Source organism: Acinetobacter equi (genome assembly GCF_001307195.1).
In the GTDB taxonomy this organism is placed as follows: domain Bacteria; phylum Pseudomonadota; class Gammaproteobacteria; order Pseudomonadales; family Moraxellaceae; genus Acinetobacter; species Acinetobacter equi.
In genome coordinates, this window is sequence record NZ_CP012808.1 from 2883574 (window position 1) to 2941244 (window position 57671).

Below are 57671 nucleotides of genomic sequence, written 5' to 3' on the forward strand. Positions count from 1 at the left end.
GTTCAGTGATTGATGAGAAAAACTTCTCGATCGAACTTTGTGGTGGTATCCATGTAAATCGTACGGGTGATATTGGTCTATTCAAGATTACTTCTGAAGGTGGTGTTGCTGCAGGTATTCGTCGTATTGAAGCAGTTACAGGCACTAAAGCTGTTGAAGTAGCTCAAAAAGCAGATCGTGACATTCACGCAATTAACGATTTGTTAAAAGCGCAAAAAGATCAAACTCTGGAAAAAGTTGAAAATCTTGCATCTACTGCTACTAGCCTTCAAAAGCAAATTGAACAACTCAACCAAAAACTTGCAAACTTCCAAGCAACTGAACTTTTAAGCCAAGTTCAGACAATTGCAGGTCGTTCAACATTAATCACAACTGTTCAAAATACAGATGCGAAATCACTTCGCAACTTACATGACGGTGTGAAATCAAAATTAGACAATGCAGTAATTGTACTTGCAGGTGTTGAAGGCGATAAAGTAAGCCTTATTGCATCTGTAGCGAAAGAATTTACTGCGTCTATTAAAGCAGGTGACATCATCAAACACTTAGGTCAAGAGCTAGGTGGTAAAGGTGGTGGTAAACCTGACTTAGCACAAGGTGGCGCGCCACTCAACGAGAAGTTACAACCTGTTATGGCAAGCTTAGTAGCTTGGCTTGAAGCAAAATAACTTCACCTTTTGTGTAACTGATCCTGATAGGTACATCAGGATCATGGCTTATATGGAACAACTATGGCATTAATCGTTCAAAAATATGGCGGTACTTCTATGGGTACTCCCGAGCGCATTTTAAATGTTGCTCGTCGTGTAAAGCGCTGGCACGACCACGGTCACAAGGTGGTTGTCGTTGTATCAGCAATGAGTGGGGAAACAAACCGCTTATTGGCGCTTGCAAAAGCCATTACTGAAACCCCAGATCCACGAGAATTAGACCAAATGGTATCTACGGGTGAACAAGTAACGATTTCTATGTTAGCAATGGCACTCAATTCCATTGGTGTACAAGCAACATCTTTGACAGGTCGCCAAGTCGGTATTAAAACTGACAGCGCATTTACCAAAGCACGTATTGAAGCAATTGATACAGATGTAATGACAAACCACCTCGATTCTGGTCGTGTCATTATTGTTGCTGGCTTCCAAGGTGTAGATGAACACGGTAATACAACAACATTAGGTCGTGGTGGTTCAGATACAACAGGTGTTGCACTCGCTGCTGCACTCAAAGCTGATGAATGCCAAATTTATACAGATGTTGATGGCGTATATACAACCGACCCACGCGTTGCCCCAAAAGCGAAAAAAGTTGATCGTATTTCATTTGAAGAAATGCTTGAAATGGCATCACTTGGTTCAAAAGTTTTACAGATTCGCTCTGTAGAATTTGCAGGAAAATACCAAGTCCCTTTACGCGTATTATCTAGTTTTGATAATGACGATGATGGCGCATTCGACGAAGAGTTTAAGAAAAACGTCGGAACACTAATCACCACTGAAGCGGAAAATAACATGGAACAACCAATTATCTCAGGTATCGCGTTTAACCGTGACGAAGCAAAATTAACAATTCTAGGTGTGCCTGATGAACCAGGTATTGCTTCAAACATTTTGTGCCCAATTGGTGATGCAAATGTTGAAGTCGATATGATCATCCAAAACGTCGAAGAAGATGGTACGACTGATTTCACATTTACAGTAAACCGTGGTGAACTTGCCAAAGCAAAATCAATTTTAGAAGCAACAGCAAAAGAAATCGGTGCTCGTGAAGTCGCTACTCGTGATGATATTGTTAAAGTATCAATCGTTGGTGTTGGTATGCGTTCACATGCTGGTGTTGCAAGTAAAATGTTTACAGCTCTTGCGAAAGAAGGCATCAACATTTTGATGATTTCAACATCAGAAATCAAAATTTCTGTCATTATTGATGAGAAATATTTAGAACTTGCTGTTCGTGCATTACACACTGCTTTCGGTTTAGACCGTGAGCATGGTGAATCAAGCGCTCGTGCTTAATTCACATTTTTATTATATTTCGCTTAAAATTTCACACTTTAAAGCAATATAAAAAATGAGCTACTAGTACTTGCACTAGTAGCTCTGATATATTCTAATAAAGAGAATTTATAATTTAAACAATTTTGTATCCAACATGATGTTTATCACAAAATTCTGTTAAAATTTATAAACTTTAAGTTGTGTCTTTTCCTATTTTTAAAATTGCAAGTTTAGCGTTTTGCAAGGAGATAAACATGCTGATTCTAACCCGACGTGTCGGTGAAACATTAATGATTGGGGATCAAGTCAGTGTAACTGTGCTTGGTGTAAAAGGTAACCAGGTACGTATTGGTGTGAATGCTCCTAAAGAAGTATCTGTTCACCGTGAAGAAATTTATCAACGTATTCAGCACGAACGTGCTATGCATGAACATCTTCAACATATCGATCAAGATTATCAACCTTCTTTTGAAGATGATAATTACCAAAAAGACTTTAATCGATAAAATTAAAATCTTTTAAATAAAGCGGCTTATTAGCCGCTTTAAATTTGCCTTTTAAACTCAGTAAAATATTATTCCAATGCCTCTAAGACCTTGCGTACAGGACCAAAGCTACGTCTATGCTCTGCAATTACACCATGTTCAGCTATTGCTTCAAAATGTGCCTTTGTTGGATAGCCTTTATGCTTCGCAAAACCATATTGTGGATATTTAGCATCAAGTTCAATCATTGCATGATCTCGTGTAACTTTCGCCAAAATACTTGCTGCTGAAATTTCAGGATGTAAAGCATCCCCTCCAATAATCGCATCACAACTCATCATTAAACCTTGTGGAATTTTATTTCCGTCCACAAGCACATGATCTGGCTGAATATTCAGCTTTTCAACAGCACGACGCATCGCCAATAAAGAAGCCTGAAGAATATTAATTTCATCAATTTCTTCTGCAGAGCTTTCAGCAATTGCCCATGCCAAAGCTTTTTCTTTAATCTCAATAAAAAGTTTTTCACGCTTTTTTTCAGTTAATTTTTTAGAGTCATTTAATCCTTCAATTGGATTATTTGGATCCAAAATTACAGCCGCCGCAACAACAGATCCAACCAATGGACCACGCCCCGCCTCATCTGCACCTGCAATTTTCATCATTTCAAATCCCACCACATCAAAATATTCTCAATAATCCATGAATAAATTATTTAAAAGATTGAATTAAACATGAATTAATAGTACCAGCTACAGCATTTGCAACCATAGCATTATAACTATTCGAATTTACCACAGCATTTGCAGCATTATATGGCGCTTTTTGCGTGACACAGCTACAGACCTCTTTCTCTACCGCTTTTTGTTGCGATTTAGTCATAAGTTTCGTTCCCACACGCCAAACATCATATGTATCTAATTCAGCAGAACATTTTGCATTCACAGCTTTCTTAAAAGCAATTTGTCCAATTTGAGAACTTGATGAATTATTCGTACCCGTTGCACAAGCAGTTAAAATCAATGCAGACAATAGTAAAGTTATTTTTTTCAATGCCTTTCAGCCTATAATAAAAGAGGTATATTTTGCCTAAATATCATTAATTAAGAAATATTTTATTTGATTTTTATATAATCCCACTCAACTTGCTAACTGTTTCATTATACAAACGAAACGTTCCACATATAATCTTTTCTTTCAAAATAAATACTTATAACATAATCAATCAATAATCGAATAATCTTAAAAAATGAAAAAACCAACAGAACACTACACACGAACAGCCCAATATTTACACTGGATTATGGCTCTCATCTTTATTTTTGTTTGGCTTCTCGGTTTTTATAGTGGCAATTTTCTAAGCTATGAAGTAAATGGTAGCTTCAAAGGTGATATCACCTCACTTCATAAAAATATTGCTACACTCATTATCTTTTTAGTTGTGATTCGCATTTTTTGGCGCTATACCAACCCTATTCCAACACTTCCATCAACAATGTCACCCATGATGAAAAAGATGGCTCATGTAGGTCATCTTGCTCTTTATTTCATGTTGCTTGCATTACCTATTACAGGTTGCTTATTTAGTTGGAGTGCCGGATATCCAGCACCTGTACTTTATTTATTTAATATTCCTGCATTAATTGATAAAAACCCTGAAATACTTGCTGTTGTGAAGCCTCTGCATATTTGGTTGTCTTGGGCTGCAGGCTTACTAATAGTTGGTCATTTTATCGCCGCATTGAAGCATCATTTTATAGATAAAGATAACGTATTAAATAGTATGACTAAACAACCTAAGTAAAAATCAAATAAAAAGTCTACTTTAATCACAAAGTAGACTTTTCCATTTACGTGCTTAAATTAAAATTAATCTAATATTTCTTGCGTACATTTTCTTAAACTTTTAAGCACTGCTTTAGAAATAATATCTTTCTGTGTATCAACATCTGTAATTGCCTTTATAGATGCATTTTGTGCAATATCTTTATTCACACATTGGCAAACTGCCCTTTTTGTTGCACTTTGCTCTTGCGGAGATTTCATAATTAATGCGTTACGCCAAACTTTAGAGTCATTCACTTCTCTAAGGCACTGCATCTCAACCACAGATTCTACACTTTTTGATCCAGCAGGTGCAGCAAATGCATTTGCGGAAAGGATTACCCATCCTAACAATGCAATTCGACCCATGACAGCTACCAATTGATTTTGCATATACATTGATGATAAATAAACAGCGACTTTACTGTATATTTATCATACAACATTTCAATAAAAATAACTACTTCAAGCTATTTACCTGATCAATATATACTTTTTTCATTTCATCGGAAATAAATGATGCCTCAAATGAATTAATTGCTAATCTCTTAAGCTCATCATTATCAAGGTTTAACGCTTCCATAATAGCAATGAAATTATCATTCATATATCCACCAAAATAAGATGGATCATCTGAATTCACAGTGACATGTACACCTTTTTCAAGTAAACGACGTATATTGTGTTGTGCCATATCATCAACAACACACAACTTTAAATTACTCAAAGGGCAAACAGTAAGTGGCATTTTCTCATCAATCAAACGTTGCATTAGCACATCATCTTCTTCCGAACGCACACCATGATCAATTCGATTTACTTTCAATAAATCCAATGCTTCCCAAACATACTCAGCTGGCCCTTCTTCACCCGCATGAGCAACAAGCAAGAAACCTTCTGCTTTCGCTTTTGCAAAAACACGCTCAAATTTAGAGGGTGGATGCCCTAATTCACTTGAATCAAGCCCTACACCTATAATTAAATTTTTATAAGGTAATGCTTGTTCTAAAGTTTCAAATGCTGCTTCTTCACTTAAATGGCGTAAAAAGCACATAATTAAATGCGAACTAATATTGAGCTTTGTTTGTGCATCATCACATGCTCTTTTCAAACCATGAATAACAGTTTCAAATGCCACACCACGATCAGTATGAGTCTGTGGATCAAAAAACATTTCAGTATGAATCACATTATCTTCTGCACATTTTTCAAAATATGCCCAAGCTAAATCATAAAAATCTTGTTCTTTAATGAGTACATTAGCACCTGCATAATAGATATCTAAGAATGATTGTAAATTATGAAAGTTATAAGCTTGTTTAATTTCTTCTACAGACTTGTAAGGTAATTCAATTTGATTTCTCTGAGCAATTTGAAACATTAACTCTGGCTCAAATGTGCCTTCAATATGGACATGCAATTCTGCTTTTGGCATTGCACGAATTAATTCGATTTGGTTCATATTGTCCTCAAAATAAAAAAGGGCATAAACAAAGTTTACACCCTTTGCTTATTGCTTGATGGTTTAGCCACCAAACAATGCAAATTTTAATGCCCAAAGTACTGCAACAATCCAAACCATATAAGGTACAGATTTCGCCTTTCCTGTAAGCAATTTAATTAATGCGTAGCTAATAAAGCCCATCGCAATACCATCAGCAATTGAGTATGCAAATGGCATAAAAATAATGGTTAAAAATGCAGGTACAGCTTCTGTAATATCATCCCACTCGATGTGAATAATACCTTGAATCATCAACACACCAACAAATAATAATGCTGGAGCAGTTGCAAAACCCGGAACGGATTGGGCAAGCGGTGCTAAAAATAAACATGCAATAAATAAAATACCCACAACAATTGCAGTCAAGCCCGTACGCCCACCTGCTGCAACACCAGCAGATGATTCAATGTATGGTGTTGTTGATGATGTACCTAAAGCAGCACCCGCTACAATTGCCGTAGAATCAGCAAAAAGTGCTTTCTTTAAGCGAGGTAATTTGCCATCTTTCAGTAAACCTGCTCTATGAGAAACACCAACCAATGTTCCTGTAGAATCGAACAAATCAACCAAGAAGAAAACAAAAATAACGCCAATCAAACTCGCTTCAAACAGACCAGTAAAATCCATTTGCATGAATGTTGGAGCCATAGATGGAATTTCACCTACAACACCTTTAAAATCATTATAGCCCATCAAAGTTGCAATCGCTGTCACAACTAAAATACTAATAATAATCGCACCACGCACTTTAAACTGATGCATGATGACTACAAGTAAAAAGCCAAATAATGCAAGCAAGACCGAAGGCTGTTTTAAATCACCCAAGCCAACTAAAGTTGCTGGATTATCAACAATAATTCCAGCATTTTTAAGTGCCACAAGCGCTAAGAACAGACCAATACCACCACCAATTGCCAACTTCAGTGACATTGGAATCGCATTTACAATGGCTTCTCGAATTTTAAACATACTGATTGCGATAAACACACAACCAGAAATAAAGACTGCCGCTAATGCTGTCTGCCATGGTACACCCATGCCTAAACAAACCGAGTATGTAAAGTACGCGTTTAATCCCATACCTGGTGCAAGTGCAATTGGATAATTTGCTATGAGCCCCATAACAAAACAACCAATAGCAGCTGCTAAACAGGTTGCTACAAAGACAGCTCCGTGATCCATCCCTGTTTCGGATAAAATCATTGGATTAACAATAATGATGTAACACATCGTTAAAAATGTTGTTACACCCGCTAAAACTTCTGTACGAAAACTTGTTTTATTTTCGCTCAGCTTAAACAACCGTTCTAGCAAATTCTCTGAAGATGGATTAGGAGTCGTCATGACCTAGCCCCTATAAGTAAACTCAGTGTAAATTCAGAAAAATAAGTATTTTTCAATTCAAATTTACAATTTCATAGCAACGAATATGCCAGTTTGCAAAGCCAAATCAAAAACATGAAACCATTGAAAATTTTTATATTCAAAAATTCACTCAAAGGAAATAAAAAAGCTGCACATTGTAGTTGCAGCTTTTAGCCTTTACTCATGCCGATATTTAGTTCAATAAAATATCGTGATTTAGCTTTGTTGATTTAAAAATTATAACACAATGGCCTTTTAAAAATTTCATATTTTGTTAATTAATGATTAACTAATCTGATATTTTTTTATACTAAACTTAATTTTAAACCACCCTTTTCTTCAATAAAGGAATGTAAACATCTTTTTTTACTTAAATGGTCATTGCACTAAAAGGAATCTAAACTTTAAAGCAATGCTCTGATATAAACTCCAGATATCCATCTACATCTCAATTAAGATGTTTCCCATACTCTTTTATACAGGCAATTTTTCTTTTTGCGAAGATAAAAAACTAATCAATGGACGAGGAATACTTTCAAAATAACAATAATACGGTAAAACTGCATCTAAATGAGTTTCTATGACTTTTTGCTCAGTCAAACACCAGGCTTTGCACTTATTACGACCTGAAACTGCATTTCCCTCAATTGAAATCAGATATAAATTCGCATCTGTAGGTGGAATCAATTTAGAAAAAAACTGAGTAAAACTTAATTTATTATTTGGATTAAAGACCCATTTTTCTGAAAACCACAATTGTAATAAATCTCCAAGATACAATTGTTTATTCTTTAAAAAACGAATATTCAAGTAAGCATCTTCAACTGGCGTAAAATACAATTCAGGATTTTGCAAAATACCAAGATATTGATCTTGATAGTATGGGAGGTTTGAAAAAATCTGAGAGACAGATAGCGTATTCATTCGCTTACTCCTGTTTAGCCATTTTAGTGCTGGCAAGTTGGTTTAAATCCACACTGTTTAGGCTTTCACCCAAACGCTCTGTTGTTGCAATTAGACTAACAATTGATTTTTAAGATTTCAAGCATTCATTACATTTTTTATATACATCAAATTATTTTGTCTAAATATTCAACATTCGAATAAAAAAATACAGATAGATGACCATTTTCTATTGACCCTTTTCAAAATCCCCTTATAATCGCACTCAGATTCTCCCATAGCTCAGTCGGTAGAGCGACGGACTGTTAATCCGCAGGTCCCTGGTTCGAGCCCAGGTGGGAGAGCCAAATTAAAGAAAGCCCAAGCATAATCAGACTTGGGCTTTTTTATTATCAATAGAAAATATTATCAAACTTATAAAAACAAAATCCCCCTATTAAAGGAGGACTTTATTAAAAAATAAAATTATGCTGCCGCAACAGGTACACCACTATGAAACCGAAATAATTCATCAGGTGTTTCAATCAACTCTTTTTCGACTTGACGAATATGCTCTATACGCCCCTGAATGTCTTCTTCTGGGTTTTTGAGTTTCGCTGTTTTTGCCACATCTAATGCTAATGCCAAATAATCTTCATAATGGCGTGATTCAGACTTTAATAGATAACGGTAATAACGCCCAAGCTCATCATCAACCAATGGTGCAAGTGCATAGAAACGCTCACAAGAACGCGCTTCAACAAAAGCACCTATCACCAACACATCAATAAGTGCTTCAGGCTCATATGTCCGAATTTCTTTACGCAAACCACCAGCATAACGACCCGCACTTAAGCCTTTCCATTCTTGACCACGTTTATTCATAAACTCAAGAACTTGCTCATAATGCAACATTTCCTCACGAACAAGCTGTGCTAACTTCACTTGTAAATCTGTAAAGAAACTATAACGAAACATCAGATTCATGGCTGTACCTGCGGCTTTTTTCTCGCAGTTTGCATGATCTTGCATTAAAACATCGAGGTTATTAAGTGCTTCATCTAACCACGCTTTGGGAGTTTCACAACCCAAAAAGCCAATGACTGGCTTCATGAGTTCATCATAATCAATCGTCGACATAATTCATCTTAAAATAAAAAATTTAATTAACGAGCCGCTTTAATTGCTGCTTTCATTTGTTTCACTGCTTCAGGAAGCCCTACAAATACTGCTTCCGCAATAATTGAATGTCCAATATTTAATTCATGAATTTGTGGGATAGCTGCAATTGGAGCAACATTTTCCAAATTTAGACCATGCCCTGCATTTACAATTAATCCTTTCGCTGCTGCATATTCAGCACCTTTAACAATACGATCTAACTCATATTGTTGTTGCTCTACTGTTTCTGCATCTGCATATGCACCAGTATGTAACTCAATCGTTGGAGCACCACATGCAACTGCTGCATCAATTTGTGCAAAGTCTGCATCAATAAACAATGACACTTCACAACCAATCTCTGCTAATGCTTGAGTTGCCTTTTTAACATCATCAAAATGCCCAAGCACATCTAAACCACCTTCTGTGGTTACTTCTTGACGTTTTTCAGGTACAAAACACACATGTTGCGGACGAATTTCTTTAGCAAACTCAACCATTTCATTGGTAACTGCCATTTCCAAATTCATATGTGTTTTTAATAATGGACGCATGCGACGCACATCATCATCTTGTATATGTCGACGATCTTCTCGTAAATGCAAAGTAATTCCTTCAGCACCTACTTCTTCGCAAATTAATGCAGCTTTTACTGGATCTGGATATGTCGTACCACGTGCTTGACGTAATGTTGCCACATGATCAATATTTACACCGAGTAAAGCAGCCATAATAATTTCCTAACTACGTTTTTGATTGAGTGTTTTGAATCCACAACTGACGGCTTTTTAAAGGACGATCTCCCAATAAAGAAGTAATCATCTGCCGATACAATTTAGACAATAATTGTAACTGCTCTGAAGAGAATTCCCTACCTTTTTCGTAATCACACATGGCTAAAATTTGCGACCCAAGCAAACTTGCACGTGATGGCTGAATAACAGGTAAAAATCCATCATTGAGTTGAAATTGGTAATAACGATTTTCAAGAATTGGCTCTTGATTTGAATCTAATGAAAAATCTAGTGGATAACCTAACTCTTCCAATAATTCGTGTTCAAATAAACGTAATGAATGTTTTAAAAATTGATTTTGATTTTCTTGTTGATTGAGTTGCTGTAAATCTAGCAAAGTTTTCGCATATTGTTGAAAAGTTTGTGGCATTTCCACTTCTAATGGACATAAACGCAGTAAAATTTCATTTAAATAAAAGCCTGAAAAAAAGGCATCACCAAAAAAGAAAATTGGCTGATTCACAATTTCAAGTTTACTAAAATTTTTAAGTTCTGACTTACCTGTTGCCTGTAAAGCAATAGGTTGATATTGCGGTGGAGGAGTTTGTCTTAAAATCCCATCGACACGACCATGCTCTTGTGTAAATAAGTGCACAATATGGCTACGATCTCGATATTTTCGATGGTGAATTAAATAACCATGCAGTAATTCATTGCGCATGATTAATTAAATTATTCCTTATCTTTCTTTTTCTCTTTTTTATCATCTTCATCATCACCATCTGGTATTACCGCATCAACAACTGCCACCGTACCTTTTACAGCACCTTTCGTTACATCATAAGCAATACCAACAGGAACGGTAACCAATTTTGTAATACATCCTTGCAACATCAACATTGATGCAAGTACAACGAAAACTTTATTCATTACAGTTCCTGTCCATAGAATGTGAATATCTTAGATATCACTATATCCTAAACTTTTAAGTGCGCGTTCATCATCCGACCAACCGCCTTTCACTTTTACCCAAAGTGTAAGCATGATTTTCTGCTCGAACATTTTTTCCATATCCACGCGCGCATCCATACCAATTTTTTTCAACTTAGAACCCTTTTCACCAATTACAATGGCTTTTTGTCCTGAGCGATCAACAAAAATTGTAGCATCAATATACGTACATGTAGGCTTCATACGACCTGTTTTTTCATTCAAAGTCGCATCTTCTGTTTTAAAAGATTCAATTTGAACTGTTAAATCGTACGGAAGTTCTTCACCCAATTGACGCATGATTTTTTCACGAATAATTTCTGAAGCTAAGAAACGTTCAGAACGATCCGTTAATTGATCAAGTGAATACAATGGTGGTTGAAATGGTAAATATTTTGCAATCGTATCGCGCAAGTGATCTAAATTAGCACCACGCAAAGCTGAAACAGGAACAATTTCAGCAAAATTCATTAATTTTGCACGTTCTCGAATCAATGGTAATGCTTCATTTTTATTCTCAAATGTATCTAATTTATTGATCACGAGAATAACTGGCATGTCTGCATTTTTTAATTTCTCTAAAACAAGCTCATCATTTTGAGTCCATTTTTGAGCATCAACTACAAATAAAACCAAATTTACATCACGAAGTGCAGAATGTGCAGCACGGTTCATCATTTTATTGATAGCACGTACTTCTTTTTTATGCATCCCCGGTGTATCAACAAATACTGCCTGAGACTTTTCACGTGAATCAATACCCACAATTTTATGACGTGTTGTTTGTGGTTTACGTGAAGTAATAGATAGTTTTTGACCCAATATATGGTTCATTAACGTAGATTTACCTACGTTTGGACGACCAACAATCGCCACAAAACCACTACGGTAATCTGATGGAATTTCAGTGCCTTGTGCACTAAAGAATTGACTAATTAAGTCATTAGTGTCGCCTTGCGACTCGTGATCAGCATCGATGTGATCGGAATGAGTAGTCATTTAGACTGATTCTCCAATAATTTTAAAATATCTGCCGCAACTGCTTGCTCAGCAAAGCGACGACTTGTGCCCTCACCTTTCATTACAGTGAGACCTTCAACCATACACTCTACAGTAAAGTGTTGATTTGGGGCATCACCTTGAATATCTACAACCTCATAAAGAGGCAAAGGCTTTTTACGCGCTTGTAAATACTCTTGTAATCTCGATTTCGGGTCTTTTAGTTGATCTGTAGGTTCAATATGATCTAAATAAGGTATATACCATTTTAAAACAATTGAACGTAAGAGATTTAAATCATCGCAATCTACATAAATTGCACCAATAATTGCCTCTACTGTATCTGCAAGTATAGATTCACGATGGTGACCGCCTGATTTTAATTCACCAGTACTTAAGATTAAGTTTTGGCTAAGCTTTAAATCATTAGCAATTTTTCCCAAAGCTTCTTGACGAACTAAAGTTGCACGCATGCGTGTTAGCCGACCTTCATTTTCAGTTGGATAAGATTGATAAAGATAATTTGCAATGATCATACCCAACAGGGAATCGCCGAGAAACTCTAAACGTTCATAGTTCTGCTTATGACTCACAGAACGATGCGTCAAGGCTAACTGCAATAATTCAGGATTTTTAAATTGATAACCAATACGACTTGCTAAACGCACTTCATTTAGCTTGGAATGAGCTTTGTTCAAAACATTTCTCGAATTTAAATACCAAATTCATATAGCACCTAATTTTAAGCACTATATTCCGTACTTATTCCTACAAATGCTAAGTCTTAAAACAATTGCACTCTTTTAATCTGTAAATCGTAAATGTCATGCATAAACAAATTCATCATTCGTTTATGTATAACATTTCAAACAATTGATATTTTTAAAATACCGCATACCAACACTCGATTATCGATAAAATAGCGTGTGATAAAACTTCGATTTTAAAAATTACTTATCTCTTCGTAAGAACAAGCTAATCATATACTGCAATTAGCATTACAGTATATGAAATCTATTTTAACTGTTCATTTCTTAATGTATTTCTACATTTTTAGAAATAAAGCTCTACTCTTTCAAGCATCACTTAATATTAATCAATTCTACCATTACGGCTAAATGATGGAAGATTAAATCCAGGTTCTTTATGCATCCAAATATAGAATGCTTTACCAGTTAAATTCTCTTCAGGAACCATACCCCAGAAGCGACTATCTGCACTTTGGTCACGGTTATCACCCATCGCAAAATAATGCCCTTCAGGAACTTTAACTTCCCAATACAGACCATTCTGATATGCATATTTACCATTATCCAAAGAGTTCAAATATGGTGCTTGGCTGGCAACATTTACATTTTCAAGCTCACGCATTGTAAATGTATGATCACCCAATGTTTCTTTAAAATAAAGTGAAGTTGGCGTGTCAAATTTATCTTTTTCACGGCTAAATTCAAAAGGTACTTTTGGTACTTTTTTACCATTAATAATCAACTGGCCATGATCATAAACAATATGATCTCCGGGAACACCAACAACGCGTTTAATATAACTAATTTTTGGTTCTACTGGATAACGAAAAACAATCACATCACCACGTTCAGGCTCACCCACATCAATAATTTTCTTATTGATGATAGGCAAACGAACACCGTAATCAAACTTATTTACCAAGATAAAATCACCAGTTTCTAAAGTAGGTACCATAGAATCTGAAGGAATATTAAATGGTTCATATAAGAATGAACGTAAACACATTACAACAGCTAAAACTGGCCAGAAGTCATAAGCCCATCGAATAATTGCTTTTTCGTTCCCACGACCTTTTGATTCTCTTTCCTTGAAAACCAATTTATCTAATAACCACACGACAAATAATATAATCGTTGCAGGTACAAGAATTAAATTAAAATCAAAATCCATGAACTAAATGACCTCTGTGTTCTTATCTTTCTACTTTCAATACTGCAAGGAACGCTTCTTGTGGAATTTCAACACTTCCCACTTGCTTCATGCGTTTCTTACCTTCTTTTTGTTTCGATAGAAGTTTCTTCTTACGCGAAACATCACCACCGTAACACTTAGCCAATACGTTTTTACGCATCGCTTTTACTGTTGAACGTGCAATAATTTGAGCACCAATCGCAGCTTGAATTGCAACATCAAACATTTGACGTGGAATCAAATCTTTCATTTTTTCCACAAGTGCAATACCACGATGACGCGCATCTTGACGATGACAAATCATTGCTAACGCATCAACTTTCTCCCCATTAATTAAAACATCAACTTTTACAAGTGATGAGCTTTCAAAACGAACAAAATTATAATCTAAAGATGCGAAACCACGTGAACAAGATTTCAATTTATCAAAGAAATCCATCACAACTTCTGCCATAGGAATTTCAAAAGTAATTGCTACTTGGTTAGCCATGAATTTCATGTCTTTTTGAACACCACGGCGCTCAACACACAAAGTCATCACATTACCCAAATATTCTTGTGGTACAAGAATATTACATTCAGCAATTGGTTCACGTAAATCTTCAACCGTTGAACCATCTGGCATTTTTGATGGACTATCAATATAAACTGTCTCACCATTTTTCATAACAGCTTCATAAATTACTGTTGGTGCAGATGAAATCAAATCTAAATCGTATTCACGCTCTAAACGCTCTTGTACGATTTCCATATGCAGCATACCCAAGAAGCCACAACGAAAACCAAAGCCTAAAGCATCTGAACTTTCTGGTTCAAAAAATAAAGCTGAATCATTAATTTGAAGTTTTTGTAATGCCTCACGAAACGGTTCGAATTCACTTGCATCAATTGGGAATAAACCAGCATAAACCTGTGGTTTTACTTTTTGAAAACCAGGTAAGGTTTCTACTTCAGGAGTTGTTGCAAGTGTAATGGTATCACCAACTGGCGCACCAAAAATATCTTTAATACCTGCAATCACAAAGCCTACTTCACCAGCTTCTAAAATATCAGTTTCTGTATGCTTAGGATTAAAAACACCCACAGATGTAATGATGTGCGTTTGACCAGTCGATTTCATCAACATTTTATCGCCTTTACGCACGCGACCTTCTTTAATACGAACTAAAGAAACAACGCCTAAGTAATTATCAAACCATGAGTCGACAATTAAAGCTTGTAATGGTGCTTCACGGTCACCCTTTGGTGCAGGAATAACATTGACTAAAGTTTCAAGTACTCCTTCAATGCCTAAACCTGTTTTTGCTGAACATGTTGGTGCATCTGTTGCTTCCACACCAATAATATCTTCAATTTCTTGAACTACACGCTCAGGTTCTGCTTGAGGTAAGTCAATTTTATTTAAAACTGGAAGAACCTCTAAGCCCTGTTCAATTGCTGTATAACAGTTAGCAACCGACTGAGCTTCTACACCTTGCGCAGCATCAACAACAAGTAACGCCCCTTCACATGCGGCCAAAGAACGAGAAACTTCGTATGAAAAGTCAACGTGTCCAGGTGTATCAATAAAGTTTAATTGATATTCTTGACCATTAGGATGTGTGTAATATAACGTCACAGAAGTGGCTTTAATCGTAATACCACGCTCACGTTCTAACTCCATAGAATCGAGAACTTGTGCTTGCATTTCACGATCTTGCAGACCACCACAAGTTTGAATAAAACGATCGGCAAGAGTCGATTTACCATGATCGATATGCGCAATAATCGAGAAGTTACGAATGTTGTTAATATCAACAGATTTTTTTGCTTGCGCCATGGGCTACCTTAAGAACATAAACATGCTAAGCATCAAAAAATTAGCTTAGCAAAAACCGAAATAGAATTGCGAAGGATTATAGCAGATGGTTTTTTCAAAGTATTCATTATAATGATCTACTTTTAGTAATCCCCACAAAAATAAAAATCCACATTTTATAAATACCTATGAAACTAGATGATATCTGTATGATATTTTTCAAAATCAAAAGGATTTACATCAGATTTTAGTGGCTGATATGCTTGTGTAAAACTCGGTGACATGCGCTTTGGTCTCCCTGTTGCAATTTCAACACATGCCCATTTTGTATTTGCTAAAAATAGGATAGTTCTATCTTTTGGTCTATAAAAGGCATATTGGCGAAATGAATACAAAGCATTGATATCATCAAGCCATGTTCTCAAAATAATGTCTTCGCCTTCAAAAGCTGCTTTTCTATATTGCATATGATGCTCAACCGCTACCATTGCATGCTTTAATTTCAAATATTCTTTTAATCCTAATCCAATTTTTTCAATATGTGCCGATGCAACATCCTGCATCCATTGAACATACATCACATTATTTACGTGCCCCAAAATATCAATATGTTGAGGTTCTATCTTTAGCGCTAAATCAAATACATCCGTCATTTAAATGCTCTATCCCACACCACAATATTTTAATTTATTAGTCTACGTAATTTTGTTTAATCTCACATTAAAAAATTAAACCGCTGTTACCAGCGGTTTAATTTAAAAATATAACTTATGAAATTCTCATTCCAACAATAGCTCGATTACCTTGTCGGATTAAAGTAACACGTGCAACAGAACCTTTTTTCAATTGAGATACAGCTTCAACAAATTGTTCTGCATTTTTAATTTCAGTATTGTTTAACTGAACAATTACATCACCAGGCATAATTCCTGCTGTCGCAGCAAGACCACCATGACGAACATCTTGAATTAAAACACCACCTTTTACTTCCAAACGAGCCAATTCCGCAGGTGATAATTCACGAATTGAAACACCTAGAATAGGTCCATCACCTGTTTTATTCGCAGTCGAAGATTTTGCTGGAGTATCATCAGGTGCTGTACTTAAAGTTGCCGATTTCTTTTGACGTTTATCATCTCTTAAAATTTCAAAATCTAAAGTCTGCCCAGGTACTGCACGATTTAAATACGTAAATAATTCTACCGTACTTGAAATTGGCATTCCATTTAATTTTAAAATCACATCACCTGATCGTAAACCAGCCTTATCTGCTGGTGAATCAGGTGTTACTTGTGTAATTAAAGAACCTTCGGGCTTCGGTAATTTATAAGCTTCAGCCAAAGTGCGATCCACATCTTGTAAGCCCACACCTAAATATGCACGAGTTACCTTACCATTTTTCTTTAATTGGTCTGCAACATCCATCGCAACATCTATTGGAATAGAGAAAGACAAGCCCATGTATCCACCCGTACCACTAAAGATACGTGAGTTCACACCAACCACTTCCCCTTTGGTATTAAATAATGGTCCACCTGAGTTACCAGGGTTTAATGCAACATCTGTTTGAATAAATGGAACAGTCGTTTCACCGCGCATATTACGCATTTTGGCACTAACAATCCCAGCAGATGCTGAATAGTCAAATCCAAATGGTGAACCAATTGCCAGTACTGGTTCACCGACTCTTAAGGTATCAACATTACCTGTACTTAATTCAGGAAAGTCTTTTCCTGAAACTTTCAGTAATGCAACATCTGTACGTTGGTCACTACCGACAACAGTCGCATCTAATTCACGACGGTCACTCAACATAATTGTCACTTTTGAAGCATTTTCAATGACGTGGTGATTTGTGAGTAAATAACCATCTTTACTAATAAAAAATGCACTTCCGTAACCTGTTTTTTCTTGCGGAATTTGTCTTTGTGGAATTACCACCTGATTTCCAAAGAAACGTCTTAAAATATCTGGAATTTGTTGCTGAAGTTGCTCTTCTTCAGATAATTTTTTAACAACATTCACGCTCACAACAGCAGGACCAACTTTTTCCACCAAATTAGAAAAGTCTACAGGTGAACCCGCCTGTGCTTGTACAGCCACCATCGTTACTGCAGCCGTATATATACATTTTTTAAAAACAGTATTATTCATATACACAATTCACTCAAAATTTTTCTAAATTTAAACAAGTTGATATTTATCACAAAAAGTATATACCTTACATGCTGATTATGTTTCAAATCACGATAAAACATGCATTTAATATACTTTTCGTTACCAAACCTTCATTATTTTTATGTATTTTAGCCGAATTCCTCTTGCATTTTTCAAAAAAAACCGTTGTTATTAATAAACTTTTTCTAAAAATTAGCAAATGGACATGCCTAATTCAAATTCTTCTCATCAGTTTGATGTCATTATTGTTGGAAGTGGCGGTGCTGGTTTAACACTCGCATTGTCTTTACCCAAACACTTTAAAATTGCAATTCTTGCGAAATCCCATCTGACAGATGCCAGCACATATTATGCTCAAGGTGGCGTCGCAGCCGTACTAGATAAAACTGATTCATTAGAACAACACATTGATGATACCATGATTGCAGGATCTCACTTATGTGAATTCAATGCAGTAAGACAAACTGTTGAAGGTGGTCAGGCATCCGTCGACTTTTTACTAAAACAAGGTGTTCAATTCACTCTAGATGACCAAGAACAATTACATTTAACCCGCGAAGGTGGTCATTCGCATCGTCGAATTATTCATGCAGCAGATGCTACAGGAAAAGCTATTTCAACCACATTGGTAGAAAGAGCTGAATCTCAAAACAATATACACATCTTCAAACACTTTATTGCGATCGATTTAATCACATCTGAAAAACTACATTTAGAAGGTCCAAAGCGTGCTATTGGTCTATATGCACTCGATGAAAAAACAGAAAAAGTGCATACTTTCTTAGCCCCATTCACAGCATTGGCATGTGGTGGTGCAATGAAAGCTTATCTTTATACATCAAATCCAGATATTGCGACTGGTGATGGTATTGCAATGGCTTATAGAGCAGGCTGTAGAGTTGCCAATATGGAATTTAACCAATTCCATCCAACATGCTTATATCATCCTCTAGCACGTTCATTTTTAATAACAGAGGCAATGCGTGGCGAAGGTGCCTATTTACGTTTACCTGATGGCGAACGCTTTATGCTTCGATTTGATGAACGTGCAGAACTTGCTCCGCGTGATATTGTCGCACGTGCAATTGATTATGAAATTAAACGCTTAGGTATTCGCCATGTTTGGTTAGATATCACACATAAATCTGAAGATTTTATTCAAGAGCATTTTCCAACACTCTATCAACGCTTATTAGAACTTGGCATCGATATTACTAAAGAGATGATCCCTGTCGTCCCTGCCGCACACTATACTTGTGGTGGAGTTATGGTTGATCAACATAGCCAAACTGATATTCAAGGCTTATATGCCATTGGCGAAACATCATATACAGGATTGCACGGCGCTAATCGAATGGCGAGCAATTCCCTTTTAGAATGTTTTGTTTATGGAATGGCTGCTGCAAAACATATCCAATCTCAATTTGATGCTGATTATCACATTCCTTCTGTTCCTGCTTGGGATGATACTCAAGTCAATCATCCTGATGAAGATGTCGTTATTTTACAAAACTGGGATGAACTGCGCCAAACTATGTGGAATTACGTAGGAATTGTACGAACAACCAAACGATTAGAACGCGCATTACACCGTATTGAAATGCTCAAAAATGAAATTAATGAATATTATCAAGACTACAAAGTCAGTAAGAATTTAATTGAACTGCGTAATTTAGTAATGGTATCCGAGATGATTGTTCAATGTGCTTTACAACGCAAAGAATCTCGTGGCTTACACTTCACGCTAGATTATCCTGAACAAGTTTCTGAACTCAAAAGAACGGTTCTCATGCCACACAATTTTAGTGTGCAAAAAGAACCGATTAATGCTTAATAACACTTCGTTTAAATTGATTTTAATCTTATTAAAATAAAAGAGATTGGTTTTAATACAAACCAATCTCTTTTCAAATTATACAGCGTCTAAATAAGCCAAAGCTTGTGCAAATACTTGATCAGGTGTTTGCGTTGCATCTAAACGTTTAATACGTTCAGGATATTTTTGCCATAATTGCTCATAGCCAGAACGAACTTTTTCAAAAAATGAAAACTTCTCTTGTTCAAAACGATCAAGAGCACCTCGTTCACGCGCACGATTCATTCCAATATCAATAGGTGCATCTAACCAAAAAGTAAAATTTGGCATACGAGAAACAAAATTATCATTTAATAATTCAAGCTTTTCTTGGCTTAAACCACGTCCTGCACATTGGTAAGCAAAACTTGCATCAGTAAAACGATCACATAGAACTGTTTGACCTTGAGTTAATGCAGGTTCAATAACTTGTGCCAAATGTTGAGCTCGTGCTGCATACATCAACAACAATTCAGTATCATTACACATACTTTCTTCATGGTTCACTGACAAAAGTAATGATCGAATTTGTTCAGCCATTGGTGTTCCACCCGGCTCACGTGTCAGAACAACCTGCTTCCCTTGTTGCTCTAAATGAGCATAGATACGTTGAATAAGCGTCGTTTTACCAACGCCTTCTGTACCTTCAAAACTAATAAACATGCTCACTCCTTATTTCGATCTTAACACTTGCAAATATTCTTGAACTGCACGGTTATGATCTGGCAAATTTGAACTAAATTTATGACCGCCATTGCCTGTTGCAACAAAATAAATATTATTTGAATTGTCTGGATGTAATGCTGCTTCAATTGCTTTTTTACTTGGTAATGCAATTGGTGTTGGCGGTAAACCAGAAATTGTATAAGTGTTATATGCAGTTGGGGTTCTTAAATCATTACGCGTAATATTACCTTTATATTTATCGCCCATACCATAAATTACAGTCGGATCTGTTTGTAGACGCATCCCCATTTTTAAACGACGTGCAAATACACCAGATACTTGCTCTAACTCAGCATCTACATTGGTTTCTTTTTCAATAATTGAAGCCATAATGAGTGCTTCATATTTATCTTTATAAGGTAAATCTGGTGCTCTATTTTCCCAAGCTTCATCTAAAGCTTTCATTTGTCGGCTATATAAGTCTTTTAAGATTTTTTTATCTGACTCACCTTTTGCATAGAAATATGTATCTGGAGCAAATAAACCTTCAGGATGATTCAACGGAATATCTAAAGCTTTTAATAACTCTTCATCAGATAAATGACTCACCTCATGTGTAACCAAATCATCTTTTTTCAAGTTATTGATCAAATCTTTAAACGTTGTACCTTCAATCACCAAAATACGATTTAATTGTGCATTATCCGAATTAGACACCATTTCTAAAACTTGGCGAATACTAGTTCCTTTTGGAATTTCATAAACACCAGCTTTCATCGTGTCATGAATAAAAAATTTCTGATACAACTTTAAAACAAGTGGAAAACTTGCTTTATCTTCTTTTGCTAAACGATCAATAAATCTAGAATAAGTATCGCCCTGACCAATTGAAAGCATTTGCTTATTACCCTCTACAGGATAACTTTTAAACAAACTACTCCATAACACACACGCAACAACAATAACTAACGTAATGAACGCAATTAAATATTTTTTTAAAGAAAACTGACTTTGGGCTTTATTGCTTTTTTTCTTGGCTTTTGGGTGAGTTTTAGGCGTAGACATAAATTAAGACATCTGATTTAAATGGAGAGAGTTAAAAAGATCAACGCATACTTGCGAATCTAAACTTTGCTGATCAAGCTGCGTAACAATTTTCATTGGATTTAAAGCATTACAGAAAAATAGACTTTGAATATTTTCAATTTCATCAATATGAATCGAACTTTGCTCGCATTCTATATTGTATTGCTGCATTCGTCGCAAAATTTCTGCACGCATAATTCCGTGAACGCCATTATAACGAAGTTCTGGTGTAATCCATCTATTCTTTATACGAATAAAACAATTACTGCTCACCCCTTCAACAATATTCCCTTGAAGATCACAAGCAATTGCTTCAGCCCAACCCTTTTCATCTGCTTCTTTTTTTAATAAAACCTGTTCAAGCCGATTTAACGTTTTTAACCCAACAATATTCGGCATACTAAATCCCATACGCTGAGCTAAAATTCCAGCTTGAATAAATTCTGGCTGAAAATCATTTGTTTGCTTTGGGTAATAATAAACCCATAAATCTGCATCATGATCAGGTAAGCTATAACCACGCTGCCCATTGCCACGACTAATGACAATTTTAAGTATTCCATTTACTAATTCTTGTGCATTAATCTGCTTTAAACTTGCTTCTATTAATTCAACATCAAATTTTAAAAATAGTTTTTCACATGCTAAAGCTAAACGTGCGAGATGTAAATCAAGTAACTCAATCCGTCCATTTCGTATACGTGCAGTACTAAAACAGCCATCACCATAATGAAATGCACGGTCTATTAATGAAATATAATCTGTTTCTAATGCATTTTTAAAACATTTCATCTGAAATTCATTCCTTTATTTCACTGCTTATTTTAGGTAAAAATTCACAACTTTCTATTTCTTTTTTATTCATATAAAATTCATTTTTTATTATTTTTTTGAAAAAGCAACTAGCGTTATTCTTGCCACATCTTATAAAGCATTTAAAAATTTGAGGCACACATGGATTTCTCAAAATTAAAACTCGGGGTACTTGCAGCACTCATCTCAGCAACTGCATTTACTGCATCAGCAAAGGACTTCCTCAACGTTTCTTATGATCCTACACGCGAATTGTACGATGACGTTAATAAAAATTTTGGTAAATACTGGGAAAGCCGCACAGGTCAAAAAATTAACTTCAAACAATCTCATGGTGGGTCAGGTAAACAAGCTCGTGCTGTAATTGACGGATTAGATGCAGATGTAGTGACCTTAGCACTCGCAGCAGATATTGATGCAATTGCAGAAAAAACAAAACTACTCCCTAAAGATTGGCAAAAGAAACTACCAGATAACTCCACACCTTATACATCAACAATTGTTTTCTTGGTTCGTAAAGGTAATCCCAAAGGGATTAAAGATTGGAATGATTTAGTTAAACCAGATGTAGAAATTATTACACCTAATCCAAAAACATCAGGTGGGGCTCGTTGGAATTATTTAGCAGCTTGGGCATATGCTAAAAACCAACCTGGTGGCACTGATGCTTCAGCACAAGAATTTGTACGTCAAATCTATAAAAATACAAAAGTACTCGATTCTGGTGCACGTGGCTCTACAACAACATTTGCTGAACGTGGTATTGGTGATGTTCTATTGGCTTGGGAAAATGAAGCACATCTCGCTTTACGTGAACAGCCTGGTAAATTTGAAATTGTGACACCGTCTCTTTCTATTTTAGCAGAACCACCTGTTGCTGTTGTTGAAAAAAATGCAGAGAAAAAAGGTAATCTTTACTTAGCAAAAGGTTATCTAAACTTCCTTTACTCACCGTTAGGACAAGAAATTGCAGCACGTAATTTTTACCGTCCAAGAAATCAGGCTGTTTTAGCAAAATATCAAAAAACCTTTAAACCACTCAAATTAGTCACAATTGACCAAGAATTTGGTGGCTGGGATAAAGTTCAAAAAGAACATTTCGAAAATGGTGGCGTGTTTGACAAAATTGTTGCAGCGAATAGCGGTAAATAATTAATTGAAGAATTAAGGAGTAAGCACATGACACATACTGTAATTGTTCCTGGTGTTGGTGGTAGTGAAGCTAACCATTGGCAATCATGGTTACAACAGCAACTCATGTGCTGCTCTCGCGTACAGCAAAAAAATTGGAATTTACCAATTCTTCAAATTTGGGTAAATGAATGTATAAAGACTTTAGAAGCCATTCAAAGTCATGATATTCAAATTGTGGCTCATAGCTTTGGTTGTTTAACTACAGTTGCTGCCTTAGCACAGCATTCAGAGCTGAACCTTAAAGTGAAAAATATTGTATTAGTTGCACCCGCAAATCCTGCGCGTTTTAGTGAAAGTGGTTTTGCAACCTCGCAATCTAATAATTATCTCACTTATTTTCAGCAGTTAAAAATTCAAGTTCCTGCCACACTTATCATTAGTGAAAATGATCCTTGGTTAAGTTTTGAAGATGCAAATGAACTTACAAAGGCTTGGCATTTATCACCAGTAAATCTAGGTCAAGTTGGTCATATTAATGTTGCTTCTGGATTTGGTCCTTTTCCTGAAATATTAAATTATTTAATTTCAGAAAAGACTATGCAACATATCAATATTTCTGATGACAGCAAGTATTTATTTAAATTTGCTTTTTGAATCACGCAAATTATGCTTGTTTTAAATTTCATTTTCGCTGGCAAATTTTGTCAGCATTCTCTCTTTGAGGAGTAATCATGTCGCAGCGATCCCGAGTGCTGCCAGGATTTGGTCTTTCTCTAGGCTTTACCCTAGCGTATTTATCCCTAATTGTTCTTATTCCTTTATCTGCAGTGTTTATTAAATCACTTGGTATTGGATGGGATGGATTATGGGAAATTCTATCTTCAGAGCGTATTTTGGCATCTTTAAGATTAAGTTTTAGTGCTGCAATTATTGCTGCACTTGTAAACGTAATTTTTGGACTACTTTTGGCTTGGTGTTTAGTTCGTTATACCTTCCCAGGCAAACGTATTGTTGATGCTTTAGTCGATTTACCTTTTGCCCTACCAACAGCTGTTGCAGGCATTGCCTTAACTTCTCTTTATGCTTCTACAGGTTGGATTGGACAATACTTAGAACCTATGGGAATTAAAGTCGCTTATACCCCTATTGGTATTACCTTAGCCTTAATTTTTGTTGGTTTACCATTCGTTGTTCGTACAGTTCAACCTGTATTGAGTGATTTAGAAACTGAACTTGAAGAAGCCGCATCTGCATTAGGTGCTAATCGCCTTCAAATTGTGACTAAAATTATTTTCCCAATTTTGCTTCCTGCATTAATTACAGGCTTCGCATTATCGTTCGCACGTGGCGTAGGTGAATATGGTTCAGTTATTTTCATTGCAGGCAACCAACCTTTTAAAACAGAAATTGCACCATTGATGATTATTTCTCGTTTAGAAGAATATGATTATGCAGCTGCGACAACGATTGCTGTGGTAATGCTTGTAATTTCATTTGCAATCTTGTTCTTAATTAATTTACTACAAGCATGGGCAAGCCGTCGTACAGGGAGATCTGCTCGATGAATATTAATGCAAATGCACTTGCGAAAAAATTGCAATCTAGAGATGCCACACGTGAACCAACATGGGTACGTATTACTTTATTAGTTATTGCACTGATTTTTTTCTTAAGCTGTTTAATCCTTCCACTAATCTTAGTATTTGTAGAAGCGTTTAAACAAGGCATGAATGTGTACTTTAATGCACTTGTACAGCCAGACACATTATCTGCAGTTAAGCTCACTCTATTAACAGCAGCTATTGCAGTACCATTAAATGTGGTATTTGGTGTTGCAGCAGCATGGGCTGTTGCTAAATTCAATTTCCGTGGAAAATCTATTTTAACCACGATTATTGATTTACCATTTGCAGTGTCACCTGTTATTGCAGGTTTAATGCTTGTCCTTATTTTTGGTACACAAGGCTGGTTTGGTGGCTGGTTACTCGATCACGATATTAAAATTTTATATGCAATTCCTGCTATTGTGATTGCAACGATTTTTATTACCGTTCCTTTTGTTGCACGTGAACTTATTCCACTTATGGAAGCTCAAGGTACAGAAGAAGAAGAAGCTGCTATCGTATTAGGTGCCTCAGGTTGGCAAACCTTTTGGAAAGTTACGCTCCCAAATATCAAATGGGGTCTAATCTACGGCGTCATTCTTTGTAATGCTCGTGCAATGGGTGAGTTCGGTGCTGTTTCTGTCGTGTCAGGTCATATTCGTGGAGAAACCAATACACTCCCTCTTTATGTAGAAATTCTCTATAACGAATATACCTTTAGTGCAGCATTTGCAGTGTCTTCGCTATTAGCTTTCCTTGCCATCATTACTTTAATCTTAAAAACTTGGGTTGAAGCACGCCAAGAAAAGCAAGATCAACGTAACGAAGATTCAACAGTTTCTTAAGGAATGACCTCATGAGTATTCAAGTTAAAAATATTGAAAAACACTTTGGTGCATTCCATGCACTTAAAAACATCTCTCTTGATTTTCCAGATGGTCAATTGGTGGCATTACTTGGTCCATCTGGCTGTGGTAAAACAACACTTTTACGTATTATTGCAGGCTTAGAATCTGCAGATCGTGGACAAGTCATTTTAGAAGGACAAGATGCAACAAATGTTCATGTACGTGAACGTGAAGTTGGCTTTGTTTTCCAGCATTATGCGCTTTTCCGTCATATGACGGTATTTGACAATATTGCTTTTGGTTTACGCGTACGTCCTCGTTCAACTCGCCCATCTGAAGCAGAGATTAAAAAACGCGTAACTCGCTTGCTTGATTTAGTTCAACTTGGATTTTTGGCAGATCGTTATCCTGCTCAATTATCGGGTGGCCAACGTCAACGTATTGCGCTTGCACGTGCTCTAGCTGTAGAACCACGCGTATTATTACTTGATGAACCCTTTGGTGCACTTGATGCCAAGGTTCGTAAAGAATTACGTCGTTGGTTACGTACTTTGCATGATGAACTTCATATCACTTCTATTTTTGTAACACATGACCAAGAAGAAGCACTAGAAGTTGCCGATCAAATTGTTGTCATGAACAAAGGTGACGTTGAACAGATTGGTTCACCTCGTGAAGTATATGAAAGACCAGCAACACCTTTTGTATTTGACTTCTTAGGTCAGGCGAATCGTTTTGAAGGAATTAACCATAACGGTATTATTCAAATTGGTGAAGACCGTATTCAGCTTCCAAATGCGCAAAATCTACCACAAGGTGATGTGATTGCATTTGCACGACCAAATGAATTACATATTCATGCACAACCTCAACCAAATGCTATTCAAGCAATATTCTTGCGTGAAGTATGGATTGCTGGAAAAGTGGTTGCTGAGCTTAATGACCGCCAAGGTAATTTAATTGAAATTTCTTTAACACCTGAAGAATCTAGATTACATCAATTCCGTCCAAACCAAACAGTTTGGTTAAGTGCTACCAACTTGCATTTATTTGAAAACCAAGTCGCATAAGACTTTGATGGGGGCTTCCCCCCATCCCTTAAGGAACACAGGGTATGAATTTCCAACAACTACGAATTATTCGAGAAACAGTTAGGCAGAACTTTAATCTTACCGAAGCTTCAGCGGCACTTTATACATCTCAATCTGGTGTGAGTAAACACATTAAAGACTTGGAAGATGAGTTAGGTGTTCAGCTATTCATTCGTAAAGGTAAACGTTTATTGGGCTTAACTGAACCAGGACAGGCTTTGCTCGGAATCGTAGAACGAATGTTGGTCGACGCGGACAATATTAAACGTTTATCAGATGATTTTAATCGAGTTGATGAAGGTACCTTAACTATTGCAACAACACATACACAAGCGCGTTATGTGTTACCCCCTATTGTGAATCAGTTTAAAAAAGAATTTCCAAAAGTTCATCTGATTTTACAACAAGGAAGCCCAATTGAAATTTCAGAAATGCTATTACGCGGTGAAGCTGATATTGGTATTGCAACAGAGTCTTTAACAACTGAAGAAAATCTGGCAAGTGTTCCTTATTATAATTGGCAACATAGTATTATTACACCGCAACATCATCCATTAAACTCAAAAGCAAATATTACTTTAGAAGACCTTGTTGAATATCCTATTATCACCTATCACGGTGGTTTTACAGGTCGTTCAAAAATCGACAAAGCTTTTGAAGATGCAGGATTAAGTGTTGATATTGTAATGTCCGCACTTGATGCTGATGTTATTAAAACCTATGTTGAACTTGGTATGGGTGTTGGTATCGTAAATGATCTTGCTTACGATCCTGAACGTGATTATCGCTTAAAGCAAATTGAAACTGATATTTTTGGTGAAAATACCACTTGGATTGCTGTCCGTAAAGGACACCTGTTACGTGGTTATGGATATGAGTTTATTTCTCTATGCTCGCCAAAAACAGATATCAGAGTTTTGAAAAAAATGGCATATCCTGAAGACTAAGCTACACTTTATTCTAAATTTTAGTATATAAAAAAGGCTATCAAAAGATAGCCTTTTTTAATGTAAATTTACTGTTAACAATTACCAGAAGAAATTCACACCAACTTTAGCAACTGGCATCCATTCATTTTTGCTCTTATCAGCAATATCACGGCCTTCTTGACGTACTGCATCTTGGAAGCTGCCATTATTATCAACAGCTGTCGCTGAACCTGTTGCAGTCAAACGCACACGTGGATCAGGAATGTAATACGCACCGCCTTCTACAAATGCGCCCCAGTGCTCACCAAACTTAGGAGAATAACCAAGCCCGACATAAGGTGCTAAACTTTTTCTATAGTTTAAACGACCTTCCATGTGCACACCATCTACACCTGCAACAAAGTCGGTATTATTAACAGAGAATGTATTTCCTGCATCAATATGACGATCTAAGTCATAAGTTGTATTTAAATAAGCAACACCAGCTGCAACATAAAATGCTTCAGCCCACTTATTATCACTTGCACCCCAAGGACGAATTTCTGTATTTAGATAGAACATGTCATTATTCATATCTTGATCATATTTAGAATTATTAATTTTTAGATCATCATCCCACGAAATATCGCCACCATTATAACCAAAAGCTAAACCAACATATGGATTGACAGTCCATTGAATAGCACCACCATAACCAGTTGTTCCAACTTCAGCACGCACGCCAGATGGAAATAAAAAATCATCAGATGCTACAGCACTCGTTGCAACTACAGCAAAAACAGAAGTAGCTAAAATGAACTTCATTGCTTTCATTATTTTCTCCTAAAGTAATACTAAAAAAACGCTTAAGTATTAAAAAAATATGTAATATACATTTCAATTATTATGCATTTATTATAATAATAAAACACATTTTATTAAGTTTTTATGATAAAAGTCACAATAAATTTCATTTTTAATTAAATTTTCCTAACAAATCAACTACTAAAGAATCTTAAAAATTAAGAAATTATTAACAATAAAACAACAAATTTTCATTTTCTTCAGTTTAATACATTAAAATGCATAAAAAAAAGCCACCAAAAAGGTAGCTTTTTCATCTATTAAGTAAAAATATATATTACCAATATAGATTTACACCCACTTTACCAACAGGTAGCCATTCATATTTTGTTTTATTTGCAATATTACGTGCTTCTTGACGAACTGCTTCTTTGAATTCATCATCTCGACCACCTGCAACATTACCTGTAGCCGTAAGTGTTACATCCGGATTTCTTGTGTAGTAGGCTCCAATTTCTCCAAATACTCCCCAGTTTTTATTAATTTTAGGTGCATATCCAAGCCCTACATAAGGAGCAAATGAATTATTGTAATTCAACTTACCATCAATATTAACCTGTCCCGAGGCTGTAAAACTCTTATTGTTTACAGAAAAGTCTCTACCTGAACCAACTTCACGTTCAATATCATATTTATTATCTAAATATGCTACTCCAGCAACAACATATGCAGCTTGTGCCCATTTATTTTCGCTGGTTCCCCAAGGATAAATTTCTGCATTTAAATACGTTGTCTTACTCTTTGTTTCAAGATCATATGTTGAACCATCAACTTTAAGATCATTTGACCAAGAAATTTTTCCGCCATTATAGCCAAGTGTAATTCCAATATAAGGATTTGCAGTCCACTGAATAGCACCACCATAACCAGTGGTACCTACTTCAGCACGTACACCTGTTGGCATTAGAGAAGAATCAGAAGATCCATCATTAATAACACCAGCAATGCTTGTTGAAGTCATTGTAACCAGTGCTGAAGTCGCTAAAATTACTCTTATCATTTTCATCTAACAATTCCTCAGAGGTGGTGGATTCAAATTTTTAATTAATTTTAAATATAATTCACACTACTATTCGAAGAAACGTTAGTCTGTTATTTTTGGTTATACTCATGTGTATGTTTTTAAAAATAAAAAAACAATTTCTCATTTTTTTATTTTTTTGATAATTAATCAACCATTCAAAAGAAAACTATTTCAAAAGAATCAAATATCAAAAAATTAAAATTATCTATTTCAAAAGGATTAACAATTTAATCAATCTAAAAGTGTTTTTTCATCTATTTTCACTCAAATATAGTGTAAAATCTTCAAAATTTTTATGGAAGGAAGATCATGACACAGCTTTCTACTCTTATTGAGCAAGCGTTTGAAGATCGTGCAAATTTCACAGCGGAAACATGCCCTGCTGAAATTCGCCAAGCAGTGGAAGAAGCAATTGCTGGTTTAGATAATGGTACACTTCGTGTAGCAGAAAAAATCAATGGTGAATGGGTTGTTCATCAGTGGTTAAAAAAAGCAGTATTATTATCATTTAAATTAAATGATAATAAACCTGTTGAATCTTGTGATCTTCGTTTCTATGACAAAGTAGATACTAAATTCAAAGGTTGGACTGAAGCTCAATTCAAAGAAGCTGGTGTACGTGTTGTACCTCCTGCTGTTGCTCGTAAAGGTTCATTCCAAGCAAAAAACGTTATTTTAATGCCATCTTATGTCAACATTGGTGCATATGTTGACGAAGGTACAATGGTCGACACATGGGCAACTGTTGGTTCATGTGCTCAAATTGGTAAAAATGTTCATCTTTCTGGTGGCGTTGGTATTGGTGGTGTACTTGAACCACTTCAAGCAAATCCAACAATCATTGAAGATAACTGCTTCATTGGTGCACGTTCTGAAATTGTTGAAGGTGTTATCGTTGAAGAAGGCTCTGTAATTTCAATGGGTGTATTCATTGGTCAATCAACTAAGATTTATGACCGTGAAACTGGTGAAATTCACTATGGTCGAGTTCCTGCAGGTTCTGTAGTTGTTGCTGGTAGCCTTCCATCTAAATGTGGTACTTACAGCCTATATGCGGCAATTATCGTGAAAAAAGTTGATGCTAAAACTCGTGCTAAAACTAGCTTAAACGACCTATTACGCGCAGACTAATTTTCATCTTATTATTTGGTGGAACAACTTAATGTTCCTCATCTCTACGAGCAGTCATGGTCGTAGAGATTTTTAATTTAAACTTCTCCTTTTTCTGTGGTACATGGTGTTATGACTCATCTTCGTTCATCTGCTATTCCTGTTTCTGATCCGTCTGCCGGTTTACGCATTACAGAGATATTCTATTCACTGCAAGGAGAAGCAGATACAGCAGGTCTTCCGACTGTCTTTATTCGATTAACAGGATGTCCTCTTCGCTGTACTTATTGCGATACTACCTATTCTTTTGAAGGTGGTGAGCGAAAATCATTAGAAGAAATTATTCAAACTACCTTAGATTTTAAAACACCTTATATTTGTGTTACTGGCGGTGAGCCACTTGCACAACCAAATGCCTTACCATTGATGCAACGCTTGGCAGATTTAGGCTGTGAAGTTTCACTTGAAACTAGCGGTGCTTTAGATGTTTCAAAAGTTGATGTACGTGTGTCTAAAGTATTAGATTTAAAAACACCAACATCTGGTGAAGTTACACGTAATTTGCTAAGTAATTTCGATCACTTAACTCAGCATGACCAAATTAAATTTGTCATTTGTAATCGTGAAGATTATGAATGGTCAAAAGAGCAAGTTGAAAAATACCAACTAAATGACAAAGTAAGTACGATTTGGTTCTCACCAGCCTTTGCTGTTGAAAAAGGTGCTGTTCGCTTACCTCAGTTGGCACGTGATTTAGCACAATGGATTTTAGAAGACCATCTCCCTGTACGTTTCCAACTTCAACTACATAAGTTGTTATGGAATGATGAAACTGGTCGTTAATGATGAATGATTTTGGAGAATTAAAGATGCGCCCTCGTGCCGTAGTTTTATTATCTGGTGGATTAGATTCAACAACATGTTTAGCTTGGGCTCAAGCAAGATATGACTGTATTGCTCTTAGTTTTCGATATGGTCAACGCTCTTCTACAGAACTTGATGCTGCAAAAGCATTAGCAGAACGTTCTGGTGTTGAGCATCGTATTATTAATATTGATTTAGGTAACTTAGGTGGTTCTGCGCTTACTGACCATAATATTGATGTACCAGATCATGAGCAAGAAGGGATTCCTATTACTTATGTTCCAGCACGTAATACCATCTTTTTATCTTATGCATTAGCAGCAGCAGAAGTTTTTGGTGCTGAAGCTATTGTGATTGGTATTAATGCTGTTGATTATTCAGGTTATCCTGATTGTCGTCCAGAATTTATTGATGCATTTGCAAATATGGCTCGTTTGGCAACTAAAGTCGGTGTTGAAGGAAAACCTCTTAAATTTGAAACACCTCTGTTACATTTATCTAAAGCAAATATCATTCGCTTAGGTGTAGAACATGGCGTAGACTATAGTCAAACAGTGTCATGCTATCAAGCTGACCAAGAAGGACGAGCATGTGGTAAATGCGATAGCTGTCGTTTACGTAAACAAGGTTTCGTTGAAGCAGGTATCGAAGACCCTACTCGCTATATTCCTAATAACTAGGACACATGAGCTTTATGAAATCTAAAATTCTACTTTCTACAATCATTGCATTAGCATCATTTTCATCAGTAGCAACGTTCGCATCAGACGAACAAGCTAAAAAATTAGATGCAGCATTTAAGAGCACAAATATTAAACAAGGTTTAATCAATGTCTGTGTAGATGACTACACTAAAGCAGGTGCATTGAATAAACTAACTAAAGCTGAAGTGACTAAATTATGTAAATGTAATGTTGAATCTCGTGGTCGTATGACAGAGAGTCAAAAATGGGAACTTCAAAGTGCAACAAATGCGAAGAACCAAGCTAAAGTAAAAGAGATTTTAGATCGTTTACAAAAAGCAGATGAACCTAAAATCAAAGCTTGTTTAGGTCCTGATTTACAGAAAAAACTATTAAGCTTACAAGCTAAATAATTTCTTTCTAAAATAAAAAAAGCCACAAATCTGTGGCTTTTTTTATCACCAAAGATCTCGCTATTTCTCTATCATTCCAAATCAACTATAGTCTTCGTATTACGATAAACTCAAATTTAAAAGGGATAAATTCGATATGTCATCAAACATCAATTTACCAAACCAAAACTTCCCGACAACAACAGGTGAAATAAATCTTACTGAAGTGACCACACCTTGGTTAATTGTTTATTTTTACCCTAAAGATTCAACGCCAGGCTGTACAACACAAGCAGTTGGATTTTCATGCTTAAAAGATCAATTTGATGCACTAAACACAACAATATTTGGTATTTCTCGTGATTCTGTAAAAGCTCATCAAAATTTCACAGAAAAACAAAACTTAAGCATTAATCTTATTAGCGATAAAGACGAAGTTTTGTGTCAAATTTTTGATGTGATTAAAGAAAAAAATATGTATGGCAAAAAAGTAATGGGAATTGAACGTTCAACTTTTATTTTCCATGAAAGTAAATTAGTTAAAGAATATCGAAAAGTAAAAGCGGCAGGTCATGCTGAACAAGTGTTGGAAGACTTAAAAGCACTTCAAACGGTTTAAGTCCACAAACAGTAATGAAATTAAATAAAACTTAATTTCATTACTGTTAAATTAGTGAATATGCAATCATCCACATCACAATGGCAATCATAAAATCTAAAATTTTCCAAGCGCGATAATCTTTAAATATAGGCTGAAGAAGTCGTGCCCCATAACCTAATAAAAAGAAAAATATCCAAGATGCTAAAATAGCACCTAAAGCGAAGTAAACTATTGTTTCTTCAATTCCTGTAGAAATAGCGCCAATAAGAATGACTGTATCTAAATAAACATGTGGATTCAGCCATGTCAAAGCTAAACAAATAGATAATGATTTTAGAAGATTATTTTCGTCAAGGTCACTTTCTTCTAAAACATTTTTTGACCTGCATGCCTGATAAAAATGCTGTGCTCCATATACGACTAAGAAACCTGCACCTATATATTTAACCCACTGAATTACATCTGCATAAGTTAAGACTAATTTAGAAAACCCAAATACACCGGCTGTAATTAAAATAGAATCTGATACAGCACAAATAAAACAAATCCAGAATATATGCTGTTTTTTTAGACCTTGTTTTAAAACAAATGTATTTTGAGCTCCAATTGCAACAATCAAACTGAGGCTAACAAAAAAACCTTGAAAAAATGTCTGTAACATTTAATTTTTCATATTTTAAAATGATAAAAAGATTATCTCGTATTTTTTATACAATTAAGTAATATTAAGAAAATATCAATTTAATTAAATTTTTTTAAGGTTTTATATGTTGCCACATAAATCTTGTGAAGCATTTCTTAGCGTTGCAGAATATGGAAGTTTTGAAGCTGCTGCTTTAAAACTTTGTATTACAGCATCAGCAGTTACTTTAAGAATACAAGCTTTAGAAAAACAACTTGGACAAATTTTAATACTTAGAGAACGTCCCTGCCGCGTAACATTAGCAGGACAACTCCTACTAGAACATCTTCAACATCAACGTTTACTAGAAGATCATTTATTACAACAATTACAAGGGAAAAAAAGTGCACGTGCATTTTATAAAATAAATATTGGAACCAATGCAGACTAATTAGCAACATGGTTACTTCCTGCAATTAGTAAAACATTAATCCATGAACATATCACTTTAAATATTATTATTGATGATCAATCAAAAACTCATCAACTATTAGAAACAGGGCTAGTCAATGCTTGTATTTCAGCTGAAAAAATGAATATTAAAGGTTGTGTTTCACATCATTTAGGATGTATGGAATATATGATGGTTTGCACACCTCTTTTCTATCAAACTTACTTTAACTCTGGTGTTTCTAGAGATACTATAAGTACTGCACCAGCCATTATTTTTAATGCTAAAGATCATTTACATGAAGATGTCACATTGACATTATTTGGCTTAAATAAACAACAATATCCGTATCACTTTATTCCGTCATCTACCTCTTTTGTTGATGCGATTGAACAACACTTAGGCTACGGACTTGTTCCTACAATTCAAATTGAGACGCAGCTAAAAGCAGGTCATTTAATTGGAATACTCCCCAATGCCAAAAAAAATGTTCATTTATATTGGCATCATTGGAAAAAACAGTCCGATAGCTTGACTGAACTAAGCAATTCGATTATTGAATATGCTCAGATATGGTTAAAACCAAATCATTCATTTGATACCCATACACCTTTAACCTGAATATTAACATTCTCACCGATACCAGCTACAGCAGGTTGCATTCCAAAATCAGAGCGCTTAATTATTGTTGTTGCTAAGACATCCAGTTTTTCTGAGTTTTGATCATCTGGTTTTAATATCGTTTCAAAAATGACAGGCTTTGTTACTCCACGTATTGTTAACATTCCATAGATATAATATTTATTTTTTTCTATTTTTTTAAAATGAGTGCTTTTAAATACAATCGTTTTATATTTTTCAACATAAAATAAATCTTTTCCCAAAATTTTCTTTTTTAAAGATGATCGATTAATTTCAACACTTTCAACATTTAAAATAAATTCAGTAGATGCTTGTTTAAAATCACTAATTTTAAAATTCATTTTAGATTGGACTTGAGTAAACTTCCCATTTACAACTGAAATTCCTAGCGATTTAATATCAAAACTAATGAGACTTTGTGATGATAATGTCCATTCTTGTGCATATACATTTAAAGCCCCTATCCAACTCATTACAGATAAAAGGCTTAAAAATTTTAATTGTTTTTTCATTCTTTATTTAACTCTTATTATGCTCTTTTATTTTGGGATGATCTTTCAAGTCATGAAAAATATTCCATCTATAAAAAAGCATAATTTAAGTTATAAAAGATTTGTTTTATCTTGAGTTTCGAATTTGTGCTGAAGTTGTTTATAAATTGGATTGATTTGAAACTTTTGTAAAAACTTGATTGTACCCATAGGAAATGCCGTTTTATCTATAATGCCTCGGTAATAAGCTTCCCTCATTGGTGTAGCAGACATTGCTCCTTCTAAACTATCAAGCTCCACCATTTCCCATTCGGGAAAGAACTTTAAATAATACGAAGAATCATCTTTAAAATGACCAATTAAACCAATTTTGTCTGAAAATTCTGTCTTTCCTTCTACCAATTTTTTGACTAATTTTTGCCATTTTTCATCATCATAAACATCATGAATATGAACAAATACAATACGTTTTTGCTCATCTTCCGTAAAATTCGCTAAAATCATTTCTTCGCGTTCAATCGCTAAAAATGGATTTTTAATATTGCGCTCAAGCTGTGCAGAACCCAATGCTAAAATCACAAACTGACTTTTTTCTAAAGCAATTTTTACCGTTTGCAAATGTGCCAAGTGAAAAGGCTGAAAGCGACCAATAAAAACGAGATAATCAAACGTATATTTCATAGCACACACAATTTTTATGAACTCATAAGTTATGCCATAAAATTATTTTTACGACATAATGAGCAGATAAAATCAATTAAATTTCAAACTAGGATAGTACGATGACACTGAGCTGTATTCAACAACCGCATGAACATTTACAAGCAAATTTAACCAATGGTATTTTGACTTTATCGATCGACCGTCCACAAGCCAAAAATGCACTTTATGGTGAACTTTACTTAAAGATTGCACAAGCCTTAGATGAAGCAGATTTAGATTCAAATGTTCGAGTTGTTATTTTACGTGGTTCAGATGCAGATTTTTCTGCAGGTAATGACATGCAAGACTTTATGAAGTTCATTCAGTCACCACTTGAAGGAAAAGCTGGAGATACTCCGCCATTTATACTCCTTAAATCTGCCGCAAAGTTTTCAAAACCTCTTATTGCTGCTGTTCGTGGTGTCGCTATAGGAATTGGCGTCACTATTTTACTTCACTGTGATCTTGCCTATTGTGATGATACAGCACTATTTCAAATTCCATTTGTAAGTTTAGGCTTATCACCAGAAGGTGCTTCTAGTAAATTATTAGTTGAACAAGCTGGCTATCATAAAGCAGCTGAACTCTTATTTACTGCTCAAAAGTTTGATAGCAAAACAGCATATGAAGCTCATCTTATTAATTCTATTGAAAATAATGTTTATAAATTTGCACAACAAAAAGCAGAGCAACTTTCATTACTGCCACTTGCATCGCTTAAACAAACTAAAGCGTTAATGAAACATAACGTAAAAGACATAGTAGAATGTATTGATCATGAAGCTGAAATTTTTATGAGCCGTGTGGGCTCGCCAGAAATGATGGAAGCGGTTGCTGCGTTTATGCAGAAACGTAAACCTGATTTTTCTCAATTTAATTAGTCAATTAAACTCCTAACCGAATAATTAGGAGTTATTTAAATGGTCTGTCATTATGTCTCAAACTCAAGAACGCTATTACGAACCCGCTCCAGAAAATATTGATGTTGAAAATTTTAGGAAAGTCATTGAAAGTCGACGCTCTGTTCGAAAATTCACTGAAAAACCAATTCCAAATGAAATTCTAGATGCATGTTTAGACCTTGCTTTACTTGCACCAAACTCATCTAATTTACAACCTTGGACATTTTATGTTGTTCAAAATCCAACAAAGAAAAAAAAATTAGTAAAAGCATGTTTAGGGCAATTAGCTGCCAAAACTGCTGCTGAACTCATTGTTTGTGTAGCACGTACAGACCGTATCGATCAAATGGCGAAAATGAATATTTCAGAATTCCCATTTCCTGAAGCACCAAAAGCAGTTAAAAAATATTATCAATTTATTCCATACAACTATAAAACTGGTTTTTTAAATTCATTCGGTCATTTCAAAAAAGTAGCTTTCAAAGTTGCACGTCGTTTAGATAAACAACTTCCTGTAAGTGCATTTACCCCAGCCGATGCAAAATTATGGGCAACAAAAACCACTGCTTTAGCATGTGAAAACCTCGTACTTTCATTACGTGCCTACGGTTTTGATAGTTGTATGATGGAAGGTTTTGATGAGCCATTAGTACGAAAAATTTTAGACTTAAATCATCATCAGTTCCCTGTAATGGTTATTGGTGCTGGTGAGCGTGCTAAAGATGGTGTATTTTTCCCACAATATAGATTTGATCGAAATCTATTTATTGAGAAAGTTTAATATTTATAATTTTAAAGAATACAAATAAATAAGCTTCATAATAATTGAGGCTTATTTATCAACCATTCCAAAATTAATTTATTTTTCAATAAAAATAAATCTGCATTAAAATAATAAATATAAAATCATTTTGATATAAATAAAAATAATATAAAAACCATATAAAAAGAATGCTAGGATAAAATCCTGCTATCAAAGATTTAAAATATTAATACTAAATCTTTATAAAGGATTTAATAGCAACGATAAAACTATAATAGTTAATGGAGTAACGCCATCATGGTAAAAAAATCATTACTTATTACAAGCTCTATTTTAATACTTGGTATAAGTCTAAGTGCTTGTAATAAAAATAAAGTAAACTTTGGTGAACCTAAAAGACCTGAATGTATAGCCCCTGCTAAACCAGGTGGTGGTTTTGATCTGACCTGTAAACTTGCACAAAATGGCTTAAAATCTACAGACATCTTAAAAGCACCAATGCGTGTTACATATATGCCTGGTGGTGTAGGTGCTGTTGCTTATAATAAAATTGTAGCAAATGATCCAGCCAATAATGACGCGATTATTGCCTTCTCCACAGGCTCATTATTAAATATCGCTCAAGGAAAATTTGGTCAATATAATGAAAAAGATGTTCGTTGGCTTGCAGCTGTAGGCACCGACTACGGTATGGTAGCTGTTAAAGAAGATTCTCCATTCAAAAGTCTTAATGATTTAGTTGATGCACTTAAAAAAGATCCGCAATCTGTTAGTTTTGGTGCTGGTGGCAGTGTTGGTGGTCAAGATTGGCTACAAACAGCAATGCTTGCCAAAGCGGCTGGCATTGATCCCAAAAAAATGACATATATTGCGTTAGAAGGTGGTGGTGAAGCTGTTACTGCCGTTTTAGGCAACCATATTCAAATTGTAAGTGCAGGTATTGCAGAAATAGTACCTCATGTTAAAGCAGGAAAAATGCGAGTACTTGCAGTGTTTTCTAAAGATCGCTTACCAGGTGACCTTGCTACGATTCCAACCGCTAAAGAGCAAGGTTATGACATAGAATGGCCTGTTATTCGTGGTTATTATATGGGACCAAAAGTGAGTGATGAAGCCTTTGATTGGTGGAAGTCAGCATTTGATAACATGGCAAAAAATAATAAATTTGAAGATATTCGCAAACAATATGATTTATTGCCTTTATCTATGTCTGGTGATGAGCTTACTCAATATGTTGAAAAACAGACAAATCTCTTTAGAGAACTTTCTAAAGAATATGACCTCGTATCCAAATAAAAACTTTTATACATCATTATAAATTTAAAAAGATGAGTAAACCTTTGTTTTACTCATCATGATACAAGGGAATGCTATGTTGATTGAAAGAATTTTTTCTAGCTGCTTAGTAATAACCAGCATTATATTATTGTTTATTGCATTAGAGTTTGTTGCACCTATTGCATATGACCCACTTGGTCCCCGCCCTTATCCAATTTTATTACTCTGCTTAATTAGTTTTTCTTGTTTATATTTAACAATTAGACCAAAAAAGTTTTCTGAAACACTAAATTTAGGATTCAATCCTCTTATTATTAAGAAAATAATATTAACACTGATTTGTTTTTTTATTTATGCGATTAGTTTTGAATTTTTAGGATTTATTATCTCAACCGCATTAATGTCAACCGCTATTGGTATTTTATTTGGTGGAAATATTAAAGCTTCAACCATTAGCGGAATTTCTTTAAGCATTTCTTGTTATTTTTTATTTGATTATCTTTTAGATGTTCCCTTACCACTTGGATTATTAAATCAATAAGGACATATATATGGACATATATGGATATTTATTACATGGTTTTCAAATTGCCTTATTGCCAGAAAATATTTTATTAGCTGTCATTGGTGCTTTTATTGGCACAATTGTGGGTTTATTACCAGGGCTTGGACCAATTAATGGTGTCGCTTTACTTTTACCATTTGCATTTGCTATGGGATTACCACCTGAAAGTGCCTTAATTTTATTGGCCGCAGTATATTTAGGTTGTGAATATGGCGGACGTATTTCAGCAATTCTCATTAATGTTCCAGGTGATGCAGCCGCCATTATGTCAACACTTGATGGCTACCCTTTAGCAAAACAAGGAAAAGCAGGTATTGCACTTTCTTTATCTGCTGTCAGCTCTTTTACCGGTAGCTTTATTGCGACATTAGGCATTGTTTTCTTTGCACCGTTACTTGCAAAATGGGCAATTGTATTTGGTCCTGCTGAATATTTTGTTCTTATGGTCTTTGCCTTAACCTGCTTAAGTGGATTAATTAGCGACCAGCCTGTAAAAACAGGCGTTTCAGCACTGATTGGACTATTAATTGCCACAATAGGTGTCGATGCAGTTACTGGTGTTTATCGCTTTACTTTTGGTTCTGTCAACTTAAGTGACGGCGTCCAATTTACAACCATTGTAATTGGCTTCTTTAGTATCAGTGAAATTTTGATCATGCTCGAACAAACCACAGCAGGACAAAAAGCACTTACTCAAGGAAAACGCAGTCTATTTAATTTTAAAGAATATTTATTTACCTTAGGATCAACACTCCGTTCCTCATTGCTTGGATTTGTCGTCGGTATTCTTCCTGGTGCAGGTGCTACAATTGCAAGTGCAATGGCTTATACCAGTGAACGCAAACTTGCAGGGAAAAATAGTAAATTTGGGGAAGGTGATTTAAGAGGGATTGCTGCACCAGAAGCTGCTAATAATGCATCTGCTTGTGGTTCCTTTGTTCCAATGCTGACCTTGGGCGTACCAGGTTCAGGGACTACTGCTGTTATGTTAGGTGCTCTAACACTTTATAATATTACACCAGGTCCGCAATTATTTACTGAGCAACCAGACATTGTTTGGGGACTTATTGCTTCACTCTTTATTGGTAACGTTGTTTTACTATTCATGAATATTCCATTAGTTGGATTTTTTGCCAAACTTTTAACTATTCCAAATTTTATTTTAATTCCAGCTATTGCAACTGTTAGTTTCGTAGGTGTCTATGCAATTCATAGTACAGTTTTCGACTTAGTTTTAATGGTTGGCTTAGGTATATTTGGCTATATTTTAAGAAAACTAAATTTCCCACTTTCTGCACTGATTCTAGGTTATGTATTAGGTGAGTTAATGGAGTCAAGTTTAAGACGTGCTTTATCCATTTCACATGGTAATATTTCTATCTTATTCGATAGTACAATTACACAAGTGTTATGGTGCTTAGCTGGATTTATGATTGTTCTACCACTATTCCGTTATTTCCGTCAGCGTCGTAAATCAACACTTGCATAACATCTAAACCTCTCAATAGCATATTTATGCTATTGAGATTAAATAATAAGAGATAATGCAGTGGTCTACTTTAAGTACTTTTATAGTTTTTGTTTTGCTTTATTTGGTGCATTTATTGCTCAAAAACTACATTTACCAATTCCCTGGTTACTTGGACCACTATTTATTACTGCACTCCTTAAAATAAATAATGTCCCTATAGAATGCCATAAATCTGCCCGACAGATTGGTTTACTCATCATTGGATTATCTTTAGGTTTATATTTTACTCCTGACATGATTCGTATTGTTCTTAGTCATTGGATGGTACTTTTATGTGGTTTAGCTTTTGCACTTATTTTAGGCGCACTCACAGCGTGTATTATTTATAAATGGGGAGATGTTGATTTTAAAACAGCATGGTTTGCATCTGCTGTAGGTGGTGCAAATGAAATGGCAAATTTAGCAGAGCATTATCGAGCACGCGTTGATAAAGTTGCTTCTGCACATGCTTTACGCGTTGTTTTAGTTGTCGTTATTATTCCATTTTTTTACGAGTTTATGAGCTGGCAAGGTACAGATTTAACTGAAATAGCCAGTATTCCTGTCCATTGGGGCAACTTCGCTCTACTCTTTATTTTATGTTTAATTGGCTGTTTCATTTTTAAAAAATTTAAACTACCTAATCCTTGGACATTTGGTCCCTTGCTTGTTGCCATGCTTTTAACAGCAAACAGCATCCAACTTTCTTCTATTCCTCCGTCAATTTTACATTTAGGTCAGGTTCTTTTAGGTTGGTCTTTGGGTAATAAATTTAGTCAAAGCTTTTTTAAAACTGCGCCTAAATATATGTCAGTCGTTGCTTGTGCCAATATTTTAAGCATCGCTTTAGCATTTTTATTTTCCTATATTCTTATCTTTTTTGTAGATTTGCCCCTACCCACTATTTTATTAGGCTTAGCACCTGGTGGTGTTGCCGAAATGACATTAACCGCTAAAGTTTTGCATTTAGGTGTACCAATGGTCACTGCTTTTCATGTGGTGAGAATGATTGGCGTAATGAGTACCGTGGGACCTCTTTATTTTTATATAGATAAAAAATTTAATCCCGATCATAAAAAAATTGATTAAATTTCAATATTAACAATCTGTAAAAACTCAAAAGCAGGCTCTTCATAAGGATGGCTTGCTTTTAATGCTTTTACTACAGCATGTGCATTTTCTTCAGGGACAATGGTTTCAACTCGCCATTCAGGTAGTTGTTCTAAAGTATCGAGTTCACCAATAAACGGATTTGCACCTTTTACGGGTTTAAATTGCCCTGTACCCAATACTTGCCAAGCACAATGTTCATAATTCCCTATACCACCTGCTCCCGCATTAAAAATTGAAAGTTTTGTCAATTCTAAATGTGATTCAGGAACATAATAAATCAGTTTAAGCATACAACCGCCTTTCATATTAAGAAGAATGTGATTGAGCACATATATCAATAATTCGTTGTAAAGCCATATTTTTAGACATACGGCTAAAACTAGCATAAATACTAAGTTTTGGTAGCAAAACATCACATGGTATAACCTTAATTTCAGGAGATAAAAACTTTAATAAATATTCGGGTACAAAACTAAATCCCATTCCCATATTAATTAAGTTTAGATGTTGCATCACATTTGTAACCCAAAGCATCTGCTCATGTTGTTGCTGATCAAATGAAATAAGATCATTAATTTTGTCATAAAACACAGGTGAGGCATTTTTTTCACACATAATTAAAGTATGATTTTTCAGCTCTTTCAGCTTTATTATTCGGTCTTTTAAATGCAAACTTTGATGTGCTACTAAATAAATTTGCTCCTGCATCAATTGAATATTCTCAAAATCAGGATGATCTAAATAAAGCCTTGTAAAACAAATATCTAATTCTGAATTTTTAAGCTTTTGAACCTGTTCTAGACAAGTAAGACTATATAAATGAATATTTATATTTGGAAAATCTTGCTTTAACCGTACCAATATACTTGGCATCACTTTTATTTCGGCAACATTTAATAAACCCATATGAATTTGGTTAGTTTTATTCTGAGCAACTTGACGTGCGGCAGCAACTGCTCTTTTTGCATTCTCTAATGCTTTTTTTGCATAAATTAAGAAGGCTTCACCTTCAGCAGTTAAGCTGATTTTTCGAGTTCCTCTGTCAAATAAACTTACCCCCACTTCTTGCTCTAGATCTTTAATTTGCTGGCTTAATGAAGGCTGAACAGTAAACAATTTATCTGCTGCTTTGGTAAAACTTTGCTCTTGTGCAACTGTAACAAAATAGCGTAGATGTCTAAGCTCCATGACATACCACCATAATCAAATATCCATTTCAAATATAGTTAGAAAATATATAGCTCTATAGTTTATATGAATACTTATATCGAGATGTAATTGATTTGCATAGACTCTTCTAAATTTAGCAATGAATGCTCATATTTATAAAAGATGGAGTCATGTATGACACAGCACTACGACACAGATGTCCTAATTATTGGTACAGGACCTGCAGGCTCAACGCTTGGTTTATCCTTAGCAAATTATGGTATTAAGGTACAACTTTTTACTCAATTTAGTTGGTTAGCTAATAGTCCACGTGCACATATTACCAACCAACGTGCGATGGAAGTATTACGTGACTTAGGTATAGAAGAACAAGTCAAAGAAATTGCAACCCCTTGGGAGCAAATGGGTGAAAGCCTCATCACCACTAGCCTTATTGGTGAAGAAATTGCTCGCTTAAGTGCTTGGGGTACAGGTGATGAACGCCATGGTGATTATATTAAAGGTAGTCCTTGTCCATTGGTAGATTTAATTCAACCCAAAATGGAAGCACTCTTAGTTAAAAATGCAGCCGAACGTGGTGCAATTTATAATTTTAATACAGAGTATTTATCACATATTCAAGATGAGCATGGTGTTACCGCAACTTTTTTAAATCGCATAACCAATACAGAATTTAATTTACGCGCCAAGTATCTTATTGGAATGGATGGAGCAAAATCTAAAGTTCTTGAACAACTTGATTTACCTTTAGAAGGCATCATGGCACGTGCAGGAACAGTCTATGTCACCTTTAAAGCAGATCTACAAAAGTATGTACAACATCGTCCTGCCATCTTGCAATGGATTGTAAATCCAGAAGCCAGTTTTGGTGATTTAGGTATGGGCTTACTACGTGCTATTACCCCATGGAATGAATGGATTATGGGTTGGGGCTTTGATATTTCTAAAGGTGAGCCACAAGTGACCGAAGAACAAGTTCGTGCACGTTTAGATGCCTTTGTTGGTGAGCATATTGAAGATGTCGAAATTCAAAAAATTTCCTATTGGTATGTGAACCAAACATGGGCAACGAAATATTCAAAAGATCGCGTATTTTGTGGCGGCGATGCTGTACATCGCCATCCACCTTCAAGTGGTTTAGGTTCAAATACCTGTATGCAAGATGCTTTTAATTTAGGATGGAAACTCGCATATGCAATTAAAGGGTGGGCAATCTCCTCTCTACTTGACTCTTATACACTTGAGCGTGCACCAGTCGGTAAGCAAATTGTGGCACGTGCCAATCAATCTCGTTTTGACTATAAACACCTCAAAGACGTATTTGGCTTTGATCAAGGTATAACTACACAAAAACAAATGCTTGAACGTATTTTTGCGGAAGATGATCAAGGTTCTAAAATTCGTGAACAATTATTTAAGGCTTTAGAAATTAAAAATTTTGAATTTAACGCTCAAGGTGTTGAGCTTAACCAACGCTACCAATCCAATGCTGTGATTTCAGAATCTATTCCTGAAGTGTTCGAAAAAGATGAACAGTTATATCTTCAAGCTACTACACGTGCTGGTGCAAAAGTTCCACATACATGGTTAATTAATGCCAAAGGGCAAAAGCAATCTACTTTAGATATTACAGGTAAAGGTCGTTTTACTTTACTCACTGGACTTTCAGGTAAAGGTTGGAAACAAGCAGTTGAAACATTAAATCTTCCTTATTTAGATGTGATCCAAATTGGTTCCCGTGATTATCGTGATGTTTATGGTACTTGGAATATAAAGTCGGAAATTCATGAATCTGGTGCTGTCTTAGTGCGCCCAGATGGTTATATTGCTTGGCGTTATCAAGATAGTACCAATATAAACTTTGACTATGAAAATACCTTAAAAGCAGTATTAAAACAGATTCAATTGATTCTTTAAAAACTAGAAAAGACCATCATTAGATGGTCTTTTTTTACGCAATTAAGAAATAACCTGCAATTAAAAATAGGATTTGAAGGCTGGCTACAAAAGCGAATAACTTCCAGCCTTTTTGCCTCAACTCGTGCTTGTTCAGTATCATTATTGTTTTGATCATATCATCACCTCATACCTGAGCTAAAACGAATATGTTTTGTAACTTACCTTTGATCACATTATTTATTGCATAAGAATTAAGCATAAATATACTGACTTCTATATAAATGCAAATATCAAACCAAGTCTATGACTAAGATGTTTCAAAATAAAAAAGCCACCTTTAAGGCAGCTTTTAAAAAATTAAATCATTAACAAATATATGCTAATTCACCAATACATAAACTTAATTGATTACACATTCTTTTATGAAAAGTGAATTTGTATTTTTCCCTACCATATTTTGATTTAAGTCATAGAGTTGAATAGATTTTGATACAAGCTCAACGCGAGGTGAAACCAAAGTATTTAAAGATTCATTTACCTGTTGCTTAAATGTTTCCAACATAGGAAATGCAGGATTTAAATATGTTTCAGTAAAACTATGCCCCAACATATCGCGACCATGATTATTTCCAAAAATATTATAAACAGAAATTGCATGTGTATTTGCAGGTACACTACCGACCAATCTTAAACCATTAATGACTAGATCCTGATTTGCCAATATATGCGGACCATTAACAATTGGTGATGCTGGTGCAACATGCACAATTTTAATGTTATCCGCTGTTATAGATTTCAAACTATAATGATATGCATTATTTGCAAATAAATTACCTTGAGAATGTGGAACAAATAATATTTTTTGTGTTTTAGCAATCCAACCATCAATTGTATTGCGATGCTCTTGATAATTTTCTTGTGTAGGTGGATCTGCCAATAAAGTCGTCAAATCACGAATTGCTTTTGCCTCTAACACCTGAGTAAATTGATTTGCCCAACCGAGCAATTCTCTGACTTGACTCGTAATACGATTTAAAAATGTTCCTTGACCTGTCAAAATTGGAAAAAATAGCTCATAACGCCCTGCTAAGGCTTGCTGTTCTTTCAATCGTTGTTCAAATGTTTCTACAAAGTCTTCAAAGCCATTAGTGTAGTTATATAATTTTTCATATTGAATATTTGAACCATTCTGGGTTGTATTTCCAATATGTCGATTAATTTCCCATAAGTTAATATCTGCATCTTGTACGGTATTATTCACACCATTAAAAAAAGCAAGAACAGTATCACCACTGTTATTACAATTTTCCTCTAAATCTTGTAAAGGACTTGCAACTAGAGATGTACTCACCAAAACTGAAGCAGATAACAATAGATTTAATAATAATTTAGTCATCACATAAATCTCCCTTTGGTAGACTTAATACAGTGCCATCAAGTGCTTTACTCATTTCCAAATGTGCAACTAAACGCTCTTTTGTATTTGTGGTTAATGAAATTAAATCTTTCACAACATTTTTTGCTTCAACAGTATCTTCCATTGGAAACTGTTGATAAATACAACCAATCGCACGTGACTGATTATTTGAAACTTGCTTTAAAGCTTCAATATCAGTTTTATCTGCATTAAGACCAAGTTGAATAGTAGATGCTAACTGTTCAACAGCTTTACGTTTATGAATCTCTGTATATTCTTTAGCTATATATTCTTCGATATCATCTCGAATATGATTATTATTCAAATCTATACCTTCAATCGAAGTACTTCGATCTAAAACTGGTAATTCTCCATTCCTCTCCATCTGCTGAATTATTTCTGAAGAGGTTTTTTCTTGTTGATTCGGAGTGTTTGAATTATTTTGACTATCTTCACCACCACAGCCCAAAAGGCATAGTGTGGTCGTGATTGATATAATTATTTTTTTCATAAAAATTCCGTAGTTACTTAATATTATTAACTTATTAAATTGAACTAAATGTACTATTTATTCTTTAGAATTGTTGAATAAACTGTTTAATTATATATTAATATTCACATGAAAAATAATATTTAAATACATAAAATATAAATGCATAAACAATATATTTAAGCTCATTGAACTAAGTTTTTTAAAATCAAATATCTACAAAAAAAGGGTGCTTAAGCACCCTTTTCTTAAATAAATTAATTAACCAATAAACTTACGTGCATTACGGAACATACGTAACCATGCACCATCTTGATCCCAATCTTCAGGTTTCCAAGAATGCTGAAGCGCACGGAAATTACGTTCAGGATGCGGCATCATAATCGTTGCACGACCATCTTTAGACGTTACCCCTGAAATTGCTTCAGGCGAACCATTCGGATTCAATGGATAATGTTGCGTTGGATTACCCAAGCTATCTACATAGCGTAAAATCACTTGATCATTTGCATTTAGAGTCGCAATTTGTTCAGCACTTGCAACAACACGCCCTTCACCATGTGCAACAGCAATTGGAAGAATCGCACCGTCCATACCTTCAAGTAATACAGAATTTGATTTTTCAACACGTACGTTTACAGCACGTGCTTCAAACATTTCAGAAGTATTACGATGGAAACGAGGCCAAGCATCAGCACCAGGAATGAGTGGTGCAAGTTGTGACAACATTTGACATCCATTACAGATACCTAAAGAGAATGTTTCTTGACGATTAAAGAATTTCTCAAATTGATCACGTAATTTGGCATTAAATAGTACTGATTTAGCCCAACCACCGCCTGCACCTAATACATCACCGTAAGAGAAGCCACCACACGCCACTAAGCCTTCGAAATCATCTAGGCTAATACGACCTGCAAGTAAATCACTCATATGTACATCGACAGTATTGAAGCCAACTTTGTCGAATGCAGCCGCCATTTCAACATGACCATTTACGCCTTGTTCACGTAAAATTACCATACTTGGACGACGTTCATTAATATATGGTGCTTCAATTTCTTCATTCAAATCGAATGTTGGTACAGCAATTAAACCTTTATGGTTTTTATCTGTAATCAATGCAAATTCTTGATCTGCTGTTTCAACATTGTCACGTAAACGTTGAATCTGATGAGATACTTCAGTCCAAGCGACTTGAAGATCACTACGATCAAGACTTAAACCATTAACAGTTAAGCTATCTGTATCGTTTACAGTACCAATTACCGCAATGGCATCTTTCAATGTAGATGCTGCAACTTCAGCTTCAAGTACTGCCCAATCTGCTTTAGAGATTTGCAATACCGCACCAATTTCTTCAGCAAATAAACTTGCTGTAGATTGATCTTCTAATGCCACACCTAAGCGTGAAGCAAACATCATTTCTGCAACAGTCGCAACCAAACCACCATCACCAATGTCGTGATACGCTTTGATAAAGCCACGGTTGTTCCAGTCTTGAACCAATGCAAAGAATGCTTTGAAATCGTCAAAGTTATCTACATCAGGAGTCACAGAACCAATTGCTTTATACACTTGCGCCAAGATCGAACCACCAAGACGGAATTGACCTTTAGATAAATCAATACGTACAAGTACAGATTCTAAGTTTTTAAGTTCAGGAGTAAGTGTTTTACGTACATCTGTTACAGGTGCAAATGCTGTGATTACGCCAGACATTGGAGAAGTCACAGATTTGTCGATGCCGTCATCATTCCAAGTGGTACGCATAGATAAAGAATCTTTACCTACAGGAATTGCAATACCTAAAGCAGGACACATTTCCATACCGATGGCTTTAACACCTTCGAATAATGCTTGGTCTTCACCTTGTTGACCTGCAGCCGCCATCCAGTTTGCAGACAATTTAATGTCACTGATTTGATCAATTTTTGCAGACATGATGTTTGAGATTGATTCAGCAACAGATAAACGTGCTGATGCAGCAGGATTTAACAATGCTACAGGTGGACGTTCACCCATTGCCATTGCTTCACCTGTGTAACCCACAAGACTTGTTGTCGTTACCGCAGCATCTGCAACAGGAACCTGCCATGGACCCACAAACTGATCACGAGCAACCATACCTGTAATCGAACGGTCACCAATGGTAATTAAGAACGATTTAGATGCAACAGTTGGGTTCTTCAAAACACGATAAATTGCATCTTTAAGGTCTGTTACCTTTTCTGCTGTGAAGTCATCACCTTTACGCTCAATTGTTTCATATGAACGGCTCATGCGTGGTGTACCACCAAGCATCACTTGCATTGGCATATCCACAGCTTTGTTTTCAAACAATGGATCTTCAACAGTTAAGTGACGTGCTTCAGTCGCTTCACCCAATACCGCAAACGGACAACGTTCACGTGCACAAAGTGATTCGAACAATTCAAGCGATGATGGACGAATTGCCAATACATAACGTTCTTGCGCTTCATTCGACCAAATCTCCATTGGAGACATGCCTTTTTCAAGCGATGGAATTTTACGAAGATCAAGAATTGCACCTAATTCATGGTCGTTCACAAGTTCAGGCATTGCATTTGAGATACCGCCCGCACCTACGTCATGTACAGATACGATTGGGTTGTGATCTTCCATTCTCCAACAAGCATCAATAACTTCTTGGCAACGGCGTTCCATTTCTGGATTTTCACGTTGTACAGATGCGAAATCTAGGTTCTCACCTAATTTACCGCTATCGACAGAAGATGCTGCACCACCGCCTAAACCAATAAGCATTGCAGGGCCACCAAGAACGATGAGTAAATCGCCCGGTTGGATTGCATCTTTTTCTACATGGTCAGGACGAATGTTACCGTAACCACCTGCAATCATAATTGGCTTATGGAAGCCTTTTACATCGCCATTTACATTTTGTTCAAATGTACGGAAGTAACCATTTAATGCAGGACGACCAAATTCATTGTTAAATGCTGCACCGCCCAATGGTCCTTCAATCATAATTTGAAGTGGTGATGCCATACGTGAAGGTTTACCGTAGTTTTCTTCCCAAGGTTGTTCAAAACCAGGAATATTCAAGTTAGAAACAGTAAAGCCTGTTAAGCCTGCTTTTGGCTTACCACCACGACCTGTTGCACCTTCATCACGAATTTCACCACCAGAACCTGTCGCTGCACCTGCAAATGGTGCAATTGCTGTAGGATGGTTATGAGTTTCCACTTTCATTAAGATGTGAGCAGCTTGACTCTTATATTTATAAACGTGTTGACCGTTTTCTTCTTGAGTCGGATAAAAACGTTGCGTATCAAAACCAACAATAACTGATGCATTATCTTTATAAGCAGATAATACATCTGTAGGTGATTCTTTATACGTATTTTTAATCATTTGGAACAATGACAATGGTTGTACTTCACCATCAATTGTCCACTCTGAACCAAAGATTTTATGACGACAATGTTCAGAATTTGCTTGAGCAAACATCATCAATTCAATATCGTGTGGATTGCGACCAAGCTTAATAAATGCTTCTGTTAAATAGTCAATTTCTTCATCAGATAAAGCAAAACCAAATTCTGAGTTAGCTTTAACTAATGCATCTTTACCTTGACCTAAAATATCAATGCTATTTAAAGGCTTTGGTTCCGTTTCAGTGAATAATGCTGCTGCATCATCAATATGATTAAAAACACTTTCAGTCATACGATCATGCAGAACTTGTTTTACTTCATTCGAAACTTCTTTTACGCCCTTTAAAATAAATAAAACACCGCGTTCAAGTCGTTGAACCGGTGTATTACAATTCGCGAAAATATCTGTCGCTTTAGAAGACCACGGAGATATTGTTCCTATTCGTGGCGTGACTAAAATCTGGACTTCATCACTTGCAGCTTGGTTTAATTGATAGCTATGACCATCATTTAATAGCTGTAAAGCAGATTGTTGCTGTTGCTCGTCTAGCGGTTGATTAAACAGATAGACCCATTGGCTTTCTATTGATTGGACTGAACTAATTGACGCTAAGCGTGCTAATAGTTGAGTTTTCTTAAAAGTAGAATGTGCGGGTGCACCGGCCACGATAAACATGCTGATTTTGGCTCCACGGGATGGTCTTAAAACCATGCCACAATGTGACTTTGAAGAGAGTGCGTATTCTACTTCGATTTATAGAAATCGGCTAGATGAAAAAACAGATTTATCTTGCTTAATTCAGCATGTTTTCTTTAAAAATTCTTTATTTTTCACATAAAAAAATTGAATGCTTATGAATTAACCTGTATACACAAGCATCTAAATCTGTAATTTTAAAGGAAATAAATATTCAAAAAATTACATTACACTAATTTATAAAAACAGATAAAAGGCTCTTTAATTATCAAAATTAAAAAGCCTTTTATTTAAAGAACTTTAAATCATTATTTTTCAAGATCTTTAATCAAATGTAAAATAGCTTTACCTGCTAAAGTTAAACTATTTGTATCAATAATATCTATTGTATCGCACTCTTTATGATAACAAGGTGCAAACTCTAGCTCATCTCCATTTAATTTTTCATTAAAGAATGTAAGAGACGTTACTGGGACTTTCCCTATAAAAGCAACAGTATCACTTGCTGTAATAATAGAAATATCTTCTTTCATTGCCACATTTTGTTCTTTCGCAAATGCTTTTAAACTATTTTCTAAAGCAATATCTTCAGGATGTGAAGGAATAGCTCTCAATCCTTCTAACAGCGATGTATATTCTTCTTTTTTAACGCCAAGCTCTTTCAACATTTTTTCCATTTCATTAATAGATGATTTATCTGCATCAATGATTTGCATTGTTGGATCTTTTGTTCCCACCATATCAACATTGATATACGCTTTTATATTTTTAAGTTGCTCATGGCTTAATGATTTTACAAAAGCTTGAGAACCTGCAATACCGACTTCTTCAGAATCCCAAAATGCAAAATAAATGGTCGATTTTAATTTAGTTTTAGATTCTTTTAGCTGTTGAATTAGCTCTAACAATAATACAACACCTGAAGCATTATCATTAATCCCAGCACCAAACTCGACTGAATCGTAATGAGCGCCAATAACAATAATTGGATTATTCGAGGACGCCCCCTGCATTTTAACAATAATATTCTGCCCTGTTACATCATCTCTATTTTTAAATGTTTGAACTTCTGCGCGATATCCCGTTTTTTTAATTTGCTCTAGAATATATTCTCCGCTAGCTAAACCACCTGCTGTTCCTGTTGCACGATTATGATCATTCTCATCAGCAATTTTTTGAAAAGCTTGTAGATGTTGCATCATCTTTTGGCTATTCAATTGTATTTCTGGTGCTACAACTTTTTCTTCTTGAACAACTTTTGGTTTTTGCTCCTCACTTTTTTGACATGCTGTCATTGTAAAAGCACAGCTCATCGCCAATGCAGATAAAACCGAAATACGTTGAATATGATTCATAATTGTTCCCTTTATTTTAAGAAATTAAGGTGCTAAAAAGTAATTATTGGAATGACATTTTTAGCTTTATATAATGTGATAATTATTACATTTTTATTAGCCTATGAATAATAAATAAACGTGATTTTAATGATTTATTTTTTCTTCCAACTTTATAAGACACTTTATGTCGCACTGCCATAGCATGACTTTTTATTCTTTGGCATGATAGATAAAAATGAAAAGAGTAATGAAATAAAATGCAAATGAGATGGTTAGAACTTTTATCTACAGTCCGATTAGGTCGTAAAACACATAACAATGAACCTGCTCGCAGTCCTTTTCATAAGGATTATGATCGTATTATATTTTCACAAAGTTTCCGTCAACTAAATCGTAAAACGCAAGTTCATCCACTTACTCAACATGATGGTATTCACACTCGCCTTACACATTCACTAGAAGTTTCATGTATTGGTCGCTCATTAGGTATGCTTGCTGCCGAAAAAATTAAAGATGAACTCCCTGCATGGATTTCACCTGCCGATGTCGGTGCAATTATTCAAGCTGCCTGTTTAGCACATGATATTGGCAATCCACCTTTTGGTCATTCTGGTGAATACGCTATTCGTGAATGGTTTGATGATGTTTCTCATACAAATTTCTTACAAGATTTAAGCCCAGAACAAGAGGCAGATTTACGCCAATTTGAAGGCAATGCACAAGGCTTAAGATTACTCACTAAAATTGATTATCACCCTAATGATGGTGGTATGCGTCTCACTTATGCAACTTTAGGAGCTTATTTAAAATATCCTTGGCTTTCAAAAACCATTGAATCGCAAGGCGATATTCCTGCAAGCCGTCGTGCTAAATTTGGGTGCTACCAATCAGAAAAACAAATCTTGCTGCAAATTGCTGAACAGCTTGGTTTAATTCAATTAGGTGAAAACCATTTCTGTCGTCATCCTTTGACTTATTTACTCGAAGCTGCTGATGACATGTGTTATGCCCTCATTGACTTAGAAGATGGGATTACCCTCAATATGCTGACCTATTCAGAAGTTGAACCAATTTTCCTAGATTTAATTGGTGAATATGGCATTCCATCTGAACTTAATATGCAAAATACAACATGGCAACAAAAAATAGCCGCTTTACGTGGCCGTGTTATGAAGCGTTTGGTCGACGAAGTTACGACTGCTTTTGCAAAACAACATTGGCAAATTTTATCGGGTCAACTGCAAGGTTGCTTGTTAGATTATTGTGCACCTGATATTTCAACAGGTATTCAACGTGCAAAAGAATTAGCACGTATTAAAATTTTTGAACATCCTCAAAAAGCAGGTTTAGAAATTATTGGACATCAAAGTTTACAAACAATTTTAGATGCTTTTATTCCGCTTACGACACCACGTAAAAACTTAAACTTTAAAGAACAACGTTTAATGGCAATTTTGCAACGTTCGGGTGCTTATTTTGAAGATGATCATTATGAAAATATTATGCAAGTTTTAGATATTATAGCGAAGTTTTCAGATCATCAAGCTTATCAACTCTCTCAAGAATTAAGAGGGAATAAAGTAGGATTAATTTAAATCCAAATAACCGAGAGTAAATTGTATAAAACCTAGACGTAATATTAGAAATATTGTGAAAGCAATTTTGCGTTTAATACAAATGCCCTCTAATATTCAACCATCAATAAAAAAGTGACACATATTCATGATCGGATGTTTAATTGGCGAAGTTCTCGCATTAGAAGCACCAACAGTTGTTTTAAATGTGAATGGTGTGGGATATGAAGTAGATACCCCACTTTCAACTTTTTGCCAACTCCAAAAAGGACAAAAAATCACACTATGGACACATTTAGCTGTCCGTGAAGACGCTCAATTACTTTATGGCTTTTTAGATGCACGAGAAAAATCAATTTTCCGTACTTTATTAAAGGTAAATGGCGTTGGCCCTAAAATGGCTTTGGCTATTCTTTCAACCTTAAGTACAGAAATGCTCATTCATACTGTAGAAAATGAAGACGTAAATACTTTAGTTAAAGTTCCTGGTGTAGGTAAAAAGACCGCTGAACGCTTAATGATTGAATTACGTGATCGTTTTAAAGCAATGGCATCTACAACACCAACAAGTAACGCCACAACAGAACAAATTCAATTTACAGGTAATTCTGCCGTTGCAGAGGCTGAAGCTGCTTTACAATCTTTAGGTTATAAACCTTTGGAAGCACAAAAATTAATTAATGCGGTAAAAGCAGACCTAACTGATGCAGGTGAAATTATTCGAGCTGCATTAAAGTCAATGAATCGATAAAACAAAATAAACTCAATAGTTAACCGATCATAAGATCAATGTTAGCTATTGATCAGAAGAGTAAATATATTCTTCATCCAACAAAAGATTTTTGTTATTTTTGATCTTTCAAAAGTAAAATATCACCTATGCAAAAATCTTAGGTTTCAGATCCATCATTTTGAGGTTGTATAAAATCAGCAACTCAAAGGATCACTAAAAACTGTGGTAATTAACCGTTATGCAAGACCGTCTTATCAGTGGTTCTGAAAAACCAGAAGATCATTATGATCGTGCCATTCGCCCAACTTCATTGGATGACTATATTGGTCAGCCTGTCGTACGCGAACAAATGGAAATTTTTATTGGCGCTGCACGTGGACGTGGAGAAGCACTCGATCACACGCTCATTTTTGGTCCCCCAGGTTTAGGTAAAACTACACTTGCCAATATTATTGCCCGCGAAATGGGGGGTAATTTAAAATCTACATCTGGTCCAGTTTTAGAACGTGCAGGCGATTTAGCAGCCATGCTAACCAATCTTGAAGAAGGTGATGTTTTATTTATTGATGAAATTCATCGTCTTTCTCCTGTAATTGAAGAAATTCTTTATCCTGCAATGGAAGATTACCAACTCGATATTATGATTGGTGAAGGTCCAGCAGCACGCTCAATCAAACTCGATTTACCACCATTTACCTTAGTTGCTGCAACGACTCGTGCAGGCCTACTCACCTCACCTTTACGTGACCGTTTTGGGATTGTGCAACGTCTTGAGTTTTACTCTGTAGATGACTTGACACATATTGTGTCTCGTTCAGCAAACTTAATGGATGTTCCAATGACCGATGATGGTGCAAAAGAAATTGCCCGTCGTGCGCGTGGTACACCGCGTATTGCCAACCGTTTATTACGTCGTGTACGTGATTATGCACAAGTTAAAGGAACTGGCGAAGTTACTCAAGAAATGGCTCAACGTGCATTAGATATGTTAAATGTCGATAAAGATGGATTAGACACTTTAGACCGTCGCTATTTATCTATGCTACTTGAACGTTTTGATGGCGGACCTGCGGGTGTAGAAGCATTAGCAGCGGCAATGGCAGAAGATTCCGGTACTCTAGAAGATGTGATTGAGCCTTATTTAATTCAGCAAGGTTATGCTATGCGTACAGCACGTGGACGTATTGCAACAAATATGGCGTATTTACAATTTGGACTAACGCCACCAGAACCAAAGGACAAATAATCAAAAAGGGAGAGAAATCTCCCTTTTTACTTCAGATAAAAGCAAACATCATTTAAAATTAGACCATAGAAAACCAAATATACGACTAACAATGCTATTAGAAATTCAAATTTTAAATAAAATTCAACAGCAATACAAAGAACTGATTGCTCATCCTCATAAAATTCAGAATATTCGTAGAAATATACCAATTTCAGACTTTTCATATGATGAAAGATTATTTTTAGACGATCTATTATTAGATTCTGAATACGTAAATTTATTACTCACCATAACATTTAAGGATTTATTAAATAACGTAGATATTGAACTTAAAGATGACACAACATACTTGGAAATAATTAAGCAAAATCCAAGTAATTTTGCAATTTCAAAAATCACATTCAATATTATTGATGGATTTCTTTGGTTGAATTTATATTTTCAAGAAGACATAGAGTCATTAGTCAAAAATTTTTCTGAGCAAAATCAAAATGACAAAAATAAAAAAATATTTTTTTCAATTCTTTCAATTATCAGTATATTACTATGTGTATACATGATCAGCACCGCACACATTTGGTCATCAACATTATATATTTATATGATTATTATTGTTGGAAGCCTATCATTTCATTATCTTTGGAACACGTATGTACCTAAATCAAAAAAACGGCAAGAAGCCATTTATAATGAAAGAAAATTTTATGTTCAAGAATATCTTACCGCTCATCTAAACAACTATATTAACGACTATTTAAGACTTGATGAAAAAGTGAAGGAAGAATAAAAAGCTATCATGATCATCATTAGAAAATCTAAGATTTAAAAATAAGAAGACCTAGAAATTTAAAGATATTTCAAATAAAATTTTATAAGAACCATGCGATATTGTTAATACTTATCACATGTATTAGCATGTCTACAGCACTTAAAGTCATACAATCAAAGTATATATTTATACCTTTTAAATTATTTTATAAATCAACAAATTAATTCATCATAAATTCACCTATTTATTAACAACAATTGGAAATCAAAGATGGAACTCTTTAAAAAAATTTCTCTATGTCTCCCTTTCTTTTGTTTAAGTACAATTACATATGCAGATTGGGTCAGTGATTCTGTTAAAAATACAGAAGCTCATACCATTCAAATGCGCCATCATTTACATCAACATCCTGAACTTGGTAATTTAGAATTTAAAACATCAGCATTTGTTCAAAAAGAACTTAAATCTTATGGTATTGAAGTTAAAAAAGGATTTGCAAAA

59 protein-coding genes, 1 tRNA gene and 1 pseudogene (2 of these 61 only partly in view) are annotated in these 57671 nt (G+C 35.2%); 30 read left to right on the forward strand and 31 right to left on the reverse strand.

The annotated features are described in order from the left end of the window. From alaS to csrA, 3 genes are all read left to right on the forward strand, one after another. Nucleotides 1-668 carry the 3' portion of an alanine--tRNA ligase gene (gene alaS, locus AOY20_RS13555; RefSeq protein WP_171250419.1) on the forward strand. The gene continues 2029 nt to the left of window position 1, outside the view, so only the last 668 of its 2697 coding nucleotides appear in the window; its start codon lies off the left edge, out of view; its stop codon occupies nt 666-668. Between the two features lie 63 nt (nt 669-731). Beyond that, on the forward strand, nt 732-2012 hold the full coding sequence (locus AOY20_RS13560) for an aspartate kinase (protein WP_054582366.1): 1281 nt from the start codon (nt 732-734) through the stop codon (nt 2010-2012). Between the two features lie 236 nt (nt 2013-2248). Beyond that, complete coding sequence (gene csrA / locus AOY20_RS13565; protein ID WP_054582367.1) at nt 2249-2500, forward strand: carbon storage regulator CsrA; 252 nt, start codon at nt 2249-2251, stop codon at nt 2498-2500. Nucleotides 2501-2568: 68 nt separating this feature from the next. Here the strand turns inward: csrA and rnhB are convergent, their stop codons facing one another. Then, a complete protein-coding gene (gene rnhB / locus AOY20_RS13570; protein WP_054582622.1) occupies nt 2569-3141 on the reverse strand; it encodes a ribonuclease HII in 573 nt (190 codons plus the stop codon). A 49-nt stretch (nt 3142-3190) separates the two neighbouring features. Beyond that, the gene (locus tag AOY20_RS13575) at nt 3191-3532 is read right to left on the reverse strand and encodes a hypothetical protein (RefSeq protein WP_054582368.1); all 342 of its coding nucleotides are present in this window, start codon (nt 3530-3532) and stop codon (nt 3191-3193) included. A 196-nt stretch (nt 3533-3728) separates the two neighbouring features. On the opposite strand from AOY20_RS13575, the gene AOY20_RS13580 reads away from it, so the two are divergent. Then, nucleotides 3729-4283: a cytochrome b gene (locus AOY20_RS13580; protein WP_054582369.1), complete on the forward strand. Its 555-nt coding sequence runs from the start codon at nt 3729-3731 to the stop codon at nt 4281-4283. Nucleotides 4284-4348: 65 nt separating this feature from the next. On the opposite strand, the gene AOY20_RS13585 is transcribed toward AOY20_RS13580, so the two are convergent. The 4 genes from AOY20_RS13585 to AOY20_RS13600 form a co-directional block, all read right to left on the reverse strand. After that, a complete protein-coding gene (locus AOY20_RS13585) occupies nt 4349-4696 on the reverse strand; it encodes a hypothetical protein (protein WP_054582370.1) in 348 nt (115 codons plus the stop codon). Between the two features lie 67 nt (nt 4697-4763). Continuing rightward, nucleotides 4764-5765, reverse strand: coding sequence for an adenosine deaminase (locus tag AOY20_RS13590; RefSeq protein WP_054582371.1), 1002 nt, complete (start codon nt 5763-5765; stop codon nt 4764-4766). Nucleotides 5766-5828: 63 nt separating this feature from the next. Beyond that, nucleotides 5829-7151 (reverse strand): NCS2 family permease, encoded by a 1323-nt coding sequence (locus tag AOY20_RS13595; RefSeq protein WP_054582372.1) that lies wholly within the window; start codon nt 7149-7151, stop codon nt 5829-5831. A gap of 495 nt (nt 7152-7646) precedes the next feature. After that, nucleotides 7647-8096 carry a hypothetical protein gene (locus tag AOY20_RS13600; RefSeq protein WP_054582373.1) on the reverse strand — a complete coding sequence of 150 codons (450 nt, stop codon included), beginning with the start codon at nt 8094-8096 and terminating at the stop codon, nt 7647-7649. A 250-nt stretch (nt 8097-8346) separates the two neighbouring features. Between AOY20_RS13600 and AOY20_RS13605 the strand changes: the two genes are divergently transcribed. Then, nucleotides 8347-8422: transfer RNA gene (locus AOY20_RS13605), tRNA-Asn, on the forward strand. Nucleotides 8423-8540: 118 nt separating this feature from the next. On the opposite strand, the gene AOY20_RS13610 is transcribed toward AOY20_RS13605, so the two are convergent. The 10 genes from AOY20_RS13610 to AOY20_RS13655 form a co-directional block, all read right to left on the reverse strand. Further along, the gene (locus AOY20_RS13610) at nt 8541-9194 is read right to left on the reverse strand and encodes a MiaE family protein (RefSeq protein WP_054582374.1); all 654 of its coding nucleotides are present in this window, start codon (nt 9192-9194) and stop codon (nt 8541-8543) included. Nucleotides 9195-9220: 26 nt separating this feature from the next. After that, nucleotides 9221-9946 carry a pyridoxine 5'-phosphate synthase gene (gene pdxJ / locus AOY20_RS13615; RefSeq protein ID WP_054582375.1) on the reverse strand — a complete coding sequence of 242 codons (726 nt, stop codon included), beginning with the start codon at nt 9944-9946 and terminating at the stop codon, nt 9221-9223. Between the two features lie 13 nt (nt 9947-9959). Further along, nucleotides 9960-10673, reverse strand: coding sequence for a DNA repair protein RecO (gene recO / locus AOY20_RS13620; protein ID WP_171250456.1), 714 nt, complete (start codon nt 10671-10673; stop codon nt 9960-9962). 8 nt (nt 10674-10681) lie between these two features. Next, nucleotides 10682-10879 carry an NF038104 family lipoprotein gene (locus AOY20_RS13625; RefSeq protein WP_054582377.1) on the reverse strand — a complete coding sequence of 66 codons (198 nt, stop codon included), beginning with the start codon at nt 10877-10879 and terminating at the stop codon, nt 10682-10684. 30 nt (nt 10880-10909) lie between these two features. Then, nucleotides 10910-11938 carry a GTPase Era gene (era, locus tag AOY20_RS13630; protein ID WP_054582378.1) on the reverse strand — a complete coding sequence of 343 codons (1029 nt, stop codon included), beginning with the start codon at nt 11936-11938 and terminating at the stop codon, nt 10910-10912. Beyond that, nucleotides 11935-12636: a ribonuclease III gene (gene rnc, locus AOY20_RS13635; RefSeq protein ID WP_054582379.1), complete on the reverse strand. Its 702-nt coding sequence runs from the start codon at nt 12634-12636 to the stop codon at nt 11935-11937. The genes era and rnc overlap by 4 nt, the downstream gene beginning before the upstream one ends. A gap of 394 nt (nt 12637-13030) precedes the next feature. Continuing rightward, nucleotides 13031-13858 carry a signal peptidase I gene (gene lepB, locus AOY20_RS13640; protein WP_054582380.1) on the reverse strand — a complete coding sequence of 276 codons (828 nt, stop codon included), beginning with the start codon at nt 13856-13858 and terminating at the stop codon, nt 13031-13033. 22 nt (nt 13859-13880) lie between these two features. Next, entirely contained in the window at nt 13881-15698 is a 1818-nt protein-coding gene (gene lepA, locus AOY20_RS13645; protein ID WP_054582381.1) for a translation elongation factor 4, read from the reverse strand. 173 nt (nt 15699-15871) lie between these two features. Next, on the reverse strand, nt 15872-16330 hold the full coding sequence (locus AOY20_RS13650; protein WP_054582382.1) for an acyl-CoA thioesterase: 459 nt from the start codon (nt 16328-16330) through the stop codon (nt 15872-15874). Nucleotides 16331-16445: 115 nt separating this feature from the next. Then, nucleotides 16446-17831 (reverse strand): Do family serine endopeptidase, encoded by a 1386-nt coding sequence (locus AOY20_RS13655; protein WP_054582383.1) that lies wholly within the window; start codon nt 17829-17831, stop codon nt 16446-16448. Between the two features lie 223 nt (nt 17832-18054). On the opposite strand from AOY20_RS13655, the gene nadB reads away from it, so the two are divergent. Continuing rightward, nucleotides 18055-19689, forward strand: a complete 1635-nt coding sequence (gene nadB, locus AOY20_RS13660; protein WP_162490450.1) for an L-aspartate oxidase — start codon at nt 18055-18057, stop codon at nt 19687-19689. Nucleotides 19690-19767: 78 nt separating this feature from the next. Here nadB and tmk read toward each other — a convergent pair whose 3' ends face one another. The 3 genes from tmk to pabC are packed head-to-tail and all read right to left on the reverse strand — an operon-like array spanning nt 19768 to nt 22254. Further along, entirely contained in the window at nt 19768-20373 is a 606-nt protein-coding gene (gene tmk, locus AOY20_RS13665) for a dTMP kinase (protein WP_054582385.1), read from the reverse strand. Between the two features lie 9 nt (nt 20374-20382). Next, the gene (gene mltG, locus AOY20_RS13670; RefSeq protein WP_054582386.1) at nt 20383-21441 is read right to left on the reverse strand and encodes an endolytic transglycosylase MltG; all 1059 of its coding nucleotides are present in this window, start codon (nt 21439-21441) and stop codon (nt 20383-20385) included. Nucleotides 21442-21444: 3 nt separating this feature from the next. Next, on the reverse strand, nt 21445-22254 hold the full coding sequence (gene pabC / locus AOY20_RS13675; RefSeq protein ID WP_054582387.1) for an aminodeoxychorismate lyase: 810 nt from the start codon (nt 22252-22254) through the stop codon (nt 21445-21447). A gap of 162 nt (nt 22255-22416) precedes the next feature. On the opposite strand from pabC, the gene AOY20_RS13680 reads away from it, so the two are divergent. From AOY20_RS13680 to AOY20_RS13705, 6 genes are all read left to right on the forward strand, one after another. Beyond that, nucleotides 22417-23427 carry a sulfate ABC transporter substrate-binding protein gene (locus AOY20_RS13680; RefSeq protein ID WP_054582388.1) on the forward strand — a complete coding sequence of 337 codons (1011 nt, stop codon included), beginning with the start codon at nt 22417-22419 and terminating at the stop codon, nt 23425-23427. A gap of 27 nt (nt 23428-23454) precedes the next feature. Next, nucleotides 23455-24063 carry an RBBP9/YdeN family alpha/beta hydrolase gene (locus AOY20_RS13685; protein WP_054582389.1) on the forward strand — a complete coding sequence of 203 codons (609 nt, stop codon included), beginning with the start codon at nt 23455-23457 and terminating at the stop codon, nt 24061-24063. A 77-nt stretch (nt 24064-24140) separates the two neighbouring features. Further along, nucleotides 24141-24974, forward strand: a complete 834-nt coding sequence (gene cysT, locus AOY20_RS13690) for a sulfate ABC transporter permease subunit CysT (RefSeq protein WP_054582390.1) — start codon at nt 24141-24143, stop codon at nt 24972-24974. Beyond that, nucleotides 24971-25858 (forward strand): sulfate ABC transporter permease subunit CysW, encoded by an 888-nt coding sequence (gene cysW / locus AOY20_RS13695; RefSeq protein WP_054582391.1) that lies wholly within the window; start codon nt 24971-24973, stop codon nt 25856-25858. The genes cysT and cysW overlap by 4 nt, the downstream gene beginning before the upstream one ends. An 11-nt stretch (nt 25859-25869) precedes the next feature. After that, nucleotides 25870-26931, forward strand: coding sequence for a sulfate/molybdate ABC transporter ATP-binding protein (locus AOY20_RS13700; RefSeq protein ID WP_054582392.1), 1062 nt, complete (start codon nt 25870-25872; stop codon nt 26929-26931). Between the two features lie 44 nt (nt 26932-26975). Continuing rightward, on the forward strand, nt 26976-27899 hold the full coding sequence (locus AOY20_RS13705; RefSeq protein ID WP_054582393.1) for a CysB family HTH-type transcriptional regulator: 924 nt from the start codon (nt 26976-26978) through the stop codon (nt 27897-27899). Between the two features lie 81 nt (nt 27900-27980). On the opposite strand, the gene carO (AOY20_RS13710) is transcribed toward AOY20_RS13705, so the two are convergent. Next, entirely contained in the window at nt 27981-28694 is a 714-nt protein-coding gene (gene carO, locus AOY20_RS13710; RefSeq protein WP_054582394.1) for an ornithine uptake porin CarO, read from the reverse strand. A 307-nt stretch (nt 28695-29001) separates the two neighbouring features. Beyond that, complete coding sequence (gene carO, locus AOY20_RS13715; protein WP_054582395.1) at nt 29002-29730, reverse strand: ornithine uptake porin CarO; 729 nt, start codon at nt 29728-29730, stop codon at nt 29002-29004. A gap of 327 nt (nt 29731-30057) precedes the next feature. Between carO (AOY20_RS13715) and dapD the strand changes: the two genes are divergently transcribed. From dapD to AOY20_RS13740, 5 genes are all read left to right on the forward strand, one after another. Beyond that, on the forward strand, nt 30058-30879 hold the full coding sequence (dapD, locus tag AOY20_RS13720) for a 2,3,4,5-tetrahydropyridine-2,6-dicarboxylate N-succinyltransferase (protein ID WP_054582396.1): 822 nt from the start codon (nt 30058-30060) through the stop codon (nt 30877-30879). A gap of 111 nt (nt 30880-30990) precedes the next feature. After that, the gene (gene queE, locus AOY20_RS13725) at nt 30991-31701 is read left to right on the forward strand and encodes a 7-carboxy-7-deazaguanine synthase QueE (RefSeq protein WP_054582623.1); all 711 of its coding nucleotides are present in this window, start codon (nt 30991-30993) and stop codon (nt 31699-31701) included. Nucleotides 31702-31727: 26 nt separating this feature from the next. Continuing rightward, entirely contained in the window at nt 31728-32402 is a 675-nt protein-coding gene (gene queC / locus AOY20_RS13730) for a 7-cyano-7-deazaguanine synthase QueC (RefSeq protein WP_054582624.1), read from the forward strand. A 14-nt stretch (nt 32403-32416) separates the two neighbouring features. Next, a complete protein-coding gene (locus AOY20_RS13735; RefSeq protein ID WP_081403405.1) occupies nt 32417-32818 on the forward strand; it encodes a hypothetical protein in 402 nt (133 codons plus the stop codon). A gap of 136 nt (nt 32819-32954) precedes the next feature. Continuing rightward, nucleotides 32955-33416: a peroxiredoxin gene (locus AOY20_RS13740; RefSeq protein WP_054582398.1), complete on the forward strand. Its 462-nt coding sequence runs from the start codon at nt 32955-32957 to the stop codon at nt 33414-33416. A 46-nt stretch (nt 33417-33462) separates the two neighbouring features. On the opposite strand, the gene AOY20_RS13745 is transcribed toward AOY20_RS13740, so the two are convergent. Continuing rightward, nucleotides 33463-34059 carry a LysE/ArgO family amino acid transporter gene (locus AOY20_RS13745; protein ID WP_054582399.1) on the reverse strand — a complete coding sequence of 199 codons (597 nt, stop codon included), beginning with the start codon at nt 34057-34059 and terminating at the stop codon, nt 33463-33465. A 106-nt stretch (nt 34060-34165) separates the two neighbouring features. Between AOY20_RS13745 and AOY20_RS13750 the strand changes: the two are divergent. Further along, nucleotides 34166-35092, forward strand: a pseudogene (locus AOY20_RS13750) (LysR family transcriptional regulator ArgP). Here the strand turns inward: AOY20_RS13750 and AOY20_RS13755 are convergent. Both AOY20_RS13755 and AOY20_RS13760 read right to left on the reverse strand, forming a co-directional pair. Beyond that, a complete protein-coding gene (locus tag AOY20_RS13755) occupies nt 35059-35625 on the reverse strand; it encodes a YceI family protein (protein ID WP_081403406.1) in 567 nt (188 codons plus the stop codon). The pseudogene AOY20_RS13750 and the gene AOY20_RS13755 overlap by 34 nt on opposite strands. A 90-nt stretch (nt 35626-35715) precedes the next feature. After that, a complete protein-coding gene (locus AOY20_RS13760; protein WP_054582400.1) occupies nt 35716-36285 on the reverse strand; it encodes a nicotinate-nicotinamide nucleotide adenylyltransferase in 570 nt (189 codons plus the stop codon). A 101-nt stretch (nt 36286-36386) separates the two neighbouring features. Between AOY20_RS13760 and AOY20_RS13765 the strand changes: the two genes are divergently transcribed. The 6 genes from AOY20_RS13765 (at nt 36387) to AOY20_RS13790 (ending at nt 42413) form a co-directional block, all read left to right on the forward strand. Then, entirely contained in the window at nt 36387-37187 is an 801-nt protein-coding gene (locus tag AOY20_RS13765; RefSeq protein WP_054582401.1) for an enoyl-CoA hydratase-related protein, read from the forward strand. 52 nt (nt 37188-37239) lie between these two features. Further along, nucleotides 37240-37989: a nitroreductase family protein gene (locus tag AOY20_RS13770; protein WP_054582402.1), complete on the forward strand. Its 750-nt coding sequence runs from the start codon at nt 37240-37242 to the stop codon at nt 37987-37989. 279 nt (nt 37990-38268) lie between these two features. Continuing rightward, the gene (locus AOY20_RS13775) at nt 38269-39267 is read left to right on the forward strand and encodes a tripartite tricarboxylate transporter substrate binding protein (RefSeq protein WP_054582403.1); all 999 of its coding nucleotides are present in this window, start codon (nt 38269-38271) and stop codon (nt 39265-39267) included. 76 nt (nt 39268-39343) lie between these two features. After that, the gene (locus AOY20_RS13780) at nt 39344-39790 is read left to right on the forward strand and encodes a tripartite tricarboxylate transporter TctB family protein (protein WP_054582404.1); all 447 of its coding nucleotides are present in this window, start codon (nt 39344-39346) and stop codon (nt 39788-39790) included. Nucleotides 39791-39800: 10 nt separating this feature from the next. After that, entirely contained in the window at nt 39801-41303 is a 1503-nt protein-coding gene (locus tag AOY20_RS13785; RefSeq protein WP_054582405.1) for a tripartite tricarboxylate transporter permease, read from the forward strand. Between the two features lie 60 nt (nt 41304-41363). Next, complete coding sequence (locus AOY20_RS13790; protein ID WP_054582406.1) at nt 41364-42413, forward strand: AbrB family transcriptional regulator; 1050 nt, start codon at nt 41364-41366, stop codon at nt 42411-42413. Here AOY20_RS13790 and AOY20_RS13795 read toward each other — a convergent pair. After that, on the reverse strand, nt 42410-42727 hold the full coding sequence (locus AOY20_RS13795; RefSeq protein ID WP_054582407.1) for a YqfO family protein: 318 nt from the start codon (nt 42725-42727) through the stop codon (nt 42410-42412). The genes AOY20_RS13790 and AOY20_RS13795 overlap by 4 nt on opposite strands. Nucleotides 42728-42743: 16 nt before the next feature. Next, nucleotides 42744-43625, reverse strand: a complete 882-nt coding sequence (locus AOY20_RS13800) for a LysR family transcriptional regulator (RefSeq protein WP_054582408.1) — start codon at nt 43623-43625, stop codon at nt 42744-42746. A gap of 156 nt (nt 43626-43781) precedes the next feature. Here AOY20_RS13800 and AOY20_RS13805 point away from each other — a divergent pair, with 156 nt between their 5' ends. Then, nucleotides 43782-45524 (forward strand): FAD-dependent oxidoreductase, encoded by a 1743-nt coding sequence (locus AOY20_RS13805; RefSeq protein ID WP_054582409.1) that lies wholly within the window; start codon nt 43782-43784, stop codon nt 45522-45524. 34 nt (nt 45525-45558) lie between these two features. Here AOY20_RS13805 and AOY20_RS15065 read toward each other — a convergent pair whose 3' ends face one another. From AOY20_RS15065 to AOY20_RS13825, 5 genes are all read right to left on the reverse strand, one after another. Then, nucleotides 45559-45681: a KGW motif small protein gene (locus AOY20_RS15065; protein ID WP_252100455.1), complete on the reverse strand. Its 123-nt coding sequence runs from the start codon at nt 45679-45681 to the stop codon at nt 45559-45561. A 225-nt stretch (nt 45682-45906) separates the two neighbouring features. After that, nucleotides 45907-46902 carry a hypothetical protein gene (locus AOY20_RS13810; protein WP_054582410.1) on the reverse strand — a complete coding sequence of 332 codons (996 nt, stop codon included), beginning with the start codon at nt 46900-46902 and terminating at the stop codon, nt 45907-45909. After that, nucleotides 46895-47434, reverse strand: a complete 540-nt coding sequence (locus AOY20_RS13815; protein ID WP_054582411.1) for a hypothetical protein — start codon at nt 47432-47434, stop codon at nt 46895-46897. The genes AOY20_RS13810 and AOY20_RS13815 overlap by 8 nt, the downstream gene beginning before the upstream one ends. Nucleotides 47435-47674: 240 nt before the next feature. Further along, nucleotides 47675-51508, reverse strand: a complete 3834-nt coding sequence (purL, locus tag AOY20_RS13820) for a phosphoribosylformylglycinamidine synthase (RefSeq protein WP_054582412.1) — start codon at nt 51506-51508, stop codon at nt 47675-47677. A 329-nt stretch (nt 51509-51837) separates the two neighbouring features. Beyond that, a complete protein-coding gene (locus tag AOY20_RS13825; protein WP_054582413.1) occupies nt 51838-52884 on the reverse strand; it encodes a M20/M25/M40 family metallo-hydrolase in 1047 nt (348 codons plus the stop codon). Nucleotides 52885-53123: 239 nt separating this feature from the next. Here AOY20_RS13825 and AOY20_RS13830 point away from each other — a divergent pair, with 239 nt between their 5' ends. From AOY20_RS13830 to AOY20_RS13850, 5 genes are all read left to right on the forward strand, one after another. Next, the gene (locus tag AOY20_RS13830; RefSeq protein ID WP_054582414.1) at nt 53124-54461 is read left to right on the forward strand and encodes a deoxyguanosinetriphosphate triphosphohydrolase; all 1338 of its coding nucleotides are present in this window, start codon (nt 53124-53126) and stop codon (nt 54459-54461) included. A gap of 127 nt (nt 54462-54588) precedes the next feature. Continuing rightward, on the forward strand, nt 54589-55191 hold the full coding sequence (gene ruvA / locus AOY20_RS13835; protein ID WP_054582415.1) for a Holliday junction branch migration protein RuvA: 603 nt from the start codon (nt 54589-54591) through the stop codon (nt 55189-55191). 220 nt (nt 55192-55411) lie between these two features. Next, complete coding sequence (ruvB, locus tag AOY20_RS13840; RefSeq protein ID WP_054582416.1) at nt 55412-56419, forward strand: Holliday junction branch migration DNA helicase RuvB; 1008 nt, start codon at nt 55412-55414, stop codon at nt 56417-56419. Nucleotides 56420-56510: 91 nt separating this feature from the next. Further along, a complete protein-coding gene (locus tag AOY20_RS13845) occupies nt 56511-57188 on the forward strand; it encodes a hypothetical protein (RefSeq protein WP_054582417.1) in 678 nt (225 codons plus the stop codon). A 252-nt stretch (nt 57189-57440) separates the two neighbouring features. Beyond that, on the forward strand, nt 57441-57671 hold the start of the coding sequence (locus AOY20_RS13850) for an amidohydrolase (RefSeq protein ID WP_054582418.1). Its footprint extends 1116 nt past the window's final position; the window shows 231 of its 1347 coding nt (coding positions 1-231); it begins with the start codon at nt 57441-57443; its stop codon lies beyond the right edge, outside the window.

Excerpts from the sequence above, each read along its gene's own strand:
- AOY20_RS13560 (WP_054582366.1), top strand. The coding sequence starts at position 732 with ATGGCATTAATCGTTCAAAAATATGGCGGTACTTCTATGGGTACTCCC.
- csrA (WP_054582367.1), top strand. The coding sequence starts at position 2,249 with ATGCTGATTCTAACCCGACGTGTCGGTGAAACATTAATGATTGGGGAT.
- rnhB (WP_054582622.1), bottom strand. The coding sequence starts at position 3,141 with ATGAAAATTGCAGGTGCAGATGAGGCGGGGCGTGGTCCATTGGTTGGA.
- AOY20_RS13580 (WP_054582369.1), top strand. The coding sequence starts at position 3,729 with ATGAAAAAACCAACAGAACACTACACACGAACAGCCCAATATTTACAC.
- AOY20_RS13585 (WP_054582370.1), bottom strand. The coding sequence starts at position 4,696 with ATGCAAAATCAATTGGTAGCTGTCATGGGTCGAATTGCATTGTTAGGA.
- AOY20_RS13590 (WP_054582371.1), bottom strand. The coding sequence starts at position 5,765 with ATGAACCAAATCGAATTAATTCGTGCAATGCCAAAAGCAGAATTGCAT.
- AOY20_RS13595 (WP_054582372.1), bottom strand. The coding sequence starts at position 7,151 with ATGACGACTCCTAATCCATCTTCAGAGAATTTGCTAGAACGGTTGTTT.
- AOY20_RS13600 (WP_054582373.1), bottom strand. The coding sequence starts at position 8,096 with ATGAATACGCTATCTGTCTCTCAGATTTTTTCAAACCTCCCATACTAT.
- AOY20_RS13610 (WP_054582374.1), bottom strand. The coding sequence starts at position 9,194 with ATGTCGACGATTGATTATGATGAACTCATGAAGCCAGTCATTGGCTTT.
- pdxJ (WP_054582375.1), bottom strand. The coding sequence starts at position 9,946 with ATGGCTGCTTTACTCGGTGTAAATATTGATCATGTGGCAACATTACGT.
- AOY20_RS13625 (WP_054582377.1), bottom strand. The coding sequence starts at position 10,879 with ATGAATAAAGTTTTCGTTGTACTTGCATCAATGTTGATGTTGCAAGGA.
- era (WP_054582378.1), bottom strand. The coding sequence starts at position 11,938 with ATGACTACTCATTCCGATCACATCGATGCTGATCACGAGTCGCAAGGC.
- lepB (WP_054582380.1), bottom strand. The coding sequence starts at position 13,858 with ATGGATTTTGATTTTAATTTAATTCTTGTACCTGCAACGATTATATTA.
- lepA (WP_054582381.1), bottom strand. The coding sequence starts at position 15,698 with ATGGCGCAAGCAAAAAAATCTGTTGATATTAACAACATTCGTAACTTC.
- AOY20_RS13650 (WP_054582382.1), bottom strand. The coding sequence starts at position 16,330 with ATGACGGATGTATTTGATTTAGCGCTAAAGATAGAACCTCAACATATT.
- AOY20_RS13655 (WP_054582383.1), bottom strand. The coding sequence starts at position 17,831 with ATGAATAATACTGTTTTTAAAAAATGTATATATACGGCTGCAGTAACG.
- nadB (WP_162490450.1), top strand. The coding sequence starts at position 18,055 with ATGGACATGCCTAATTCAAATTCTTCTCATCAGTTTGATGTCATTATT.
- tmk (WP_054582385.1), bottom strand. The coding sequence starts at position 20,373 with ATGTTTATTAGTTTTGAAGGTACAGAAGGCGTTGGTAAAACGACGCTT.
- mltG (WP_054582386.1), bottom strand. The coding sequence starts at position 21,441 with ATGTCTACGCCTAAAACTCACCCAAAAGCCAAGAAAAAAAGCAATAAA.
- pabC (WP_054582387.1), bottom strand. The coding sequence starts at position 22,254 with ATGAAATGTTTTAAAAATGCATTAGAAACAGATTATATTTCATTAATA.
- AOY20_RS13680 (WP_054582388.1), top strand. The coding sequence starts at position 22,417 with ATGGATTTCTCAAAATTAAAACTCGGGGTACTTGCAGCACTCATCTCA.
- AOY20_RS13685 (WP_054582389.1), top strand. The coding sequence starts at position 23,455 with ATGACACATACTGTAATTGTTCCTGGTGTTGGTGGTAGTGAAGCTAAC.
- cysT (WP_054582390.1), top strand. The coding sequence starts at position 24,141 with ATGTCGCAGCGATCCCGAGTGCTGCCAGGATTTGGTCTTTCTCTAGGC.
- cysW (WP_054582391.1), top strand. The coding sequence starts at position 24,971 with ATGAATATTAATGCAAATGCACTTGCGAAAAAATTGCAATCTAGAGAT.
- AOY20_RS13700 (WP_054582392.1), top strand. The coding sequence starts at position 25,870 with ATGAGTATTCAAGTTAAAAATATTGAAAAACACTTTGGTGCATTCCAT.
- AOY20_RS13705 (WP_054582393.1), top strand. The coding sequence starts at position 26,976 with ATGAATTTCCAACAACTACGAATTATTCGAGAAACAGTTAGGCAGAAC.
- carO (WP_054582394.1), bottom strand. The coding sequence starts at position 28,694 with ATGAAAGCAATGAAGTTCATTTTAGCTACTTCTGTTTTTGCTGTAGTT.
- carO (WP_054582395.1), bottom strand. The coding sequence starts at position 29,730 with ATGAAAATGATAAGAGTAATTTTAGCGACTTCAGCACTGGTTACAATG.
- dapD (WP_054582396.1), top strand. The coding sequence starts at position 30,058 with ATGACACAGCTTTCTACTCTTATTGAGCAAGCGTTTGAAGATCGTGCA.
- queE (WP_054582623.1), top strand. The coding sequence starts at position 30,991 with ATGACTCATCTTCGTTCATCTGCTATTCCTGTTTCTGATCCGTCTGCC.
- queC (WP_054582624.1), top strand. The coding sequence starts at position 31,728 with ATGCGCCCTCGTGCCGTAGTTTTATTATCTGGTGGATTAGATTCAACA.
- AOY20_RS13735 (WP_081403405.1), top strand. The coding sequence starts at position 32,417 with ATGAAATCTAAAATTCTACTTTCTACAATCATTGCATTAGCATCATTT.
- AOY20_RS13740 (WP_054582398.1), top strand. The coding sequence starts at position 32,955 with ATGTCATCAAACATCAATTTACCAAACCAAAACTTCCCGACAACAACA.
- AOY20_RS13745 (WP_054582399.1), bottom strand. The coding sequence starts at position 34,059 with ATGTTACAGACATTTTTTCAAGGTTTTTTTGTTAGCCTCAGTTTGATT.
- AOY20_RS13755 (WP_081403406.1), bottom strand. The coding sequence starts at position 35,625 with ATGAAAAAACAATTAAAATTTTTAAGCCTTTTATCTGTAATGAGTTGG.
- AOY20_RS13760 (WP_054582400.1), bottom strand. The coding sequence starts at position 36,285 with ATGAAATATACGTTTGATTATCTCGTTTTTATTGGTCGCTTTCAGCCT.
- AOY20_RS13765 (WP_054582401.1), top strand. The coding sequence starts at position 36,387 with ATGACACTGAGCTGTATTCAACAACCGCATGAACATTTACAAGCAAAT.
- AOY20_RS13770 (WP_054582402.1), top strand. The coding sequence starts at position 37,240 with ATGTCTCAAACTCAAGAACGCTATTACGAACCCGCTCCAGAAAATATT.
- AOY20_RS13775 (WP_054582403.1), top strand. The coding sequence starts at position 38,269 with ATGGTAAAAAAATCATTACTTATTACAAGCTCTATTTTAATACTTGGT.
- AOY20_RS13780 (WP_054582404.1), top strand. The coding sequence starts at position 39,344 with ATGTTGATTGAAAGAATTTTTTCTAGCTGCTTAGTAATAACCAGCATT.
- AOY20_RS13785 (WP_054582405.1), top strand. The coding sequence starts at position 39,801 with ATGGACATATATGGATATTTATTACATGGTTTTCAAATTGCCTTATTG.
- AOY20_RS13795 (WP_054582407.1), bottom strand. The coding sequence starts at position 42,727 with ATGCTTAAACTGATTTATTATGTTCCTGAATCACATTTAGAATTGACA.
- AOY20_RS13800 (WP_054582408.1), bottom strand. The coding sequence starts at position 43,625 with ATGGAGCTTAGACATCTACGCTATTTTGTTACAGTTGCACAAGAGCAA.
- AOY20_RS13805 (WP_054582409.1), top strand. The coding sequence starts at position 43,782 with ATGACACAGCACTACGACACAGATGTCCTAATTATTGGTACAGGACCT.
- AOY20_RS15065 (WP_252100455.1), bottom strand. The coding sequence starts at position 45,681 with ATGATCAAAACAATAATGATACTGAACAAGCACGAGTTGAGGCAAAAA.
- AOY20_RS13810 (WP_054582410.1), bottom strand. The coding sequence starts at position 46,902 with ATGACTAAATTATTATTAAATCTATTGTTATCTGCTTCAGTTTTGGTG.
- AOY20_RS13815 (WP_054582411.1), bottom strand. The coding sequence starts at position 47,434 with ATGAAAAAAATAATTATATCAATCACGACCACACTATGCCTTTTGGGC.
- purL (WP_054582412.1), bottom strand. The coding sequence starts at position 51,508 with ATGTTTATCGTGGCCGGTGCACCCGCACATTCTACTTTTAAGAAAACT.
- AOY20_RS13825 (WP_054582413.1), bottom strand. The coding sequence starts at position 52,884 with ATGAATCATATTCAACGTATTTCGGTTTTATCTGCATTGGCGATGAGC.
- AOY20_RS13830 (WP_054582414.1), top strand. The coding sequence starts at position 53,124 with ATGCAAATGAGATGGTTAGAACTTTTATCTACAGTCCGATTAGGTCGT.
- ruvA (WP_054582415.1), top strand. The coding sequence starts at position 54,589 with ATGATCGGATGTTTAATTGGCGAAGTTCTCGCATTAGAAGCACCAACA.
- ruvB (WP_054582416.1), top strand. The coding sequence starts at position 55,412 with ATGCAAGACCGTCTTATCAGTGGTTCTGAAAAACCAGAAGATCATTAT.
- AOY20_RS13845 (WP_054582417.1), top strand. The coding sequence starts at position 56,511 with ATGCTATTAGAAATTCAAATTTTAAATAAAATTCAACAGCAATACAAA.